This window comes from Microbacterium sp. P26 (genome assembly GCF_023712585.1).
Lineage (GTDB): Bacteria > Actinomycetota > Actinomycetes > Actinomycetales > Microbacteriaceae > Microbacterium > Microbacterium algihabitans_A.
Genome location: NZ_JAMAXZ010000001.1, coordinates 508,504 through 566,024, shown reverse-complemented (window position 1 = coordinate 566,024; position 57,521 = coordinate 508,504). Strand labels below are relative to the sequence as shown.

The 57,521-nt window shown below is 70.1% G+C and carries 48 protein-coding genes (2 of these 48 only partly in view); 21 read left to right on the top strand and 27 right to left on the bottom strand.

The window, feature by feature from the left end:
* The 8 genes from M3667_RS02695 to M3667_RS02660 form a co-directional block, all read right to left on the bottom strand.
* Positions 1-1,168, bottom strand: partial view of an LPXTG cell wall anchor domain-containing protein gene (locus M3667_RS02695; protein ID WP_251504563.1) — the 5' portion only. 3,116 nt of this gene lie to the left of the window's left edge; 1,168 of the gene's 4,284 nt are visible here — the first part of the coding sequence; its start codon is at positions 1,166-1,168; its stop codon lies beyond the left edge, outside the window.
* A gap of 315 nt (positions 1,169-1,483) precedes the next feature.
* The gene (locus tag M3667_RS02690) at positions 1,484-2,266 is read right to left on the bottom strand and encodes an alpha/beta hydrolase (RefSeq protein ID WP_251504560.1); all 783 of its coding nucleotides are present in this window, start codon (positions 2,264-2,266) and stop codon (positions 1,484-1,486) included.
* Between the two features lie 21 nt (positions 2,267-2,287).
* Positions 2,288-3,439 (bottom strand): mannitol-1-phosphate 5-dehydrogenase, encoded by a 1,152-nt coding sequence (locus M3667_RS02685; RefSeq protein ID WP_251504557.1) that lies wholly within the window; start codon positions 3,437-3,439, stop codon positions 2,288-2,290.
* Positions 3,436-3,873: a PTS sugar transporter subunit IIA gene (locus M3667_RS02680; RefSeq protein ID WP_251504554.1), complete on the bottom strand. Its 438-nt coding sequence runs from the start codon at positions 3,871-3,873 to the stop codon at positions 3,436-3,438. The genes M3667_RS02685 and M3667_RS02680 overlap by 4 nt, the downstream gene beginning before the upstream one ends.
* 105 nt (positions 3,874-3,978) lie before the next feature.
* Complete coding sequence (locus tag M3667_RS02675; protein ID WP_251504551.1) at positions 3,979-5,643, bottom strand: PTS mannitol transporter subunit IICB; 1,665 nt, start codon at positions 5,641-5,643, stop codon at positions 3,979-3,981.
* 95 nt (positions 5,644-5,738) lie between these two features.
* Entirely contained in the window at positions 5,739-7,424 is a 1,686-nt protein-coding gene (ptsP, locus tag M3667_RS02670; protein ID WP_144782407.1) for a phosphoenolpyruvate--protein phosphotransferase, read from the bottom strand.
* 15 nt (positions 7,425-7,439) lie between these two features.
* The gene (locus tag M3667_RS02665) at positions 7,440-7,715 is read right to left on the bottom strand and encodes an HPr family phosphocarrier protein (protein WP_144828979.1); all 276 of its coding nucleotides are present in this window, start codon (positions 7,713-7,715) and stop codon (positions 7,440-7,442) included.
* Positions 7,716-7,735: 20 nt separating this feature from the next.
* Positions 7,736-8,062, bottom strand: a complete 327-nt coding sequence (locus tag M3667_RS02660) for a PTS sugar transporter subunit IIB (RefSeq protein ID WP_251504548.1) — start codon at positions 8,060-8,062, stop codon at positions 7,736-7,738.
* 231 nt (positions 8,063-8,293) lie between these two features.
* On the opposite strand from M3667_RS02660, the gene M3667_RS02655 reads away from it, so the two are divergent.
* Entirely contained in the window at positions 8,294-10,180 is a 1,887-nt protein-coding gene (locus M3667_RS02655; RefSeq protein WP_251505062.1) for a transcription antiterminator, read from the top strand.
* Between the two features lie 809 nt (positions 10,181-10,989).
* Here M3667_RS02655 and M3667_RS02650 read toward each other — a convergent pair.
* The 3 genes from M3667_RS02650 to M3667_RS02640 form a co-directional block, all read right to left on the bottom strand.
* Entirely contained in the window at positions 10,990-11,955 is a 966-nt protein-coding gene (locus M3667_RS02650; protein ID WP_251504545.1) for a type IV toxin-antitoxin system AbiEi family antitoxin domain-containing protein, read from the bottom strand.
* Positions 11,956-12,443: 488 nt separating this feature from the next.
* Positions 12,444-14,147, bottom strand: a complete 1,704-nt coding sequence (locus tag M3667_RS02645) for a phospho-sugar mutase (protein ID WP_251504542.1) — start codon at positions 14,145-14,147, stop codon at positions 12,444-12,446.
* Positions 14,144-14,977, bottom strand: coding sequence for a purine-nucleoside phosphorylase (locus tag M3667_RS02640; RefSeq protein ID WP_251504538.1), 834 nt, complete (start codon positions 14,975-14,977; stop codon positions 14,144-14,146). The genes M3667_RS02645 and M3667_RS02640 overlap by 4 nt, the downstream gene beginning before the upstream one ends.
* Before the next feature lie 108 nt (positions 14,978-15,085).
* On the opposite strand from M3667_RS02640, the gene M3667_RS02635 reads away from it, so the two are divergent.
* Complete coding sequence (locus tag M3667_RS02635) at positions 15,086-16,546, top strand: NAD(P)H-quinone dehydrogenase (protein WP_186316529.1); 1,461 nt, start codon at positions 15,086-15,088, stop codon at positions 16,544-16,546.
* A gap of 227 nt (positions 16,547-16,773) precedes the next feature.
* Here the strand turns inward: M3667_RS02635 and M3667_RS02630 are convergent, their stop codons facing one another.
* Positions 16,774-18,540 carry a biotin carboxylase N-terminal domain-containing protein gene (locus M3667_RS02630; protein WP_251504534.1) on the bottom strand — a complete coding sequence of 589 codons (1,767 nt, stop codon included), beginning with the start codon at positions 18,538-18,540 and terminating at the stop codon, positions 16,774-16,776.
* 77 nt (positions 18,541-18,617) lie between these two features.
* Entirely contained in the window at positions 18,618-19,265 is a 648-nt protein-coding gene (locus M3667_RS02625) for a nucleoside triphosphate pyrophosphatase (RefSeq protein ID WP_251504532.1), read from the bottom strand.
* Between the two features lie 195 nt (positions 19,266-19,460).
* Between M3667_RS02625 and M3667_RS02620 the strand changes: the two genes are divergently transcribed.
* From M3667_RS02620 to M3667_RS02605, 4 genes are read left to right on the top strand one after another with little or no spacing between them, the layout of a single operon-like run.
* On the top strand, positions 19,461-20,717 hold the full coding sequence (locus M3667_RS02620; RefSeq protein WP_251504529.1) for a class I SAM-dependent RNA methyltransferase: 1,257 nt from the start codon (positions 19,461-19,463) through the stop codon (positions 20,715-20,717).
* A gap of 58 nt (positions 20,718-20,775) precedes the next feature.
* On the top strand, positions 20,776-21,444 hold the full coding sequence (locus M3667_RS02615) for a response regulator (RefSeq protein ID WP_251504526.1): 669 nt from the start codon (positions 20,776-20,778) through the stop codon (positions 21,442-21,444).
* Positions 21,437-22,693, top strand: coding sequence for an ATP-binding protein (locus tag M3667_RS02610; RefSeq protein WP_251504523.1), 1,257 nt, complete (start codon positions 21,437-21,439; stop codon positions 22,691-22,693). The genes M3667_RS02615 and M3667_RS02610 overlap by 8 nt, the downstream gene beginning before the upstream one ends.
* On the top strand, positions 22,690-23,724 hold the full coding sequence (locus M3667_RS02605) for a hypothetical protein (RefSeq protein WP_251504519.1): 1,035 nt from the start codon (positions 22,690-22,692) through the stop codon (positions 23,722-23,724). The genes M3667_RS02610 and M3667_RS02605 overlap by 4 nt, the downstream gene beginning before the upstream one ends.
* A gap of 342 nt (positions 23,725-24,066) precedes the next feature.
* Here the strand turns inward: M3667_RS02605 and M3667_RS02600 are convergent, their stop codons facing one another.
* Entirely contained in the window at positions 24,067-24,303 is a 237-nt protein-coding gene (locus tag M3667_RS02600) for an acyl-CoA carboxylase subunit epsilon (RefSeq protein ID WP_251504516.1), read from the bottom strand.
* Positions 24,300-25,898, bottom strand: a complete 1,599-nt coding sequence (locus tag M3667_RS02595; protein ID WP_251504513.1) for an acyl-CoA carboxylase subunit beta — start codon at positions 25,896-25,898, stop codon at positions 24,300-24,302. The genes M3667_RS02600 and M3667_RS02595 overlap by 4 nt, the downstream gene beginning before the upstream one ends.
* A 148-nt stretch (positions 25,899-26,046) precedes the next feature.
* On the opposite strand from M3667_RS02595, the gene M3667_RS02590 reads away from it, so the two are divergent.
* The 6 genes from M3667_RS02590 to M3667_RS02565 all read left to right on the top strand — a co-directional run bounded on the left by M3667_RS02590 (position 26,047) and on the right by M3667_RS02565 (position 31,835).
* Positions 26,047-26,829, top strand: coding sequence for a biotin--[acetyl-CoA-carboxylase] ligase (locus tag M3667_RS02590; protein WP_251504511.1), 783 nt, complete (start codon positions 26,047-26,049; stop codon positions 26,827-26,829).
* A gap of 50 nt (positions 26,830-26,879) precedes the next feature.
* Complete coding sequence (locus M3667_RS02585; RefSeq protein WP_251504509.1) at positions 26,880-27,434, top strand: PH domain-containing protein; 555 nt, start codon at positions 26,880-26,882, stop codon at positions 27,432-27,434.
* Between the two features lie 145 nt (positions 27,435-27,579).
* Complete coding sequence (locus M3667_RS02580) at positions 27,580-28,713, top strand: 5-(carboxyamino)imidazole ribonucleotide synthase (RefSeq protein ID WP_251504506.1); 1,134 nt, start codon at positions 27,580-27,582, stop codon at positions 28,711-28,713.
* A 94-nt stretch (positions 28,714-28,807) separates the two neighbouring features.
* A complete protein-coding gene (gene purE / locus M3667_RS02575) occupies positions 28,808-29,275 on the top strand; it encodes a 5-(carboxyamino)imidazole ribonucleotide mutase (protein WP_251505059.1) in 468 nt (155 codons plus the stop codon).
* Positions 29,272-30,735 carry an LCP family protein gene (locus tag M3667_RS02570; protein ID WP_251504503.1) on the top strand — a complete coding sequence of 488 codons (1,464 nt, stop codon included), beginning with the start codon at positions 29,272-29,274 and terminating at the stop codon, positions 30,733-30,735. Before purE ends, M3667_RS02570 begins: the two co-directional genes overlap by 4 nt.
* A complete protein-coding gene (locus M3667_RS02565; RefSeq protein WP_251504501.1) occupies positions 30,732-31,835 on the top strand; it encodes a glycosyltransferase in 1,104 nt (367 codons plus the stop codon). The genes M3667_RS02570 and M3667_RS02565 overlap by 4 nt, the downstream gene beginning before the upstream one ends.
* A 77-nt stretch (positions 31,836-31,912) precedes the next feature.
* Here M3667_RS02565 and M3667_RS02560 read toward each other — a convergent pair whose 3' ends face one another.
* Both M3667_RS02560 and M3667_RS02555 read right to left on the bottom strand, forming a co-directional pair.
* Positions 31,913-32,635: an ABC transporter ATP-binding protein gene (locus M3667_RS02560; protein ID WP_154096041.1), complete on the bottom strand. Its 723-nt coding sequence runs from the start codon at positions 32,633-32,635 to the stop codon at positions 31,913-31,915.
* A 7-nt stretch (positions 32,636-32,642) separates the two neighbouring features.
* Positions 32,643-33,509, bottom strand: a complete 867-nt coding sequence (locus M3667_RS02555) for an ABC transporter permease (RefSeq protein WP_144828917.1) — start codon at positions 33,507-33,509, stop codon at positions 32,643-32,645.
* A 161-nt stretch (positions 33,510-33,670) separates the two neighbouring features.
* Between M3667_RS02555 and M3667_RS16945 the strand changes: the two genes are divergently transcribed.
* Together M3667_RS16945 and M3667_RS02545 are read left to right on the top strand one after the other, a co-directional pair.
* Complete coding sequence (locus tag M3667_RS16945; RefSeq protein ID WP_251504498.1) at positions 33,671-35,359, top strand: glycosyltransferase; 1,689 nt, start codon at positions 33,671-33,673, stop codon at positions 35,357-35,359.
* A complete protein-coding gene (locus M3667_RS02545; RefSeq protein ID WP_251504495.1) occupies positions 35,353-36,276 on the top strand; it encodes a glycosyltransferase family 2 protein in 924 nt (307 codons plus the stop codon). Before M3667_RS16945 ends, M3667_RS02545 begins: the two co-directional genes overlap by 7 nt.
* An 18-nt stretch (positions 36,277-36,294) precedes the next feature.
* Here the strand turns inward: M3667_RS02545 and M3667_RS02540 are convergent, their stop codons facing one another.
* From M3667_RS02540 to rfbA, 3 genes are read right to left on the bottom strand one after another with little or no spacing between them, the layout of a single operon-like run.
* Positions 36,295-37,704, bottom strand: a complete 1,410-nt coding sequence (locus M3667_RS02540) for a bifunctional dTDP-4-dehydrorhamnose 3,5-epimerase family protein/NAD(P)-dependent oxidoreductase (RefSeq protein WP_251505056.1) — start codon at positions 37,702-37,704, stop codon at positions 36,295-36,297.
* Positions 37,705-37,709: 5 nt separating this feature from the next.
* The gene (rfbB, locus tag M3667_RS02535; protein ID WP_251504492.1) at positions 37,710-38,708 is read right to left on the bottom strand and encodes a dTDP-glucose 4,6-dehydratase; all 999 of its coding nucleotides are present in this window, start codon (positions 38,706-38,708) and stop codon (positions 37,710-37,712) included.
* Positions 38,708-39,577 (bottom strand): glucose-1-phosphate thymidylyltransferase RfbA, encoded by an 870-nt coding sequence (rfbA, locus tag M3667_RS02530; RefSeq protein WP_251504489.1) that lies wholly within the window; start codon positions 39,575-39,577, stop codon positions 38,708-38,710. Before rfbA ends, rfbB begins: the two co-directional genes overlap by 1 nt.
* 130 nt (positions 39,578-39,707) lie before the next feature.
* Between rfbA and M3667_RS02525 the strand changes: the two genes are divergently transcribed.
* Positions 39,708-42,263 carry a hypothetical protein gene (locus M3667_RS02525; RefSeq protein ID WP_251504486.1) on the top strand — a complete coding sequence of 852 codons (2,556 nt, stop codon included), beginning with the start codon at positions 39,708-39,710 and terminating at the stop codon, positions 42,261-42,263.
* Positions 42,264-42,343: 80 nt separating this feature from the next.
* Here the strand turns inward: M3667_RS02525 and M3667_RS02520 are convergent, their stop codons facing one another.
* A complete protein-coding gene (locus tag M3667_RS02520) occupies positions 42,344-44,221 on the bottom strand; it encodes a hypothetical protein (protein WP_251504483.1) in 1,878 nt (625 codons plus the stop codon).
* Positions 44,222-44,278: 57 nt separating this feature from the next.
* Here M3667_RS02520 and M3667_RS02515 point away from each other — a divergent pair, with 57 nt between their 5' ends.
* Positions 44,279-46,465 (top strand): hypothetical protein, encoded by a 2,187-nt coding sequence (locus tag M3667_RS02515; RefSeq protein WP_251504480.1) that lies wholly within the window; start codon positions 44,279-44,281, stop codon positions 46,463-46,465.
* Here the strand turns inward: M3667_RS02515 and M3667_RS02510 are convergent.
* Genes M3667_RS02510 through M3667_RS02500 form a run of 3 tightly spaced genes read right to left on the bottom strand, consistent with a single transcriptional unit; the run spans position 46,452 to position 49,199 of the window.
* Entirely contained in the window at positions 46,452-47,405 is a 954-nt protein-coding gene (locus M3667_RS02510) for an NAD(P)-dependent oxidoreductase (RefSeq protein WP_251504477.1), read from the bottom strand. The two genes, M3667_RS02515 and M3667_RS02510, sit on opposite strands and share 14 nt — an antisense overlap.
* Positions 47,365-48,369, bottom strand: a complete 1,005-nt coding sequence (locus tag M3667_RS02505) for a glycosyltransferase (RefSeq protein ID WP_251504474.1) — start codon at positions 48,367-48,369, stop codon at positions 47,365-47,367. The genes M3667_RS02510 and M3667_RS02505 overlap by 41 nt, the downstream gene beginning before the upstream one ends.
* The gene (locus tag M3667_RS02500) at positions 48,366-49,199 is read right to left on the bottom strand and encodes a glycosyltransferase family A protein (RefSeq protein WP_251504473.1); all 834 of its coding nucleotides are present in this window, start codon (positions 49,197-49,199) and stop codon (positions 48,366-48,368) included. The genes M3667_RS02505 and M3667_RS02500 overlap by 4 nt, the downstream gene beginning before the upstream one ends.
* Before the next feature lie 167 nt (positions 49,200-49,366).
* On the opposite strand from M3667_RS02500, the gene M3667_RS02495 reads away from it, so the two are divergent.
* Together M3667_RS02495 and glf are read left to right on the top strand one after the other, a co-directional pair.
* Positions 49,367-49,894, top strand: coding sequence for a GtrA family protein (locus tag M3667_RS02495; RefSeq protein WP_251504471.1), 528 nt, complete (start codon positions 49,367-49,369; stop codon positions 49,892-49,894).
* 5 nt (positions 49,895-49,899) lie between these two features.
* Entirely contained in the window at positions 49,900-51,036 is a 1,137-nt protein-coding gene (gene glf, locus M3667_RS02490) for a UDP-galactopyranose mutase (protein WP_251504469.1), read from the top strand.
* Positions 51,037-51,093: 57 nt separating this feature from the next.
* Here glf and M3667_RS02485 read toward each other — a convergent pair whose 3' ends face one another.
* On the bottom strand, positions 51,094-53,175 hold the full coding sequence (locus tag M3667_RS02485; RefSeq protein WP_251504467.1) for an acyltransferase family protein: 2,082 nt from the start codon (positions 53,173-53,175) through the stop codon (positions 51,094-51,096).
* Positions 53,176-53,444: 269 nt separating this feature from the next.
* Between M3667_RS02485 and M3667_RS02480 the strand changes: the two genes are divergently transcribed.
* The 3 genes from M3667_RS02480 (at position 53,445) to M3667_RS02470 (ending at position 55,897) form a co-directional block, all read left to right on the top strand.
* Positions 53,445-54,296: a hypothetical protein gene (locus M3667_RS02480; protein ID WP_251504465.1), complete on the top strand. Its 852-nt coding sequence runs from the start codon at positions 53,445-53,447 to the stop codon at positions 54,294-54,296.
* A 69-nt stretch (positions 54,297-54,365) separates the two neighbouring features.
* Positions 54,366-55,157: an ABC transporter permease gene (locus M3667_RS02475; RefSeq protein ID WP_251504463.1), complete on the top strand. Its 792-nt coding sequence runs from the start codon at positions 54,366-54,368 to the stop codon at positions 55,155-55,157.
* Positions 55,157-55,897 carry an ABC transporter ATP-binding protein gene (locus M3667_RS02470; protein ID WP_251504461.1) on the top strand — a complete coding sequence of 247 codons (741 nt, stop codon included), beginning with the start codon at positions 55,157-55,159 and terminating at the stop codon, positions 55,895-55,897. Before M3667_RS02475 ends, M3667_RS02470 begins: the two co-directional genes overlap by 1 nt.
* Here M3667_RS02470 and M3667_RS02465 read toward each other — a convergent pair.
* A complete protein-coding gene (locus tag M3667_RS02465) occupies positions 55,882-56,895 on the bottom strand; it encodes a glycosyltransferase family 2 protein (protein WP_251504459.1) in 1,014 nt (337 codons plus the stop codon). The genes M3667_RS02470 and M3667_RS02465 overlap by 16 nt on opposite strands.
* Positions 56,892-57,521: the 3' portion of an O-antigen ligase family protein gene (locus tag M3667_RS02460; RefSeq protein WP_251504457.1), read on the bottom strand. Its footprint extends 687 nt past the window's final position; only the last 630 of its 1,317 coding nucleotides appear in the window; its start codon lies beyond the right edge, outside the window; the stop codon is at positions 56,892-56,894. Before M3667_RS02460 ends, M3667_RS02465 begins: the two co-directional genes overlap by 4 nt.

Here is a 57,521-nt window from a genome sequence, read left to right as displayed (position 1 = left end):
TGGTGTTCGTAAGGCGCACCTGGGCCGAGGCGATCTGCGCCGGAGTGAGCAGCGCGGAAGCGGTTCCGGTGTAGGTGGCCGCTCGGGCCGACGTCGAGACGGCAGGGTCGAGGATGCCGCCGACGCCGCCCGTGGCCGCCTGTGCGGGGGAGGTGTAGAACACGTTGCCCGTCGCCGCGCACGGGTTCACGGCGGTCGGGAACGCGGTCAGCAGGGTTGTCGTGCCCGTGACGAGCGAGAGTGCCAGGGCCGGTGGGTTCGCGGCGCAGGGTGCGGCGGCGGCGTCGAAGCGCAGCGTGTAGTAGCGCGAGCCGGCGGCCGTGACGCCGAGGCCCGCTGTGCTCTGCGCGACAGTGGTCCCGCCCGCCGCCACAGCGGCGTAGGGGAGGGCCACGAGCGCGTGATTGTTCTGGGTCGCGGTCGTCGAGCCGTTGGTCGGAGCGTTGGCGGTCGCGGAGCCCGCGGTGCCAGCGGCGAGCTGGCCGAGGACGTCGGCGAGGCGGCGCACCTCGCGGGCGGAGGTCGTGGTGAGCCCGAGGCCCTGGCTGGGGCAGAACTGTGTATTCGGGTAGACGGCGTTGCGGTTGAGCAGAACCCCGGTGCACGTGATGCCGTTCGCCCAGCCGGCCGAGGCGGTGTAACGGCCGCCCGCGTACGCGCTGATCGACGATGGCGCCGTCAGTGACAGGCCCTGTTCGAATGGCTCGGTCCACACCTCGGCGGGCTGTTCGGGGATGCCGGCGGCGAGGATGCCGATGCGTGCGCCGGGGGGTGCTCGGGCCGGGGTCTCGGCCGCGCCGACGTCTTCTGCGACGTCAGCCTCAGGCTCTTCCGTCTCGGTCGGTGCCGGAACCGGTACCGCGGGTGCGACGGGCTCGGCCGGTGCGTCGGGCGCATCCGTGGGCGCGGAGGGGGAAGACGGCACCTCGTCGACCGCAGAGCTTTCGGGAGAAGGTGTCGGAGAGGCCGGGGCCGACGTGGCCGTCGGCGTCGGGGTGGGGGTCGGCGTGGCCGACGGCGTGCTGTCGACCGGAACCGGGGTCGCTGTCGCGGCGGCACCCGCCGGGGTCGTGACGGCGCCCACCAACACCGCGACCACAGCGACGACGGCCGCCGTGGCGACGGCTCGCGTCCGGATCGGACGCGCGGGGGGACGCGACGAGAACATGGGCCTCTCGCGCGACGCTCTGCGTCGCGAGGGGTCGACGAACGTCGGCTATGGGGCCGAGCGGTTCGGGGGGAACGGGCGATGGCTCCGGTCTCGTCCGTTCAGTCGTGACTCGCGAGGACCGATGACATCGATGCTACGAATTCGCTGAGGAAGGCGGCAACGCGGCCGACTACCGGGTCGACTACTGGTTGTGACTACCTATTTCGACCCGAACGAAGCGCGCTGCGAGTGTGCTGCGCACAGCGGCTTGAGCCGCGCGCTGCGCGGAGGTAAGGTGCAGCAGCAGCGCACCGCTCCTCGGCCGTCGCCGCCTCACGGCCGCGGCAGGAACCCCGCCAGCTCGTCGGCGATGACGCGGTCGACCTCGGCCGGATCCGCCGTGGGGGTGCCGTCGCCCGGCTGCGGGCCGTACGCGCCGAACGACGCGTGCGAGGCACCGGGAATCTCCACGAACGTCGCATTCGCGGGGAGTTCGCCCTTGGCATCCGCGATCTTCTGGGGAGTCGAGAGGCCGTCCTCCGAACCCGACAGGCTCAGAACGGGAAGACCGGATGCCGAGAGGTCGTTCGCACAGTACGAGGCGAACAGCACGAGGGCATCGGCGTCGGATGCCAACTGGCAGGCCCTGACGCCGCCGAGGGAGTGGCCGCCGACCGCCCAGCTCGACACGCCGGGCGCGAGTTCGGTGAAGGTCGACAACGGCCGCGGATCGAAGAAGGCGAGGTTCAGCCACGGACGGGTGATGACGACGGTGATGCCGTCGTCGACGACCGTGTCGACGAAGGTCGCGATGTAGCCCTCGGCCTCGACCTTCGCCCCCGGAATGAACACGAGCCCCTGCCCGGTCGCGCCCGAGGTGGGGGAGAGCACGATCCCCGTGCCGTCGGAGCTGATCGTGAGGCCGGGATTCGCCTCGGCGGCCGCGAGGGGCTCGGCTTCGGCGCCCATGACGCCCACTTGGGTGTAGATCAGGATGCCGCCGATCAGCAGCACCACGATCACGGCAAGACCACCGAGGATCCAGCGCAGAAGACGACGACGCCGGCGGGGCGCTCGGGGCGCTCCGCCGGCGTCGGACGGGGTCGTGTCGGTCACCTGTCGAGGGTAACGCGGGGCTCAGGCGGGCAGTGCCGCCTTGCGGGCCGCGACGATCTCGACGATGCGCGCGTACAGCGGGTGCGCGGCGTCGAGGCCGGTGACCTCCGCCGTGAACGCCTCGGCGTCGAGCTCGCGCAGCATGCGCTGCAGGTCGACGGCCTGGGTGTCCTCGGTGTCCGAGAACTCGAGCGCGGCGGCCATGGCGGCGACCAGGGCGTCGACGGGCAGGCCACGCTCCACGGCCTCGGCGGCGGGCCCGACGAAACGCTCGTGACGCGAGAGCTTGCGCAGCGGCTGACGTCCCACGCGCCACACGGTGTCGGGAAGGGCGGCGTTGCGGAAGCGGCGCAGGATCGTCGAGCGGTACTCGCTCTGCACGCCGGCATCCAGCTCGTGCTTCTCGACCAGCAGTGCGCTGGTCTCCTCGAGTGCGGCCTCGACCTTCGACGCGATCTCGGGGTTCGCCAGGGCGTCGGAGATACGCTCGATGCCCGCTTGCGCGCCGAAGTACGCGGTGGTGGCGTGCCCGGTGTTCACCGTGAAGAGCTTGCGCTCGATGTACGGCTCGAGGTCGTCGACGAAGTGCGCCCCGGGGATGTGCGGGGGAGTGTCGCCGAACGGCGCGCTCTCGATCGCCCATTCGTAGAACGGCTCGACGGTGACGTCGACACCGCCCTGGGCCTGCGCCGGAACGATGCGGTCGACCGCGGTGTTGGCGAACACGGCACGGGCCGCCAGGGCGTCCCACGACTCGCCGGCGAGCTCGACCACGTGCTCGCGCAGCTGGTCGGTCGCCCCGATCGCGTTCTCGCACGCCATGATCTGCAGCGGCGGGAGCGAGGGATCGCGCAGCGCCAGGCCCGCAACGATGTGCGGGGCGACGAACTTGAGGATCGTCGGGCCGACGGCGGTGGTCACCACGTCGGCGGTGGCGATCTCGTCGACGAGGGCCTCGGCGTCGACCGAGCTGTTGATCGCACGGAAGTTCGTCACCTGCTTGTCGACGCCTCCGTCGCCCACCTCGTGGACCGTGTACGACGACGCCGAGTTGATCGCCTCGACGAGGGCCGCCGAGACGTCGGAGAAGACGAGGTCGTAGCCGCCTTCGTGCAGCAGCAGACCGACGAAGCCCCGGCCGATGTTGCCGGCGCCGAAGTGGACGGCCTTCATGCGTTGACGGAGCCCGAGAGGGCCTGGAAGAGCTCCTCGGGGGAGGAGGCGGCCTTCAGACGCGCGACGTCGTCCTCCTCCGAGAACAGGATCGCGATCTGCGACAGGATCTCGAGGTGCTCGTCGCCCTTGCCGGCGATGCCGATCACGAAGCTGACGGGCTCCCCGCCCCAGTCGACGCCGCCGTCGTAGCGCACGACGGAGAGGCCCGACTCGAGGATGGCCTGCTTGGTCTCGTTGGTGCCGTGCGGGATCGCGAGCTCGTTGCCCATGTACGTCGACACGGTCTCTTCGCGCTGCTGCATGGCGGCGAAGTAGTCGGCGGTGACGGCGCCGGTGGCCTGCAGCAGGTCGGCGGCCTCCTTCATCGCCTCCTCGCGGGTGGCACTGCCGGGGTGGATGCGGACGGATTCGCTGCGGAGGACGTTCGACATGGTTCTCGCCTTTCTCGTCGTGCTGTCCAGCCTCGCAAACCGCGGGCCGGACGGGAAGACGCCAGGGGTCGGGCTGACGCACCGACCCCTGGCGTGCTAGGGGAATTACTTGGTCTCGTGCTGAGCGCGCACCATCTCCACGACCTCGTCGTACTTGGGCGAGTTCATGAAGTTATCGACCGACACGTGCACCGAGTCGGGCGACTGCGCCTTGGCGCGGTCGGTGAGCTGATTCTGCGTGATGACCAGGTCGGCCGAGCCGTCGAGGTTCGCGATCGCCTGGTTGGTGACCGTGACGCCGTCGATGCCGGCCTTCTTGATCTTGTTGCGCAGGACGCTGGCGCCCATGGCCGAGGAGCCCATGCCGGCGTCGCAGGCGAACACGATGTTGTTCAGCTGCTTGGTCGCCACGGCTCCGGCGACCCCGCCCAGGGCGGCGTCGACATCGCGGTCGGCCGCCTCGGTCGTGCCCGAACCGGTGGTGCCGGCGGCGCGGGTGCGGAGGGCGCCGAGGGCCGACGACTCCTTGCCCTTGTTGGCCGCGGTCTGGTCGATCGCGGCGGCGAAGCTGTCGCCCTCGGCCTCCTGGTCGCGCTTGCGCGAGGCGCGGAGGATGATGCCGGCCACCAGGAAGGTCACGACGGCGGCGACGACCACCGACAGGTAGACCACCAGGAGGTTGGCGGGACCGGCGCCGATGGCGGCGACGGTGACGGCGATGATGCTGCCGGGCGCGGCCGGGAAGGCCAGGCCGCCCTGGAAGATCATGTTCGTCGCGACACCCGAGGCGCCACCGGCGATCAGCGCGAGGATCGTCATGGGCTTCGCGAGGGCGTACGGGAAGTAGATCTCGTGGATGCCGCCGAGGAACTGGATGATGATCGCGCCGGGAGCCGACGCCTTGGCCGCACCGACACCGAAGAAGGTGAAGGCGAGCAGCAGACCCAGGCCGGGGCCGGGGTTCGCCTCGATGAGGAACAGGATCGACTTGCCCGACTCCGCCGCCTGCTCGATGCCGAGCGGGGTGAAGACGCCGTGGTTGATGGCGTTGTTGAGGAACAGCACCTTGGCCGGCTCGACGATGATCGACAGCACCGGCAGCAGGTTGAACTGCACGAGGAACGCGACGATGCTGCCGAGGACCGCGCTGATGCCGAGGAAGACCGGACCGAAGGCGAAGAAGCCGATGATCGCGAGGATCATGCCCAAGATGCCGGCGGAGAAGTTGTTCACGAGCATCTCGAAGCCGGGGCGGATCTTGCCGTCCCACAGCTTGTCCATCTGCTTGGTGACCCAGGCCGCGAGCGGGCCCATGATCATCGCGCCGAGGAACATCGGGATGTTGGTGCCGACGATGACACCCATCACGGCGATGGTCGCCACGACGCCACCGCGGGCGCCGTAGACGATGCGTCCACCGGTGTTGGCGATCAGCAGCGGCAGCAGGTAGGTGATCATGACGCTGACCAGGCCGACGTAGCCCTGGTAGGTGCTGCCGTCTTCGTTGGCCGTGAGCGCGGTCATGGCGCCGGGCCAGTTGATCGTCGCGGCGTTGCCGCCTCCGCCGAGGATCTCGGCGACCGGGGCCCAGTGCCAGCCGAACGGGCTGCGTGCACCGAAGAATCCATCGGGGATGAAGAGCATGGTGATGAAGCCCCATGCGATGAACGCCGCGATGTTCGGCATGATCATGCCGGAGAGGAACGTGCCGAATCGCTGGACTGCGATCCGTGCCCCTCCCGGCTTCTTGGTGGGTGACGTCGTCGTCATTGCTGTGTCTCCTTGACTGGCTGTGCGGCCGGGGCCGCGTGGGGGGTACGGCTTTCGCCGCGGTGTCGACGGGGCGGCCGGAACCGCCCCGGGGTTCACGGGGTGTGGACGAGAGAGGAGGCGGCCTGGGCTGCCTCGCGGGCGGAGGCCGCGTCGTCCGCGGCCAGGGCGGCCTCGGCGATGCGGCGGGCATCGTCGAGAGTGTGGGTGAGCAGGGTCGCGCGTACGTCGGCGAGGGCCGTGGGGGCCATCGACAGCGTGGTCGCGCCGAGCCCGACGAGCACGACGGCGAGCATCGGGTCGGCCGCGGCCTCTCCGCAGATGCCGACGGGCTTGCCGTGCGTGCGGCCCGCGGCCCCGACCTCGCGGATGAGGCGGAGGACGGCCGGATGCCACGGGTCCTGGAACGACGCGACCGAGCCGAGCAGGCGGTCGGCGGCGAGCGTGTACTGCGTCAGGTCGTTCGTGCCGATCGAGGCGAAGTCGGCGATCTCGAGGATGCGGTCGGCCAGGAGGGCCGAGGAGGGGACCTCGACCATGACGCCGGTCGTCTTGAGGCCGTAGTCCTTCGCCAGGGCGGTGAAGTACCGGGTCTCCTCGACGGTCGAGACCATGGGCGCCATGACCCACAGGTCGGCGGGGCCGGCCTCGGACGCCCGGGTCGCGGCATCCGCTTCGGCGAGGGCCGTCAGCTGCTCGCGCAGGATGTCCTCGCTGGCGCGGAGGGCGCGCAGGCCACGCAGACCGAGCGCGGGGTTCTCCTCGTGCGCGTCGTTGAGGAACGGCAGGGGCTTGTCGGCGCCGGCGTCGAGCACGCGCACGACGACCTTCTTGCCGGGGAAGGCGCTGAGCAGCTCGATGTACGCCGCGCGCTGCTCCTCGACCGTGGGGGCCGAGCTGGAGCTGAGGAAGAGGAACTCGGTGCGGAACAGGCCCACGCCCTCGGCGCCGAGCTCGACGGCCTCGCCCGCTCCGCCGGGCTTGCCGAGGTTGGCCAGCAGCGGAACCTTCGTGCCGTCGGCGAGGGCGCCGTCGGTGATGGGGGCGGATGCCGAGGCGGCCCGGGCCGCGGCACGGTTCTCGGCCCGCGCCAGGTCGTCGGCGCTCGGGTCGACGGTCACGACGCCGGCGGCGGCATCGACGATCACCGTCTGGCCGTCGACGAGGTCCTTCGCGCCGGCGGCGCCGACGACCGCGACGATCGACTTCTCGCGGGCCAGGATCGCGGTGTGCGAGGTGGGGCCGCCCTCGGTGGTGACCAGGGCCAGCACCTTGTCGAGGTCGAGCAGGGCGGTGTCGGCGGGGGCGAGGTCTTTGGCGACGAGCACGAAGGGGTGACCGGGATCGGGGATGCCGGGGGCGGCGACGCCGCGGAGGCGCGCGATCACGCGCTGGGCGACGTCGTCGAGGTCGGCCGCGCGCTCGCCGAGGTAGCCGCCGAGGGCCACGAGCTGCTCGCGGAACGAGGCGAAGGCGTCGTGCACCGCGAACTCGCCGGTCTTGCCGGCGGCCAGGCGCGCGTCGACCTCGGCTTCGAGGGTGGGGTCTTCGGCGATCATCGCCTGCGCTTCGAGCACGTCGCGGGCGGCGCCACCGGCCTGGGCGCCGCGGGCCTCCAGCTCGCGGGCGACGGCGCCGATGGCCTCGCGCACGCGGGCGGTCTCGTCGTCGACCGAGAGCTCGCTCTTGGCGTCCTTCGGGGCGGGCAGGGGCTCGGCCATGCGCGCGATGGGTCCCTGGGCGACGCCCAGTCCGATTCCGACTCCACGGAGTTCCGTCATGGTGCTGTGTTTCCTTTACTCGGCGTCGTGGTCGGTGGTCAGGAGTTCGGCGAGGCGCTCCAGCGTCGCCTCGGCGTTGTCGCCGTCGGCGACGAGGGTCACGTAGTCGCCCTGCTCGAGCCCCAGGGCGATGATTCCCAGGATGCTCGCGGCGTTGACCGGCTTTCCGGCGTCCTTGGCGAGGGTCACGGGGATGCCGGAGTCTTTCGCGGCCTGCGCGAAGAGCTTCGCGGGGCGGGCGTGCAGGCCGTGCGACGAGCCGATGCGGACGGTGCGGGTCAGGTGGGGCATGAGTGTCCTCTCCGTCGAGTTCAGATCGTGTCCGCGGGCTGGGCGGAACGCAGAGCGTTCTCGACCAGGGCGAGGGTTCGGATGCCGCTCTGGTCGGCGAAGACGTCGTCGGGCAGCAGCACGACGGTCACGCCGCGCGGGGCGGCCTCGAGGCGGATGCGCTCGAGTTCGGGCGCGAGGTGCGGGCCCACCAGCACGAGATCGGCGGCGTCGAGGTCGATCGGGAGGGACCGCGACGTTCCCGCCGAGGCGGAGTAGTCCAGGCCCTTCTCATGCGCAGCACGACGAACGCGTTGCGCGACGAACGTGCTCGACGCACCCGCTCCACACACCACGAGGATCCTCATCGACCGGCCTTTCTTCCTCTCGATTGTCCGCACCTGTCTCACAGCGGACAACCAGGTTCGTTTCCCACCCCCCGGAACACGGATGCCGCGGCCGGGCGCTGCGCGCGCCGTCTCGCCCCGCGCCGGGGGCGGAAGGGCGTGAAAGGATGGTCGGAACGCTGCCAACCGGGGCGGCGCGGAGGACGGATCGTGACGACCAAGGCTCGCCAAGACCGCCTGCTGGCCCTGCTCATGCGGGACGCGGAGTGGTCGACCGCGGCGTCGCTCGCCGACGCGCTGGGCGTGACCCCGCGCAGCGTCCGCTCGTACGTCACGGCGATCAACGCCCGCGTCCCGGGCGGAGCCGCGATCGAGTCGGGGCCCCTCGGCTACCGCGCCGGGGCCGACGCCGCCGCGGCCCTCCGGGCGTTGACGGGGGCGGATGCCGGCACCCCGCGCGACCGCCTGCACACCCTCGTGCGCCGGTTGCTCGACTCCGCCGACGGCATCGACGTGTTCGAGACCGCCGATGCCCTGCACGTGAGCACGGCCACCCTCGAGGCCGACCTCGCTCGCGTGCGCGGCCTGCTCGGCGGCACTGAGCTGACCCTGGAGCGCTCGGCATCCACCGCCCGTCTTCGCGGCACGGAGGTCGCCCAACGTCGACTGCTGTCCAAGCTCGCGCACGACGAGATGGACGCCGGACTCTTCGACCTCGATGCCCTGCGGCGCACGCTCGGCGAGCAGTCGGTCGGCGCCCGGGCGTTCGGGCCGTTCAAGGCCGAACTCGTCGCGGAGCTCGGCGCCCTCGGCTACTACGTCAACGAGATCGGCATCGGCGACGTGGTCATGCACATCGCGATCGCCGCCGACCGCACCACGCGCGATCGGGCCCTCGGTTCTCCGGGCGGGGATTCGTCGGATGCCGCGGCCGCCGTCGTCGCGCTGCTCGACCGGCTGACGGTCAAGCACATCGGCGTGCAGCTCGGCTCGGGCGACCTGCGCCACCTCGCGACCCTCGTGCTGACCCGCATCGTCGCGCCTGGATCGCCGGCCGGCGACGACGTGCGCTCCCGCCTCGACCCAGCCGTCGAGGTGGCCGTCCGGCGGGTCGTCGAGAACGCGGCATCCGAGTTCCTCGTCGACATCGCCCACGACGACTTCATCCTGCGCCTCGCGCTGCACGTGCAGAACCTGCTGCACCGCGCGAAGGAGCAGGCGTGGTCGCGCAATCCGCTCACGCGGTCGCTGAAGTCGACGTACCCGATGATCTTCGAGGTCGCGGTCTACATCGCTAAGGGGCTGCAGGACGGCCTCGGCATCCCCATTCTCGACGACGAGATCGCCTACATCGCCATGCACGTCGGGGGCCGGCTCGAACGCAGCCGTCGCGCCGACCAGCTGCTGACCGCGACGATCGTGTGCCCCGGATACTACGAGCTGCACGAACTGCTGCGCTCGAGCATCGACCGCTCGCTCGGCCAGGCGATCGAGGTCGTCGGCGTCGAGACGCGCATCGACCCCGCGTGGGACTCCATCGACACCGACCTCGTGCTCACGACCATCGACCCGCCGCGGCCGGGCGACCGGTTCGTGCGGATCCAGCCGTTCCTCACCGACGCCGACGTCGAGCGCGTACAGGCCGCCGCCGGTCGCATCCGCCGCGGTCGTCGCCTCGCGCGACTGCGGGCCGAGCTCGAACGCTACTTCGCGCCGGGCGCCTTCGTGCGGGGGCTGGATGCCGCGAACGGCGAGGCCGGCGTGATCCAGCGCCTCGGCGGGATGCTCGTCGAACAGGGCGTGATCGATGACGCGTACGTGGACCGCGCGGTCGAGCGCGAGTCGATCTCGTCGACGGCGTTCACCGACGCGCTCGCCGTGCCCCACGCGATGGGCATGACCGCGACGCAGACCCGCATCGCGATCGGCATCGCCGACCCCTCGATCGAGTGGGGCGAAGGGCGCGTGCAGGTGGTCGCTCTCGTGGCCTTCAGCGAAACCGACCGCGAGGCGTTCCAGACGGTGTTCGAGCAGTTCGTCGAGGTGTTCAGCGAGCGCGACAGCGTGCAGCGCATCGTGCGCCGCGCTACCTCGTTCCCGGCCTTCCTGGATGAGCTGGTCGCGGTGATCGACGGCTGACGCAGGCTTCGCCGGGCTGACGCGGGTCTCGCCCGGCTGACGCGGGGTCTCGCCCGGCGCGGGCCGCCGTGGCGCCTTTGCTGGCCGTTCTGGGGCGTGGTTCGTGGCCCCGGGGCGTGGCGGGCGCCTTGGTTGCCGTTCTGGGGCGTGGTTCGTGGCCCCGGGGCGTGGCGGCCACCTGTCTCGGCCGTTGTGGGGCGTGGTTCGTGGCCCCGGGGCGTGGCGGGCGCCTTGGTTGCCGTTATGGGGCGCTGTTCGTGGCCCCGGGGCGTGGCGGCCACCTGTCTCGGCCGTTGTGGGGCGTGGTTCGTGGACCCGGGGCGTGGTTCGTGGCCCCGGGGCCAGATTTGTCGCCCCGAACGCCCGCCCCTGCTCCGTGGGGTTAGGCGAGCTGACGCGGGGCCTCGCCCGGTGCGGCCTATTCGGGCGCCGTTGTGGGGCGTTGTTCGTGGCCCCGGGGCGTGGTTCGTGGCCCCGGGGCCAGATTCGTCGCCCCGAGCGCCCGCCCCGGCTCCGTGGGGTTTGGCGAGCTGACGCGGGGCCTCGCCCGGTGCGGCCTGCCCGTACGCCGTTCTGGGGCGTAGTTCGTGGCCCCGGGGCGTGCGTCGTGGCCCCGGGGCCGGATTCGTCGCCCCGGACGCCCGCCCCGGTTCCGCGGGACGACGGCGTCACGCTGCACCGCGACGGGCAGCTTCGGGCGACGTCTCCGTCGAGTCGTGCGCTGAGGCGGCCGCGAACTCCAAGGCGCGGCTGCCCTCGGCGTCGATTCAGGACCCGCAGGCTGGAATGCGCCTGCCACCCGAAGCTGTTCAGGGACGCGGTCCGGGGCGCACCCCGAAGGCAGCGAGGCGGCGGCCCAGAGCGGCGGCATCGCTGATGTGTTCCCAGCCCCAGCGCACCATTGTGCGCCCGGTGGTACCTCGAATCCAGTCCTCGCGCTGCTTCTCGGCTTCGACGATCTCGCGAGACGAGCGTTCGGACGCGTCGGCGAGCTCGCGATACTTCACCTTGCCGTCGAATTCTCCCCATGCATTCGCTTCATCGAACCCGAAGTCGAGCCAGTAGGTCTTGCCGCGCGGTCCGTCAACGGCAACCTGCAGTGACGGGGAGGCGAAGCCCAGCTCATCGAGTCGAATTCGACTGATGCTCTCTCCGGGGCGCTGTGCCCGTCCGTCTGCGAACTCGAGAACGCGGCGCCCGCGTCTGCGCCCGCGCGGAGAGAAGTCGAGGGCCTCGATTGCGGACTCGCGAAAGGTCTCAGCCTTCACCAGGTCGTACGTGCCGGGCGCAGTCCATGCGATGGCGCGCAGACCGGCGTCAGCCGCCGCCACAGCCGACTCGCGCGATTCCCATCTCGCCACATCAGCGACAGTCCGAACGAGTGACGTACACGCGATCCCGTCGATCTCGGTGATGTCGTCGGCGCCGAGGTCTCCGCGGTGGCGGACGACGTCAGAAGCAGAGCCCGGTCGATTCTCGGGCGAGCAGATGTGGAGTCGCCCATCATCTGCGATCAACGGGAGTCCATGCAGGGCCGCAGCAGTGCGACCCGCGAAAATCGGGCGAGAGGTCGCAACAGCACCGTAGGAGCGTGCCCGAACGACCACCTGCTCCTCGGTCTTCAGATCCCGCAGCTCGGAAGCGCGCGCGAACACACCGCGCCGCACGGCGATGAGTGAGCCCGCCTGCAGAGCGCGGGCAATCTGGCGGGAGTCCCACCCCAGATCCTCCAGGTCGCGACGACGACGCAGAGGAACGACCAATCCGTTCGACATGACCTGATCGTCGCGGTCATGAGCGCTCCCTCGCGGACCGTGATGCCCCGACGAGGGATAGAGGGCGCAAACCCGAGGATGGGGAGGAGGTGTGCACCCCGTGTCGGCCTTCTCCCGGATCGTCCACGGCCGCATACCCCGAGCCTCACTGACCTGCCCATTCGTGGCCCCGGGGCCACGGATCACGCCCCGGGACCACGATCGGCGCCCTGAACCGGGTCGTGGCCCCGGGGCCACGGGGCGCCCGCCCGGGGGCACAATCGGCGCCCCGAACCGGTGCCAGCCGGGAGGTCGCCCGGGCGCGCTTCACAGCGCAGCAGCACCAGCGATTCCGCGGCCCCGCATGCTCATGGTGCTCGCGGCCACGTCCCCGCAGGCGCGGTGACCTGCTCATTCGTGGCCCCGGGGCCACGAATCGCACCCCGGGGCCACGGTTCACGCCCCGAACCGGGCGGACGGGCGGTGGTCGTCCGCGGCGCCAGCGCGCGTCAGCGCACCGACACCAGCAACTCCTCGGCCCCCGCGCGCAGCGCCTCGAGGCGCCGGCGGGCCTTCTTCGCCGACGAGCCGCGCACGTCGAGGTACAGCTTGAGCTTGGGCTCGGTGCCGCTGGGGCGCACGATGAGGCGCGAGCCGTCGTCGAGCCAGAGGCGCAGCACGTCGCCCGGGGGCAGTCCGTCGACGCCGAGCAGCAGGTCGTCGGTGCGCGACACGGCGATCTCGCCCACCGCGGCGGGAGGCTGGGCGCGCAGGGCGGCCATGATCCCGCCGATCTCGCTGACGTCGCTCACGCGCACCGAGATCTGGTCGCTCGCGAATGCGCCGAACGTGTCGCGGAACTCCTGCAGCAGGTCGGCCACGGTGCGCCCCTGGGCACGGGCCTCGGATGCCATGCCCAGAAGGGCCACGGCGGCCGAGATCCCGTCTTTGTCGCGCACGGTCGTCGGGTTGACGAGGTAGCCGAGGGCTTCCTCGAAGCCGAACACGATGCCGGGCGCGCGCGAGATCCACTTGAACCCGGTGAGGGTGGAATGGAACTCGAGACCGTAGTGCTCGGCGACGGCCTGGAGCCCAGGCGACGAGACCAAAGAGCAGGCGAGGGATGCCGGCGCCCCGGCGTCCCCGCGCGCGTCGCCGGACCCGTCGGAGGCGTGTCCCGCAAGCCGCGCCGCGCGCCACCCCAGCAGCAGCCCGATCTCGTTGCCGGTCAACCGGCGCCACCCGCCCTCGGCGTCGGCGTCGGGGATCGCGACGGCCAGGCGGTCGGCATCCGGATCATTGGCGATGACGAGCTCGGCGTCGACGGCCCGTGCCGTCTCGAACGACAGGTCCATGGCCCCGGGCTCTTCGGGGTTGGGGAACGCGACGGTCGGGAAGCGCCCGTCGGGGTGGATCTGCGCCTCGACGACGGTGGGCTGGGGGTAGCCCGCTTCTGCCAGCACGCGTGAGACGGTCTCCCACCCGACGCCGTGCATCGCCGTGTAGACCCAGTTGAGGCCCTCGGCCCCGCCCGGCGCAGGCGCAACGGCCGCGGTCGCGGAGACGTACGCCTCGACGACCGACTCGGGGGCGTTGGCGTAGCCGACCGAGCGGGGGAGCGTGGTGATGTTGCCCTCGTCGGCGATCCGCTGGATGTGTGCAGCGATCTCGGCGTCGGCGGGCGAGACGATCTGCGCGCCGTGGTCGTCGCCGCCCAGGTAGACCTTGTAGCCGTTGTCGTCGGGCGGGTTGTGGCTCGCGGTGACCATGACGCCGGCGTCGGCGCCGAGGTGGCGCACGGCGAAGGCGAGCACGGGCGTCGGCAGCAGGCGGGGGAGCAGGATCGCGTTCAGGCCCGCGCCGGCGAAGATCTCGACCGAGTCGCGCGCGAACACGTCCGAGTTGCGGCGTCCGTCGTACCCGACCACGACGGTCGGCGCGGAGCCGGACGAGCGCTCGAGCAGGTACGCCGCGAAACCCGCCGCCGCCTGGGAGACGAGCACGCGGTTCATGCGGTTGGAGCCGGCGCCGAGCGTTCCGCGCAGGCCCGCGGTGCCGAAGGCCAGCCGCGTCGAGAAGCGATCCTCGAGGTCGGCCGCCGCCTCCGCATCGCCGTCCTCGACGCGCGCGAGCAGTGAGGTGAGCTCGTCGCGGGTCACGGCATCCGGGTCCTGCGCCAACCAGGCGCGGGCCGCGTCGACGTACCCGCTCACAACGCGCCGATCACGCGGGCGAGCAGCGCCGAGATCACCGGCTCGGCCTCGCGGCCGGCCTCGAGCACCTCTTCATGGCTGAGGGGCGTCTTCTGGATGCCGGCGGCGAGGTTCGTAATGAGCGAGAAGCCCAGGATCTCCATGCCGGCCTGACGCGCCGCGATCGCCTCGAGGGCGGTGGACATGCCGACGATGTGGCCGCCGATGGTCTTGGCCATCTGCACCTCGGCGGGCGTCTCGTAGTGCGGCCCGCGGAACTGCGTGTACACGCCCTCGTCGAGCGAGGGGTCGATCGAGCGGGCGACGTCGCGCAGGCGCTTCGAGTACAGGTCGGTGAGGTCGATGAAGGTCGCGCCCTCGAGGGGTGAATCGGCAGTCAGATTGATGTGGTCGCTGATGAGCACGGGCTGGCCGGGCTTCCACGTCTCGCGGATACCGCCGGCGCCGTTGGTGAGGATCATCGTCGTGGCGCCCGTCGCGGCCGCGGTGCGCACGCTGTGCACGACCCGGCGCACGCCGTGGTTCTCGTAGTAGTGCGTGCGCGCGCCGATGACGAGCACGTTCTTGCCGCCGGGGGTGCGGACGCTGCGGAGCGTGCCGACGTGCCCCTCGAGGGCGGGCTTGGAGAAACCGACGACCTCGGTCGCGGGGAACGACGCCGTCTCCTCGCCGATGAGCTCGGCGGCGCGTCCCCAGCCGGACCCGAGGGTCACGGCGATGTCGTGGTGCTCGACACCCGAGAGGCGGGCGATGTCGGCTGCCGCGGCGGCGGCGATCTCGAACGGGTCGACCGCGGGGTCGTCGAGCGGGTGGGCTGTGCTGTTGGACATTCCCCCACTCTAGAAAAGGCGGGGGCCGCGAGCCAGACGGCACACACCTCGGATCATCGTGTCGGGCGCAGCTGTGAGGCGCATCGGCATCCGCCCAGCGCTGACAGAATGGATGCCATGGTGCAGAGCTTCGAGCGCAAGCAGTCCGTCGCGATCGTCGGCGGCGGCCCCGGCGGGTACGAGGCGGCCCTCTCCGCCGCGCAGCTCGGCGCCGACGTCACCCTCGTCGAGCGTGCGGGAGTCGGCGGCTCGGCCGTCATCACCGACGTCGTCCCCTCGAAGACCCTCATCGCCACCGCCGACGCGGCTGTCGCGATCCGCAACGCCAGCAGCCTCGGCGTGCAGCTGTTCGCCAAAGACGACCGCGGCAAGCCGCTGACCCCCGAGGTGGCGATCAATCTCGCCGCGGTCAACCAGCGCCTGCTCTCCCTGGCTCGTCAGCAGTCCGACGACATGCGTTCGTCGCTCCTCGAGGCGGGCGTCCGCATCATCTCGGGTCACGGACGCCTCGACGGCAACGGCGCCGTGGTCGTCTCGACCGAGGCCGGCGGAACCGACTTCGACCGCATCGAGGCCGAGACCCTCGTCGTGTCGGTCGGCGCCTCGCCCCGCGAACTGCCGTCGGCGCAGCCCGACGGAGAGCGCATCCTCACGTGGACGCAGCTGTACAACATGAAGTCGGTGCCCTCGCACCTCATCGTGGTGGGCTCCGGTGTGACCGGCGCCGAGTTCGCCTCGGCGTACATGAACCTCGGCGCAAAGGTCACGCTCGTCTCGAGCCGCGACCAGGTGCTCCCGGGTGAGGATCAGGATGCCGCGGCCGTGCTCGAGCGCGTGTTCCAGCGCGGCGGCATGACCCTGTTGGCGAAGGCGCGGGCCGACTCGGTCGTCAACACCGGCGAGGGCGTCACCGTCACTCTGTCGGACGGCCGCACCATCGAGGGCAGCCACTGCCTGATGGCGGTCGGATCGATCCCCAACACCGCCGGCATCGGACTCGAGCAGGCGGGGGTGCAGATGACGGCATCCGGTCACATCCGCGTCAACCGCGTCGCCCGCACCTCGGTGCCCAACATCTACGCGGCCGGGGACTGCACGAACTTCTACCCCCTGGCATCCGTCGCCTCGATGCAGGGGCGCCAGGCGATCTTCCACGCCCTCGGCGACATCGTGATCCCGCTCGAGACGCGCCGCATCACGGCCAACATCTTCACCGCGCCCGAGATCGCCACCGTCGGTTTCAGCGAGCAGGACGTCATCGAGGGCCGGATCGCCGGTAAGGTGCGCAAGCTCCCGCTCTCGGCCAACCCCCGCGCGAAGATGCAGGGCATCACCGACGGCTTCGTCAAGCTCATCGCCCGCGAGGGCAGCGGCACGGTGATGGGCGGCGTGATCGTCGGCCCCAAGGCGTCGGAGCTCATCTACCCGATCGCGATCGCCGTCGAGCGCCGCCTCACCGTCGACCAGGTCGCCCGCGTGTTCGCGGTGTACCCCTCGCTGACCTCGAGCATCACCGACGCCGCGCGCGCCATGCACATCGTCGACCGCGACGACCCCGGCGAAGACTGACGCGGGTCTCTGAGCTGGTCGGTCCTCGCCGCGGGTCGCGGTGGCTTCGACAGGCTCAGCCACCTGTACGGCGGAGGTCCCTGAGCGTGTCGACGGGTCCGGTCGTCGCCGCGGGTCGCGGTGGCTTCGACGGGCTCAGCCACCTGTGACGCGGTCAGGGCTCACGCGCACGAACGACGGCGCCGCGCCCCCGAAGGAGCGCGGCGCCGTGTGAACGAAAGGGCCCGTCAGCTGATCAGCAGCAGCTGGTGTCCCGCGGCGACCGTGGTGCCGGCCGACGCGTCGATGGCGGCGACCGTGCCGTCCTTGTGGGCCTGGATGGGCTGCTCCATCTTCATCGCCTCGAGCACGACGACCAGGTCGCCCTTGACGACCTGCTGGCCCTCTTCGACGGCGACCTTGACCACGGTGGCCTGCATCGGCGACTTGACCGCGTCGCCCGTGGCGCCGGCCGTGGGCGAGGCGGCGTGCGCGCGGCGGGACGGGGGAGCGACCGCGGGCCGACCGACCTGCGGTGCCGCCGCGGTGATGCGGTCGGGCAGGCTCACCTCGAGGCGCTTGCCGCCGACCTCGACGACGACCGTGTGGCGGCCGGGGGCCGCGGCGGGCGCTTCGAGCTCGCCGTCCCACGCGGGGATGTCGTTGACGAACTCCGTCTCGATCCAGCGCGTGAAGACGCCGAACTCGCCGTCCTCAGCGGTGAAGGCGGGGTCGCGGAGGACCTTGCGGTGGAAGGGGATGACGGTCGGCATGCCGGCGACCTCGAACTCGTCGAGGGCGCGGCGCGAACGCTCGAGCGCCTCGGCGCGGTCGCGGCCGGTGACGATGATCTTCGCCAGCAGCGAGTCGAAGGCGCCCGAGACGCTGTCGCCCGCGGTCACGCCGGAGTCGAGACGGATGCCGGGGCCGCCGAACGTCTTGAACACGTGGATCGGGCCCGGCTGGGGGAGGAACCCGCGACCCGGGTCTTCGCCGTTGATGCGGAACTCGATCGAGTGGCCGACGGGCGCGGGGTCGTCGTAGCCGAGCTCCTCGCCCTCGGCGACGCGGAACTGCTCGCGCACGAGGTCGATGCCGGTGACCTCTTCGGAGACGGGGTGCTCGACCTGCAGGCGGGTGTTGACCTCGAGGAACGAGATCGTGCCGTCGGCGCCGATGAGGAACTCGCAGGTTCCGGCGCCGACGTAGCCGACCTCCTTGAGGATGGCCTTCGACGCCGAGTACAGGATGGCGTTCTGCTCGTCGGTCAAGAACGGCGCGGGGGCCTCTTCGACGAGCTTCTGGTGGCGGCGCTGCAGCGAGCAGTCGCGTGTGGAGACGACCACGACGTTTCCGGCGGAATCGGCGAGGCACTGCGTCTCGACGTGGCGCGGCTTGTCGAGGTACTTCTCGACGAAGCACTCGCCGCGACCGAACGCGGCGACGGCCTCGCGCGTGGCCGACTCGAACATCTCGGCGACCTCGTCGAGCTCGCGCGCGACCTTGAGCCCGCGTCCGCCGCCGCCGTACGCGGCCTTGATGGCGATCGGCAGGCCGACCTCGTTCGCGAAGGCGATGACCTCGTCGGCGCCCGAGACGGGGCCGGGGGTTCCGGGGGCCAGCGGTGCGCCGACCTTCTCGGCCACGTGGCGGGCGGTGACCTTGTCGCCGAGCGCCTCGATGGCGTCGGGCGAGGGGCCGATCCAGATGAGGCCGGCACCGATCACGGCGCGGGCGAAGTCGGCGTTCTCGGCGAGGAAGCCGTAGCCGGGGTGCACGGCGTCGGCGCCGGAGCGGCGGGCGACCGAGAGGATCTTCTCGATCGAGAGGTAGGTGTCGGCGCTGGTCGCACCGTCGAGGGCGTAGGCCTCGTCGGCGAGGCGGGTGTGCAGGGCGTCGCGGTCCTGATCGGCGTAGACCGCGACGGAGGCCTTCCCCGAATCACGGGCGGCGCGGATGACTCGGACGGCGATCTCGCCGCGGTTGGCGACAAGGACCTTGGCGATCTTCGGCATCCTCCCAGCCTAGCGAGGGGGCACCCCGGCCTTTTGACCCTCCTCGATAAGAAACGCCGAAAAACGTGTGAGGGAGTCTACGAACGGTTCCACAGGTCGGTCCACGAGCCGCCCAGTTCGCGCACCAGACGTCGGACCGTCGAGAGCGACATGCCCACCACCGTCGACGGGTCTCCGTCGACGCGCTCGATGAACGCCCCACCGAGACTGTCGACGGTGAAGGCCCCCGCCACCAGCAGCGGTTCGCCGGTGGCGACGTACGCGGCGATCTCGTCGTCGTCGACGTCGGCGGCGAAGGTCACCGAGGCCTCGGCGACGGCGTGGGCCTCCTGCAGCTCCGCGCCGGGGGAGAGGCGGAAGACGCTGTGTCCGGAGTGCAGCACCCCGGTGCGGCCCCGCATCCCGCGCCAGCGCGCGGTCGCGGCATCCGGGGTGTACGGCTTTCCGAGGATCTCGTCGCCCAGGGCGAACATCGAATCTCCCCCGATGACGAAACCGTCGAAGTCGGGCTCCTCCGCGCGCAGGCGGTGCGCGACGTCGGCGGCCTTGCGGCGCGCGAGGAGCAGCACGTGCTCGGGGGCGGGCAGGCGCCGCGCCTCGGCCGCCTCGACCTCCGCGATGACCGCCTCCTCGTCGACCCGGGGCGACCGCGCCTCGGGCTCGATGCCCGCCTGGCGCAGCAGCATGAGACGAGCGGGGGAAGTGGATGCCAAGCACACGCGCATGCGCCAACGCTACCCACGCTCCGGGGGCGTCCGGACTCTCGGGTCTCGGATAGCGAGGTGGCTGAGCGTGTCGAAGTCACCGGGCCGCGCGTGGGTCGCGGGCCCTTCGACAGGCTCAGGGATCCCCGTCGACAGGCTCAGGGACCTCCGTCCCGCGCCCGGCGCTCTCCCGGCCGCATGTGACAGGCTCGGAGGATGCACGACGGCGACCTCATCGAACTCGACATCACCGGCATCGCCCACGGCGGTGTCTTCGTCGGACGGCACGAGGGGCGCGTCGTCTTCGTGGCGGACACGCTGCCGGGCGAGCGCATCCGCGCCCGCCTCACCGACACGCGCAAGAAGTCGTTCTGGCGCGCCGACGCCGTGGAGGTGCTCGACGCCGCTCCCGAGCGCCGGCCGCACGTGTGGAGCGCCGCGGGTATCGACGTCGATCCGTCCGACCGCGTCGGCGGGGCGGAGTTCGGCCACATCGAGCTCGCCCACCAGCGGGCCCTCAAGCAGCGCGTCATCCGCGAGGCCGTCGAGCGCGTCGGCAAGCTCGAGCTGCCGGTCGAGGTCCGCGCCGCGGGAGACGCCGAGCACCCGGAGTCGGCCGACGGCACGGGCTGGCGCACGCGCGTGAGCCTGCACGTCGACGAGGCGGGCCGCGTCGGTGCCTACGCCGCCCGCTCGCACCACGTGGTGGAGACCCCCGACCTCCCCTTGGCGACGGATGCCGTGGCCCGCGCGGCCGCCGAAGCCCGGCACGCGGCGGCTCCGGGGCGTATCGACCTCGTCCAGCCGTCCGACGGTCGTGTGCGGGTCCTGCCGCGTCCCGAAGGCACGCGGTCGCACCCGGCACCCGAGGTCGTCGAGGAGCGCGTGGGCGACCGGGTCTTCCGCGTCGACGCGGGCGGCTTCTGGCAGGTGCACCGTCTCGCGGCGCACACCCTCACCTCCCTCGTCGCGGCGGAACTGGCCGCACAGGTCGGCGATCTCGATCCGGATGCCACCCACCTCGACCTCTACGGCGGTGTGGGCCTGTTCGCGGCGACCCTGGCCGAGGCGGGCGGCCCCGCCACCCGTGTGATCAGCGTCGAGTCGGACGCCCGGGCCACCGAGCACGCCGGCGAGAACCTCGCGGAGTGGATCGGCGCCCGCGCCGAGACCGCGCGGGTCGACCGCTTCGTCACCGCGCTCGCCGCCGACGCCTCCGCGCGCGAGCGCGAGCGCCTGTCGCGCGGAGTGGTGCTGCTCGACCCCCCGCGCGCAGGGGCCGGATGCCCCGCCGTCGAGGGGATCGCGGCCCTGTCGCCGGCCGCCGTCGTCTACGTTGCCTGCGATCCGGTGGCCCTGGCCCGCGACCTCGCGATCTTCGGCGAGCACGGGTACCGGACCGACGGCATCCGGGGCGTCGACCTGTTCCCGAACTCGCACCACGTCGAGGCCGTGACGGTGCTGCGCCGCTGACGCGCCCGCCGCGGGAGCGCTTCTGCGCGGCGAGGGCCCGCGCCGATACGATGTGGGGATGACGCGCGTCGCCCTCATCGATGACCACGAGTCGGTCCGGCTCGGGCTGGAGGCCGCCCTCGCGCGCACCGAAGCGACCGAGGTGGTCTTCTCGGGTGCCAACGTCGCCGCGTATCTCGACTGGCGCCGCGCTTCCGTCACCACTCCGGCCGACGTGGTGGTGCTCGATCTGACGCTCGGCGACGGCACCACGGTGTCGGAGAACGTCGATCGCGTCGTGCGCGACGGCTCGAGCGTCATCATCCACAGCGTCGCCGACCGCGCCGCCGCGGTGCGCGAAGCGCTCGCCGCCGGTGCGGCCGGAATCGTCAGCAAGTCCTCTCCCACCCACGAGGTGCTCGGCGCCATCCGCACCGTCGCCCGCGGCGAGCTGCTCGACAACGTCGAGTGGGCCAGTGCCGTCGAGGGCGATCGTGCCTTCGCCGACGCTCAGCTCTCGGTCCGCGAGCGCGAGGTCCTGCGCCTGTACGCCGCGGGCCTGCCGCTCAAGGCGGTCGCCGACCGGCTGGGCGTGGCCTACTCGACGGCCAAAGAGAACATCACCCGCGTCCGTGTGAAATACGTCGAGGTGGGGCGCCCGGCCCCCACCAAGGTCGACCTCCTGCGTCGGGCCATGGAAGACGGCATCCTGCATGACGCGCCCGATGACGCTCCCACCCATGGCTGAAATCGATCGGTCCGTGCTCGACGACGCGTGGGGGCGCATCCCCCACACCCGAGAGGGGCAGGCGGAGCAGGGATCGTTCACGCAGACGCGTATCGAACGCGTCATCACCCTCATCGTCGGTCCGGGTTCGCTCGTGCTCGGCGCCCAGGCCTTCGCCGCGGCCTTCGGCCCGGGAGACGAGGCCGAGGGGTGGCACGTCCCCCTGGTGCTGGCGGTGTTCGTTCCCCTGCTCGCGATGATCGTCGCGTGCACGATCGGGCGCTTCGCACGCGTGTTCTCGGGCATCTTCGCCGTGGTGTTCGTTCTCGCCCTCGCCCTGTGGCCGATCGCGACCGCGGGTGGGCCTGCGCCCGCGCCCACCGAAAATCCCTGGATCTTCTACCTCATCAACGTCGCCACGGTGGCGACCGTGGTGGCCTTCCCGATATCGCTGCAGATCACCTGGACGGTCGCGGCTCCTCTGCTGTTCGGCGTCGTCCGGCTCGTGCAGGCGGGCGGGCGCAGCGAGTTCATCCTGCCGATCGCGCTCGATGTGACCTTCGCCCTCATCCTCGGCAGCGTGCTGCTGACCCTGGGCTGGATGTACCGCTCGATCGCCGCCAACGTGGATCAGGCGCGCGCCTCCGCGGTGTCGAGCTACGCGTCGGCGGCGGCCACTGCTGCCACCGAGCACGAGCGCGTGGCGGTGGCCGCCCTCATGCACGACAGCGTGCTGGGCGCGCTGCTGGCCGCGGAGCGCGCCGCGACCCCCCGCGAACGCACGCTCGCGGTGAGCATGGCCCGTGAGGCGCTGACCCGTCTCGCCAACGCCGAGAAGGATCCCCTCGAGGGCAGCGACGAGCCCGTCGCCGCGCTGCGGTTGGCCGATGACATCGAGGCGGCCGCCCGCGAGCTGGGCGTCGAGCTGACCGTCGCCCGCGCCGTCGAGGAAGGCACCCCGCGCGTGCCCGGCCGCGTCGCCCGCGCTCTGGTGCTGGCCGCGCTGCAGGCCGTCGCGAACGCCGTGCAGCACGCCGACGCGCAGGGGCTCACCGTGCTGTTGACCGGCTCCTCGACCCCGGGCGGAGTGGCGGTGCGCGTTCGCGACACCGGACCCGGATTCGACGTCGCGGCGATCCCGGCCGATCGTCTCGGCATCCGCGGCTCGATCGACGCCCGCCTCGCCGCGGTCGGGGGGCGCAGCGAGATCGACTCCCACGCCGGGGGCACCACCGTCACCCTCGAGTGGGAGAGCGGTGACCGCTGGTGACCGTCCGCTCCATCCTCTCCGTCATCGGGCTCGCCTTCACGGCCTACCTCGCCGCCCGCGGCCTCATCTGGACCTCGCCCGACACCGTGGTGCGCGGATGGCTGCTGGTGGGCGCTCTGTTCCTCTACCTGCCGGTGACCTGGTTGTGGATCTTCGCGATCGGTGCGCGCGACCCGCGCGCCGAGGTCTCGTCGAACGCTCCGGCGCGGCTCCCCGGGTGGGGCGTCGCCCTCGCCCTCATCGTGGCCGTCCTCGTGTCGAACGCGCCGTTCCTCGCCGTCACGGCCGAGGGACGCGCCCAGCCCTTCGTCACCTGGGTGATCGGCGGGATCGGCGCGCTCATGACCATCGTCATGGTTCGCCGCCGCCCCGTGGTCGCGTGGACGGGCATGGCGATCCTCGCGGTGTCGACCTCGCTGTGGCTCGGCCCTCTCGAGGCCCTGAGCCTCGGGCTCGTGGGGTCGATCGTCTGGGTGTCGGCGGCGCAACTGGTCATGATCGCCCTCGACCGGGCAGCGCGCGACGCCGAGCATCTCGCCGAGCTGCAGCAGGCGGCATCCGCGTGGCAGGCCTCGCAGAGCGGACGACAGCGCGAGCGCCGCATCCACGTGCAGCGGGCGCTGCAGGCGGCGGGGCCGATCCTCGCGCGCACGATCGAGAACGGCGGCAACCTCCGTTCCACCGACAAGGAGGCCGCGCGTCGCGCCGAGGCGAGCCTGCGCGACGAGCTGCGCGGCAATCGCCTGCTCGACGACTCCGTCCGCTCGGAGATCGACGCCGCGCGGCGCCGCGGAGCGATCGTCAACCTCTTCGACGAGGGCGGGCTCGAGGGGATCCCCTCGGTGGACCTCGATGCGATCCGCGCCGAGTTGGCCGGGGTACTACGCGAGGCGGTGTCCGACCGCGTGATCATCCGCACCTCGCCGCACCATGAGATCGCCGTCACGGTGGTCGGACGCTCCACCGCCGATCAGGCCGGCGGCGACGACGACCACGTCGACCTCTGGCACGAGATCCGCCGCCCGCGCTGACCCCGCACCGACGGCGAGGCCCGAGCGCCGACTTCGGCAGCAGGCGACGCCGGATGCCGGCGCGCCCGCGCCCGCGAGACGGGGTCTCCGGCAGTGCGCCCGACCCACGGGGCAGACCCGGGGGGAGGCCGTCGACGCAGCGGGGAAAGAGGATGGGGTGAGGGGCGGCGATAGGCCGACCCCTCACCCGGGCGAACGGTTACCCGAAAACCGTCCGCGCGGCCGAATCCGGCTCGAAGGAGCGGTCCGGCCGAACGCGTGATGCGTTCCAGCTCCTCCAGTATTCGCGACGGTCAACGCGGCGTCTGTAGGTATTTCGGGGGACACTTCCCGTCCGAGCGGTCAGCCCGTGAAACCGTGCCACCCCGCGGAGCGGTTCAGCGGCGCACGCAGACCTCGCGCCGAGAGCTCCCACCGCGAGCGGGGCGCGTCGTCGGGCGCCGTGGCATCCGCCACCTCGCGCAGGTACGCCTCGCTGACCACGACGATCGCCGCGGCCAGCTCCTCTTCGGTCGGGGTTCCGCGCACGACCTCCGCCACGGCGGGCGGCAGGTCGGCGGCGGATGCGGCGTCGGTCACAGCGGGATGTTTCCGTGCTTCTTGGCGGGCAGGCTCGCGCGCTTGTTGCGCAGCGCCCGTAGGGCCTTGGCGATCGAGACGCGCGTCTGCGCCGGCTCGATGATGCCGTCGAGCTCACCGCGCTCGGCCGCCAGGAACGGCGACGCCACGTTGTAGGTGTACTCGTTGGCCAGGCGCGTGCGCACGGCCGCGACGTCTTCGCCGGCCTCTTCGGCGCGCTTGATCTCGCCGCGGTAGAGGATGTTGACCGCGCCCTGACCGCCCATGACGGCGATCTCGGCGGTGGGCCACGCGAGGTTGATGTCAGCGCCCAGCTGCTTGGATCCCATGACGATGTAGGCACCGCCGTAGGCCTTGCGCAGGATCACCGTCACCAGCGGCACGGTGGCCTCGGCGTAGGCGTACAGCAGCTTCGCGCCGCGACGGATGACGCCGGTCCACTCCTGGTCGGTGCCGGGGAGGTAGCCGGGCACGTCGACGAGGGTGACGATCGGCACCGAGAACGCGTCGCAGAAGCGCACGAAGCGGCTGGCCTTCTCACCCGCGTCGATGTTGAGGGTGCCGGCCATCTGCGAGGGCTGGTTGGCGATGATGCCGACCGTGCGGCCCTCGATGCGGCCGAAGCCGATCACGATGTTGGGCGCGAACAGCGGCTGCACCTCGAGGAACTCCGCCGCGTCGACGATGCCGTCGATCACGGTGTGGATGTCGTAGGGCTGGTTCGGGGAGTCGGGGATGACGGTGTTCAGCGAGCGATCGGCATCCGTCGTCTCGAACTCGAACGGCGTCTCGTACACCGGGATCTCGGCGAGGTTGTTGTCGGGCAGGTAGCCGATGAGGCCGCGCGCATAGTCGATCGCGTCGTCCTCGTCGTCGGCGAGGTAGTGCGCGACGCCCGAGCGGGTGTTGTGGGTGTGGGCTCCGCCGAGCTCCTCCATGCCGACGTCTTCGCCGGTGACGGTCTTGATGACGTCGGGGCCGGTGACGAACATCTGGCTGGTCTTGTCGACCATGATGACGAAGTCGGTGAGGGCGGGGGAGTACACCGCTCCACCGGCGGCGGGTCCCATGATGATCGAGATCTGGGGGATGACTCCGGATGCCGCGGTGTTCAGGCGGAAGATCTCGCCGTACTTGCCGAGGGCGACGACGCCCTCCTGGATGCGGGCTCCGCCGGAGTCGAGGATGCCGATGATCGGGATGCCGCTGCGCAGCGCCAGCTCCATGACCTTGATGATCTTGTCGCCGGCGACCTCGCCGAGCGAGCCGCCGAAGGTCGAGAAGTCCTGCGCGTACACCGCTACCGTGCGGCCGTGGATCGTGCCGGTGCCGGTGACGACCGAGTCGCCGTACGGGCGCGACTTGTCCAAGCCGAACGCGGTGGTGCGGTGGCGCACGTATTCGTCGAGCTCGACGAAGGAGCCGGGATCGACCAGCATCTCGAGCCGCTCGCGGGCGGTGAGCTTGCCCTTCGCGTGCTGCTTGTCGCGGGCGGCGGCTTCGGCGTCGACGACCGCCTCCTGGAACCTGCTGCGCAGGTCGGCGATCTTGCCGGCGGTGGTGAAGAGATCGGGCTGGTCGGTCACGCTTTCCACCCTAGCGACAGCGTCGGCGCGCACGTTGGAGGGTGCGCACAAGCGAACCGGCGAGGCGCTGTGGCATCCGGCCATCGCGGCATGGAGGGGCCGATGCCGTCGGCGCAACCGGATGCCGCGCACCGGGCCGGTTGCCTAGGGTGTGGTCATGCCGATCCCCGCAGCCGGATACCCGCTCGCCGCCGCCCACAGCCCTCGTCTCCAGGTCGTCGAGACCACCGACTCCACGAACGCCGACGTCGTCGCCGCCGTCGCCGCCGACCCCGACGGGTGGCCGCACCTGTCGCTGCTCGTCACCGACGACCAGCGCGCCGGCCGCGGCCGCCTCGACCGGTCGTGGACGGCCCCCGCCGGAACGGCGCTCGCCGTGTCGGTGGTCGTCGACGCGACGATGGTCCCGCCCGCGCTGCGGGGCTGGATCCCCCTCGCCGCGGGAGCCGCGATGACGCGCGCGATCGGCCATCAGCTGACCGGCCACGGCGGCACCGCCGAGCTGAAGTGGCCGAACGACGTGCTCGTGGACGGGGGCAAGATCTGCGGCATCCTCGCCGAGGTCGTGCCCGGCGACCCCGACACGGTCGTGGTGGGCGCGGGAGTGAATACGCGCATGACCCGCGCCGATCTGCCCGTGACCACGGCGACCTCGTTCGCCGCGATCGGTGCCGAGTGCGACGACGACCAGCTCCTCGCCGATTACCTCGACGACCTGTCGAAGACGCTCGCCCGCCTGACCCACGACGACATCGACCGCGTCAACCGCGAGATCGAGAAGCTGTGCGTCACGGTGGGGCGCGAGGTCGCGGTGGCGATGCCCGACGGGACGACCCTGGCGGGCACCGCGGTGCGCATCGATCCCGACGGACGCCTGGTCGTGGCATCCGGAACGATCGAGACCATCGTCTCGGCCGGCGACGTCGTGCACGTGCGCTGAAGCCCGCGTGGCATCGGGATCGCACAGGCTCCACCACGCACAATGAGAGCGTGACCCAGCCGTCGAGCTCGATCGGACGCCCGCGTACGCCGGCGCCGGGGGCCGCCGCGCCTGAACTGCGCATCGCGCGCCTGCGCTCGCACGCGCGGCGCCTGTCGCTCTCGGCCCTCGTGCTGATCGGCGTCGCCGGGGCCACCGCCTACTTCTACGACAACCTGCCCGAACCCTACGAGAACTGGATGCTGCTGACCGCGGCGGGGACTCTCGTGCTGCTGCTCGTGGTGGTGCCCTACCTCGTCTGGCTCTCGCACACGTGGACCATCACCACGCGGCGGGTGATCGAGCGCTCGGGACTGTTCGGAACGAGTCAGCGGGAGATCTCGCACGTGCGCGGCTACGCGATCCAGATGCGCCGCGGGATCCTCCAGCGCCTGTGGGGAGCCGGCACCCTCAGCCTGTCGAACGGCGTCGAGCCGCCGCTCCGGATGAAGAACGTGCCGAACGCCGTGCTCGTGCACGAGACGCTCGTCGACCAGGTCGAGGTGAACCAGATCCTCGCGCACCGCGACTCGCAGACCTTCGGTTCGGGCTCGATCGAGACCTGAGGCTCGCCGGGGCGACGCGGTCTGCCGGTTGCGGTCCCTTCGACAGGCTCAGGGACCTCCGGCGGGCTCGGGGGCCTGAGGGGGCGCGCCCGGCTCGCATCGCCGCGCGCGGCCCGTCAGAATGGGAGCCGACGGAAGGAGCGGCATGGCGCTGCGAGTCGGAGTGGTCGGTGGCGGACAGCTGGCGCGGATGATGATCGCGCCCGCCGTCGAGCTGGGTGTCGAGATCCGCGTTCTCGCGGAGACCGAGGGCATGTCGGCGGCGCTCGCCGCGACGGCCGTCGGCGACTACCGCGACGCCGAGACGGTGCTCGCCTTCGCCCGCGACGTCGACGTCATCACCTTCGACCACGAGCACGTGCCGCAGGACGTGCTCGCCGCGCTCGTCGCCGCCGGTGTCGCCGTGCACCCGGGGCCGGCGCCTCTCGGCGTCGCGCAGGACAAGCTCGTCATGCGCGCGAGGATGGCCGAGCTCGGCCTGCCCCAACCCGATTGGGCCGCCGTGTCCTCAGCATCCGATCTGCAGGACTTCCTCGACGCCCACGGGGGTCGTGCGGTCGTGAAGACCCCGCGCGGCGGGTACGACGGCAAGGGCGTGCGCGTCGTGTCGGCCGCGACCGAGGCCGACGACTGGTTCGCAGCTCTCGCCGAAGACGCGGGCGGCGGCTCGCTCCTGGTCGAAGAACTGGTCGACTTCACGCGCGAGCTCGCGCAGCAGGTCGCGCGTCGCCCGTCCGGAGAGGTGCGCGCGTACCCCGTGGTCGAGACCGTGCAGCGCGGGGGCGTGTGCGCCGAGGTCGTCGCCCCGGCGCCCCGTGCCGACGCCCGCGTCCAGCGCGTCGCCGCAGAGATCGGCGTCGCGGTCGCCGAGGGGCTCGGCGTCACCGGCATGCTCGCCGTCGAGCTCTTCGAGACCACCGATGAGCGCATCCTCATCAACGAACTGGCCATGCGGCCGCACAACAGCGGTCACTGGACCCAGGACGGCGCCGTCACCAGCCAGTTCGAGCAGCACCTGCGTGCGGTGCTCGACCTCCCTCTGGGAGCGACGGATGCCGTGGCCCCGTGGACCGTCATGATCAACGTGCTGGGCGGCCCGGCCGAGGGCACCCTCGACGAGCGGTTCGCCGGCGCCATGGCCGCGCACCCCTCGGCCAAGATCCACACCTACGGCAAGGACCCGCGCCCGGGCCGCAAGGTCGGGCACGTCAACGTCGTCGGCGACGACCTCGACGACGTCGTCTACGAAGGACGAGCGGCGGCCGCGTTCTTCGACTGAGCGCGCCGCTCCGCGATCTTTCAGCGGGCGCGCCTAGCCTGGACCGGTGACCCGGCCGCTGCATTCCTCCGAGACGCCCGTGGTCGGCGTCGTCATGGGCTCCGACTCCGATTGGCGCGTCATGGACGCCGCCAGTCAGGTGCTGACCGAGTTCGGCATCCCCCACGAGGTCGAGGTCGTCTCGGCCCACCGCACCCCCGACAAACTCGTGCGCTACGGCCGGGAGGCTCGGGGCCGCGGTCTGCGCGCGATCATCGCCGGGGCCGGGGGAGCGGCGCACCTGCCCGGCATGTTGGCCTCGGTCACTTCGGTGCCCGTGATCGGCGTGCCCGTGCAGCTGGCCACCCTCGACGGGCTCGACTCGCTGCTGAGCATCGTGCAGATGCCCGCGGGGATCCCGGTGGCCACCGTCTCGATCAACGGCGCGAAGAACGCCGGTCTACTGGCGGCGCGGATCCTCGGCAGCGCCGACGCCGACATCGCGGACCGCATCGAGGCCTACGCCCGCGACCTCGAACAGCAGGTGGAGGAGAAGAACCGCCGCCTGAAGGATTCCCTGTGACCCTCGCGGCTCCGCGCCCCCGCGCGCAGGAGCGACTCGTCGACGCTCAGCCGCTGCGACACCCCGACGCCACCTCGACCGAGGTCATGACGCGCCGCGGGTGGTGGCTCGTCGTGCTGAACTTCCTGCTCCCCGGTTCGGCGCAGGTGCTGGCCGGCAACCGTCGACTGGGCCGGTTCGGACTCGGGGCGACGCTGCTCATGTGGACCGTGCTCGTGCTGACCGGGCTGTTCGCCCTGCTGTCGCCGAGCGTGCTGTTCGCCGTCGCGACCGGGTCGTTCATCCCCGACTTCCTGTCGTGGTTCCGTCCGCTCCCGCTCACGATCGTGCAGATCGCGCTCGTCGCCTACGCGATCCTGTGGATCGTGCTGACCATCGACACCCTGCGGCTCGTGCGGCTGGTGCGGGTCGGACCGCTCGCGCGCGTCGGCATGACGGTCGTCTCGGTCGGGCTGCTCGTGCTCTCGGGCTCGGGCGCCGCCTGGGCCGCGCAGGCCGCGGGCACCACGCGCGACGCGTTCTCGGAGCTCTTCGCGCAGTCGGCACCGGTGGTCCCGCCCTCCGACGGGTACTACAACATCCTGCTGCTGGGCGCCGATTCGGGCGAGGGGCGCGACTCCATGCGCTTCGACAGCATCTCGGTCGTCTCGATCAACGCCGACACCGGGGCGACGACGATCACCGGCATCCCCCGCGACATGCCGCACTTCCCGTTCGCCCCCGGACCCATGCAGGACGAGTATCCGAACGGTCACACCGGCTACGCGAACGCGACGTGCGGGTGGGGCAGCGGCATCAACCAGCTCAAGACCGAGGTCGAGATCTGCCAGGACGGCACCAAGCTCTACCCCGATGCGAAGGCGAACGGCTCCGAGCCCGGCATCGAGGCGACCAAGGATGCGGCCGAAGGCATCCTCGGCATCCAGATCCCCTACTACGTGCTCATCGACATGAAGGGCTTCGCCGACGTGGTCGACGCCCTCGGCGGCGTCGACATCAACGTGCAGGAGCGCCTGCCCAAGGGTGGACCCGCCTATGACGGCCAGCCCGTGGACGATTGGGCCTTCGGGTGGATCGAGCCCGGCCAGCAGCACATGGACGGCGACACCGCCCAGTGGTACGCCCGCTCGCGCTACACGACGAGCGACTTCGACCGGATGCGCCGCCAGCGCGAGCTGCAGGAGACGATCCTCGCGTCGTTCACCCCGCAGAACGTGCTCACGCACTTCCAGGAAGTCGCGAACGCCGGCACGAACGTCGTCGAGACCGACCTACCCCAGGGACTCATCGCCCCCACGCTCGTCAACCTCGCCCTCAAAGCGAAGGATCAGCCCGTCGGCACGCTCGAGCTCACCCCGGCGGGCGGCGTCGACGAGTTCGATCCCGATTACGACCAGGTGAAGCAGATGGTGCAGGCCAAGCTCCATCCCCCGACCGAAACGGAGAGCCCCGCGCCGTGACCGTCACCCTCCGCGTCGTCCTCGACCAACTCGTCGCCCCGACCTCGCGTGACCTGGCTGAGGCCTCCGCGTCGCTGACCGAGGCACTCGTCGCCACGGCCCCTTGCGGCTGCGACGTCGCCGCCATCGTGCCCTCACCCGGCCTCGGCGACGACCATGTCATCGAGGGGCTGAGCTCCGAGACCCGCCTGGCCGTGCGTCGACGCGAGCTCGCGGCGTCGTGGCAGCTGGGAGTGGCCCCCGGCATCGGCAAGGGGCTCATCCATTCGCCGACGCCCCTGGCTCCGCTCGTCCGCCACGACCGCGTCAACGAGACGCACCAGATCGTCGTGACCCTCTGGGAGCTGCGTGCGTGGGAGACGCCCGATGAGCTGCCGAAGTCCGAGGTGCTCGCCGCGCGCGCCCTGCTCTCACGGATCGGCAAGCATGCCGACGCCGTGATCGTCCCGACGCACGCGATGGCCGAGCGTCTCACCGAGATGGCCAAGCCGAAGCTCGCGAAGAAGGTGCGCGTGCTGGGGGGAGCCCCCGCCGCGGGCCTGCGCGTACCGACCGACGCCGTGGGACGCCTGCGCCACCTCGATCTGCCGTCGTCGTTCATCGCCGCGGCCGGGACTGCCGCGGCATCCGACGATCTCTCCTCCGTCTTCGCCGCGATCGCCGAGGCGGGCGACGACCTCGACGTCGTGATCCTCGACGTGCCCGAGGGCGAGGAGGCCTCGGTGAGCGACCTCGCTGTCGCCGCCGGCCTCACGGCAGCGCGCGTGCACACGCGGGGCTCGCTCGACGGCCTCGACCGCGCTGCGGTGCTCTCGCACGCGAGAGCCTTCGTCGCCGCGAGCTCCCGCACCGACTGGCCGTGGCGGGCCGTCGACGCCCTCGCGCTGGGGGTGCCCATCGTCGCGCTCGACACCCCCGTGCATCGGGAAGTCTTGGCGGATGCCGCGGCCTTCGCCACCTCCGACGAACTCGGCCCCGCCCTCGTGCGCGCCCTGGGCGACGACGCCGACCGGCTGCGCGTGCTCGCGGGCGACCGCGCGAAGGGCTTCGCCTGGCCGGCGTTGGCCGAGCGCGTGTGGGCCCTGCACGCCGAGCTCTGAGTCACGGCATCCGGATCAGCCCCCACCGGGGTGAAACGCGTGCCCTCCGCGTGACCTCGCCGCGCGATCGGGTGAGGTTACTGGCGCATGAGCTCGACGGCGCGCTTGCTGTCGCCGTCGAAGGCCACGTTCCCCTCGCGCAGCAGGATGCCGCGACCGCACAGGTTCGACACCATGTCGAGGTCGTGGCTGACCACCACGAGCGTCTTGCCCGCGTCGTGCAGCTGACGGATCCGGGCCAGGCACTTCTGCTGGAACGGCTCGTCACCGACCGACAGGATCTCGTCGATCAGCAGCACGTCGACCTCGGTGTGGATCGCCACCGAGAACGCCAGGCGCAGGAACATGCCCGAGGAGTAGTGCTTGACCTCGGTGTCGATGAACTTCTCGATCTCGCTGAACGCGACGATGTCGTCGAAGCGTTCCTCGGTCTCGCGCTTGGTCATGCCCAGGATCGCGGCGTTGAGGAAGATGTTCTCGCGACCCGACAGGTCGGGGTGGAAGCCGGCGCCGACCTCGATGAGACCCGCGACCCGTCCGCGGGTGCGCACCGCACCGCTGTCGGGGCTGAGCACGCCCGAGATGAGCTTGAGCATGGTCGACTTGCCCGAGCCGTTGAAGCCCAGCAGCGCCACCGCCTCGCCCTGCGCGATCGAGAACGAGACGCCGTCGAGCGCGTGGAAGTCGGTGGTGAGGGGCTTGCGGCGGACGGCCGCGAGGAAGGTCTCTTTGATGCTGTGCGTGTGGCGCAGCTTGAAATCCTTGTGCACCTCGTCGACCACGACGCTCGGCTCGGTCATGGTGTGATCAGAGGTCCTGGGCAAAGCGACCCTCCAGACGGCGGAACACGAGCTGGCCCACGAGAAGGAAGGTCAGCGAGACCACGACGGCGACGCCCGAGTACGCGAGCAGGCCGGGGAGGACCTGTCCGCCCTGCGGGTCGAGGGGGTACCAGACGCCGTAGTGGAACAGCTCGACGGCGACGGTGAGCGGGTTCAGTCGGTAGAGCACGAACAACCAGTGCGGAACCTGGTTGGCGACCATCTCCCACTGGTACATCACGGGCGAGGCCCACACGGCGCACATGACGATGATCTCGACGAAGCTCTGCGCGTCGCGGAAGGTGACGTTGATTGCTCCGAAGAGCAGCCCCAGTCCGGTCGCCAGCAGCGCGATGATCACGAGGGCGAGCAGCAGGGCCCCGATGTGCAGCAGAGTGGGCGCCCAGCCGAAGATCATCGCGATGATGAGCACCACGACGATCTGCGGCAGCGTGTTGACCGCGGCGATGAGCATGCTCGACACCGGGAACATCTCTCGCGGCAGGTAGATCTTCTTGATCAGGGCGGCGTTGTCGATGAGCGAGCGGGTGCCGTTCGAGAACGCCTCGTTGAAGAAGGTGATGATCGTGTTGCCGGCGAGCAGGTAGATCGGGAAGAACTCGACCCGGCCGTTCATGCCGAGGAAGACGCCGATGGCCAGGAAGAACACGACGAACTGCACGAGCGGCTTGACGTACGACCACAGCCAGCCCAGGACCGACCCGCGGTAGCGGATCTGGATCTCTTTGCGGACGATCAGCGACAGGAGGTACCGCCGTCGGAAGACGTCGAGGAGTCCGACGCTTCCGCCCGGTTGCGTGAGCACGGAGGGCTCGGGCGATCTGCGGGACATTGCCCTCCTTGAGGCAGTGGATGGGGGGAGGGGCGGCGGGAAGCCCCGGCGCGGAACGGGCCGCCCTCGATCCTAACCGGTCGCCCACAGGGAGCCCCCCACGTGGGTTGCTAGGATCACCGAGTCGCCCCCCGCCCGACGAAGAAAGAACTCTCCTCGCTGTGAAACTCGAAAGCGTCCTGGGCCAACCGGCTCTCTTCCAGCTGACGGCGGAGGCGGACGTGCCCACCGAGCTGTCGGAACGAGAGCGTCGACTGCTGGTCGGAGCGCTGAACTTCCACGCTCTCACCGCCCCGGGTCGCGAGATCGACGCGCACGTCTACGACGGCACGTGGGAGCTCGAGCCGCGCACGACCGACGACGCCACCTTCGACGGTCTGTCGCGCATCTTCCGCAAGCGCCTCTACAGTCTGCGCTTCCGCAGCACCGTCGAGCCCGAAGACCGCCGGCACATCCGCGCCGAGGCCGTCGCCGACGCGATGATCGATCTGCCGCAGCGCCACCTCTACGTCTCGAGCGACGCCGCCCTCGACTTCGACCCGCCCCGCCACCTCGCCCGCGATCCGCTGCGTCGCGTGCTGCGCGCTGTGCGCGCCCGCACCCCTCTGCTCTACGATGAGGCGCGCGACCTCGAGCTGCTGCGCCACCGCCGCAGCTACGCCAAGCCGGCCGCCCGTCGCCAGTACGACAAGGAGTTCACCGGCAAGGGCCATCACGCCACGAGCGAGATCGTGCCGGTCGGGCCCGCCGAAGAGGGGGCCATCCCCGCCGTCCTGATCGGCATCCACTGGTTCGAACTCGGCGGCGCCGAGCGCTGGGCGTTCGAGACCATCCGACTGGTGCGCGAAGCGGGCTTCCTCCCCATCGTGATCAGCGGTCGCGACTCCCACCAGCCGTGGATCACGCGCGCCGAGCTCGACGGCGCCGTCATCATCCCCTTCTCCGAGCACATCGCCCGCTCGCAGACGCCCGGCGTCGAGCAGCTGCTGCGCGGTCTGCTGCGCTCGTTCGACATCCGCGGCGTCGTGGTGCACCACAACCAGTGGCTGTACGACCGCCTGCACTGGATCCGGCGCTCGCGCCCCGACATCCCCATCATCGACTCGACGCACGTGATCGAGTACCGCGGCGGCGGCTTCCCCGTCTCGAGCGTGATGGTCGACGGCGTCATCACCGCGCACCACGTCATCTCCCCGTCGCTGAAGCGGTGGATGACGCAGGTGCAGGGCGTGCCCGCCTCGAAGGTGGTCATGGCGCCCCTCGGCGGCCTCACCGTCGCCCCCGGCGACGCGCAGTTCCGCCCGCGCCGCGACGGCACCCCCTTCACCGTGGCCTTCGTGGGACGCACGGCGCGGCAGAAGGCCCCCGAGGTCTTCGTCGAGATGGTCAACCGCCTCGGCGACGCCGCCGCGCAGATGCGCTTCATCCTGCACGGAGACGGCGACATGTCGGCCTGGATCGACGACATCATCCGCAACGAGGGCCTGGTCGACCGCATCGAGCGGCGCTCCTCCCGCGTGCCCGTCGACGACACCCTCGCCGAGAGCGACCTGCTCGTGGTCACCTCCCACAACGAGGGACTGACCCTCACCACGCTCGAGGCGATCTCGCACGGCGTGCCGGTGGTGTCCACCGACGTGGGTGCGCAGTCCGACCTGGTCCCCGCGCGCGCCCTCGTGCCGCGCAACGTCCACCGCGCCGTGGCGGGTCTCGCCGACAAGGTGCGCTGGCTCGCCGCCGACGAAGACGCGCGCCGCCAGCTGTGGACGGACGAACGAGAAGCAGAGAAGCGGCTCCTGGCCGCCCAGACGGCGAGCAGCTGGTTCGCACAGGAGGTGGGCTCATGGTGACGGTCGCCGCAGTCGTGGTCACGTTCAACCGACTCGAGAAGCTGAAGACTGTGCTCGCCTCGCTCGAGGCGCAGACGCACGCACCCGCGAAGGTGTTCGTCATCGACAACGCCTCGACCGACGGCACCGCGGCGTACCTGCTCGAGCGCGAGTGGACGCTGCCCTACGAGGTCGTGACGATGTCGACGAACTCCGGCGGAGCCGGCGGCTTCGCCGAGGGCATGGTGCACGGGTACGCCTCGGGCGCCGACCACGTGTGGATCATGGACGACGACTGCTACCCGCGCCCAGAGGCGCTGGAGGCGCTCGTGCGCGGGTTCGAGCAGTCGGTGGCGGAGCTCGGCGGCGATGTTCCGTTCGCGTGCTCGGTCGTCGAGTACATCGACGGCAACATCTGCGAGATGAACAACCCCGTCCCCACGTGGGACTGGGCGCGTCTGCTGGTCAAGGGGCAGTCGAACGTCATGGTCACGGCCTGCTCGTTCGTCAGCGTGCTCATCCCGCGCTGGGCGATCGCGGAGTACGGCCTGCCGTACCGCGACTACTTCATCTGGTTCGACGACCGCGAGTACACCCTGCGCCTGACGCGGCGGTGCCCGGGCGTGCAGGTCATGGACAGCGTCGTCGTGCACGACATGGGGGAGAACCGCGGTGTGAACTTCAGCATGGTGGATGCCAAGAGCGTGTGGAAGTTCGCGTACGGCGTGCGCAACGAGGCGTCGTACCAGCTGCACCACCGCGGCCTGCTGTACTTCCTCGAGTTCGGTGCGCGCCTGTTCGTCAGCCTGCACCGCGGACGTGTCTCCCTGCCCCTGCGGGCCAAGCTGCTCGGACGCCTGTTCGCGGGCATCGGGTTCAACCCGAAGATCGAGTACCCCGAACGTCGCCCGCAGCGCGAGGAGCTCGAGGAGGTCTGACGACCGCCCCGGGGGGACTCACGGCGCGAGGTACGCCCGCAGCCCGCTGAGTCCGTCGACCGGCTCGAATCCGGCGGCCCCGATCTTGCCCAGGTCGAGGCCGCTGTTCGCGGGTCGCGGGGAGATCGGGCGGTCGCTGTCGGCGAAGTACTCCGCCGTCGTGGTGTCGATCACGTTGGACGGATCGGCGCCGACGATGCGGTAGACCTCGCGGGCGATGTCGGCCCAGCTCACGACCTCGCCGCTGCTCGAGAGGTTGTACGTCCCGTATGCGGCGTTCGAGTCGCGAAGGTGCCGGATGCCGGCGGCGATGTCGTCGGCGAACGTCAGTCTGCCCCGCTGGTCTGCCACCACTCGGGGGGAGACGCCTCGGCGGGCGAGATCGGCCATGATGCTGACGAAGTTGCGGCCGCCACCGACGACCCAGCTCGATCGCACGATGTAGTGACGGGGGGCCGTCGCGGCGGCGAGGTCGCCGGCGGCCTTGCTCTGACCGTAGACGCCGAGGGGGCTGAACGGATGGGACTCGTCGTAGAGCCCGTCGGCGGCCCCGTCGAAGACGTAGTCGCTCGAGATGTGCACCAGCGTGAGGTCGTTCTCGGCAGCGACCGCGGCCAGACGCGCGACGCCGGCTGCGTTGGCCTGCCAGGCGTCCGCGCGACCGGTGGGCGTCTCGGCTTCGTCGACGGCGGTGTACGCCGCTGCGTTGATGATCGCGGAGTAGTCGCGCCAATGGCGTGCGGTGGCGAGATCGGCTCCGGACAGGTCGAGGTCTGCACGCGTGGCGAACTCGACGGACGGGTCGTCACCGTACACGGCGCGCAGCGCCTGGCCCACCTGTCCGTTCGCTCCGAGCACGAGAGTGCGCCGCGCGGGCATGGCGACGACATCGGCCAGCCGCGGGTGTGCGAGGTCTTTCGCGCTCATCTCGGCGTCGGCGAGGGGGATGGGCCAGTCGATGGCGGCGGTTTCGTCGGCGAGGTTGAGGAAGGTGTAGGTCGCGTCGGGTGACCAGTGGTCGGTGACGAGGTAGGTGTAGGCCGTGTCGGGCTCGAGGGTCTGGTACGAGTTTCCGACGCCGCGCGGTACGAACACGGCTGTGCCGGGGTCGATGGTGGTGGCGAAGGTCGTTCCGAAGGTGGGTCCTTCTCTCAGGTCGACCCAGGCGGCGAAGACGCGTCCGGTGGCGACGGAGACGTATTTGTCCCAGGGTTCGGCGTGGATGCCGCGGGTGGTGCCGACGGCGTCGTTGAAGGAGATGTTGTTCTGCACCGGGCGGAAGTCGCGCAGACCGAGGGCGGTCATCTTCTCGCGTTGCCAGTTCTCTTTGAACCAGCCGCGGGAATCGCCGTGGACGGGAAGGTCGACGACCAGCAGCCCGGGTATTGCGGTGGCGCGGACGTTCAGCTCGTTGCCGAATGCGGTCACCGGCGTCACTGCCCCTTGCTGGCGTAGAAGGCTTCGACGCCGTCTTTGGCGGGGGCCCACCAGGCTTCGTTGTCGCGGTACCAGTCGATGGTCGCGGCAAGACCCGACGCGAAGTCGCCGTAGGTGGGGGTCCATCCCAGTTCGGTGCGCAGTTTGGTGGAGTCGATCGCGTAGCGCAGGTCGTGACCGGGACGGTCGGTGACCAGGTCGTACGCATCGGCGGGGTGCCCGGTGATCTGCAGGATCATCTCCACGACGCTCTTGTTGTCTTTCTCCCCGTCCGCACCGATGAGGTAGGTCTCACCGATCCGACCTTTGTCGAGGATGGTGAGCACGGCGGAGGAGTGGTCGTCCGCGTGGATCCAGTCGCGCACGTTCTCGCCCGTGCCGTACAGCTTCGGGCGGATGCCGCGCAGCACGTTGGTGATCTGGCGGGGGATGAACTTCTCCACGTGCTGGTAGGGGCCGTAGTTGTTGGAGCAGTTGCTGATCGTCGCGCGGACCCCGAAGGAACGCACCCACGCCCGCACCAGCAGATCCGACCCCGCCTTGGTGGATGAGTACGGGGAGGAGGGGTTGTACGGGGTCTGCTCGGTGAAACGGGCCGGGTCATCGAGTTCGAGGTCGCCGTAGACCTCGTCGGTGGAGATGTGATGGAACCGCGTCTCGTGACGGCGCGCGGCTTCCAGCAGGGTGTAGGTGCCGATGATGTTGGTGTCCAGGAACGGACGCGGGTCGTGCAGGGAGTTGTCGTTGTGCGACTCGGCGGCGTAGTGCACCACCGCGTCCGCCTCCGCGACGAGGGGATCCACGACAGAGGCGTCGGCGATGTCGCCCACCACCAGGCGCACCCGCTCGGCGGGGAGTCCGGCGAGGGAGGCTTCGTTGCCGGCGTAGGTGAGCTTGTCCAGCACCGTCACGGTGTGATCGGTGTGCTCCACGACGTGGTGGACGAAGTTGGATCCGATGAACCCGGCGCCGCCGGTGACGAGAAGGTGCGCCATCAGCGGCCTCTTTCCAAAATCTCCAGCAGGTACGACCCGTACCCGGACTTCACCAGCTTGTGCGCACGCTCGGCGACCTCGTCATCGGTGAGGAACCCCTGCCGCCACGCGACCTCCTCCGGCACCCCGATCCGAAGCCCCGTGCGCCGCTCCATCGTGCGGACATAATCCGCGGCATCGGTCATCTGATCGAACGTGCCCGTGTCCAGCCACGCCGTCCCGCGGGGGAGGACCTCGACCTGGAGCTTGCCGCGGCGCAGGTACTCGGCGTTGATGTCCGTGATCTCGTACTCGCCCCGGGGAGAAGGAGCGAGGTTGCGGGCGATGTCGATCACGTCGTTGTCGTAGAAATACAACCCCGGGACGGCGTAGTTCGACTTCGGGGCCGCGGGCTTCTCCTCCAGGGAGACCGCCTTACCGTCATCGTCGAACTCGACCACCCCGTACGCGGACGGCTCCGCCACCCAGTACGCGAACACCGCCCCACCGTCGACGTCGGCATAGCGCTTGAGCTGCGTGCCCAGGCCGGGACCGTACAGAAGGTTGTCGCCCAGGACGAGGGCGACCTTGTCATCGCCGATGAAGTCCGCACCGATCGTGAACGCCTGCGCCAACCCATCGGGGGAGGGTTGCTGCGCGAACTGCAGGTTCACCCCGAACTGCGATCCGTCGCCGAGCAGCCGCTCGAAGAACGGCGCATCATGCGGAGTCGTGATCACCAGAATGTCGCGGATGCCGGCGAGCATCAACGTCGACAACGGGTAGTAGACCATCGGCTTGTCGTACACCGGGATCAACTGCTTCGACACGCCCAAAGTGATCGGATGCAGACGCGTGCCGGAACCCCCGGCGAGAATGATGCCCTTCACGCGTCAATCGTGCCATAGGTCGTTGCGCGGCTCCGACGGCGTCGCGAAGTCGTCGGCGATTTTCACCTTCTCCACTTGCGTCACATAAGTCTCGCTGGTATTCGCGTGTCTCATCAGCCACAATGGGGCGGTGACTGGACGATTCGCTGGCCTGGCCGCGCGCACGCTGACGGCCTCCCTGGCGACGACCACCCTGATCGTCTCGCTGGTGGCGGGAGCCCCAGCCGCTTTCGCCTCCGTCGCCCCGACCCCCGGGCCCTCGTCGTCCTCGCCTTCCGCGTCGCCGACTCCCACGCCCGTCCCGTCGGCGTCCGCCACTCCGAGCGCGACTCCCTCAGCCACCCCGACACCGCAAGCCCCTCTGCAGACTCCCCAGCCGACCGCCTCCGCCGCGCCGACCCCCGAGGCCGTCGCTCCCGCTCCCGAGCCCCTCGAGGCGCAGTCGAGAGTCATGGCCGTGGCCGATCTCAGCCAGTTCCGCCCGGGCAACATCATCATCGACGAGGTGTTCTTCGATTCGGCGTCGATGAGCGAAACGCAGATCGATACATTCCTGCGCGGCAAGGTCGCGCGTTGCCAGTCGGGTTACACCTGCCTTAAGGACTTTCGACAGGACACCTTCAGCCGTGGCGCCGACAGCTACTGCGCTGCGTATCAGGGGGGCTCCGCAGAGACCGCTGCGCGCATCATCGCGAAGGTGGCTGACGCGTGCGGCATCAACCCGCAGGTCCTCATGGTGATGCTCGAGAAGGAGCAATCCCTGGTGACCTCCACCTGGCCGTCCACGAACCAGTACCTGATCGCGATGGGGCAGGGGTGCCCTGATACGGCGGCGTGCGACACCCGCTACTACGGCTTCTACAACCAGGTCTACGGCGCTGCTCGGCAGATGAAGATCTACTCGGCCAATAAGTACTTCACGTACTACGCGCCCGGAAAGACGTGGAACGTCCGCTACCACCCGAACGTCTCGTGCGGGTCGGCTCCGGTGTACATCGAGAACCAGGCCACGGCCAACCTCTACTACTACACGCCCTACCAGCCGAACGCTGCTGCGCTGCGCGCCGGGTACGGCACCGGCGACTCGTGCAGCGCATACGGGAACCGCAACTTCTACAGCTTCTTCACCGACTGGTTCGGTAGCACGCAGATCGCACGGACCACGCTCGTGAAGCTCTCGACCGACGACACCGTCTGGTTGATCAACGGCGGCCGGCGCTGGTCGATCGGGAACGACGAGGACTATCGCGAGCTGTCCCGCGTCTACGGAGCGGCATCCGTCGTCCCTTCGTCTTACATCACGGCGGCGCAGTACTCCGGCGCGGCAGGCGCCATCCTGCGAGACTCGACCGCCGGCGACATCTACCTGATCCAAGACGGTCAGCGCCACCTCATCACGAGCTGCGAGGCGGTGGCGGATCTGGGTGGATCGTGCTCGGCTCCGGTCGACGTCTCGTCGGCCCTGGTCAAGCGCGCGGCGGCCGGACCTGCCGTGGGCGCCTACTTCCGCGTGCGCGGGACCGACGGATGGGGGCGGTTCGAGGCCGGGGGACGCGCTGTCACGCCGCTGTACAACCTCGCGGCCGTCCGCGCGTCGGCGGGCGACGTGAGCACGACTCCGTACGCCCCTTACCTGAACACCGATCTCTACGCGGCGGCCCCCAAGCGCCCGATGCTGTTCGCCCCGGCGCAGCTCGTTCGAGCCTCCAACGACTCGCGTGTCTACATGACGCTCGATTTCTCGAAGATGGTGCGCGTTCCGAGCTTCGCGAGCGTGGCGGACTACAACCGCGGACCCGCGGACGTCGCCGTGGTCGCAGCCGCCGACCTCAAGGGCTACACGGCATCCGGAACCGTCTCACCGCTGCTGTCGTGCGGCGCGAACACGTACCTCCCGGCGGCGGGCTGGCTGAACCGAATCGCGAACCCCGCCCGCACCGGTATCACGGCGATGAAAGCGACCGCAGCCACCTGTGCGCAGTTCTCCGTCCGAGACGGGTCGATCGTGGGTGACGTCGCCGTCAAGGTCGCCGACAGCGCCGACGTGTTCGTTCTGGAGCAGGGTAAGCGCCGCTCCGCCGTGACGTGGGCTGCGCTCGTGGCACACAACGGCGGGTCCACGCCCTCGATCACGACCCTGGCCGCCGGCATCCGTCAGGCCGTGCCTGCAGGCGCGCCGATCGTGACGGGAATGGTCGTGAAGTCGCCTTCATCGCCCGAGCTGCTGTTCGGCGGCGATGCGCGGGTGTCGTGGATCCCGAGCGCCGGTCTCGCGAGCGATCTCGGAATCGCCCTCGACTACCAGGTCCTCTCCGCCAGTCAGGCGGCCTCACTCAAGAAGGGCGCGGCACTGAGCTCGTGGATCCGTTGCGACGGCAAGCGGTACATCGCCGCCGAGGGCCGGTTGTGGCCGATCGCGACGACCGCCGCCCGCGGGTTCACCATGACCGATCTCGAGCCGGGCGCGTGCGGCGCGCTGGACGTATCCACCGGACGTTCACTCCCGGTCGTCGCGGTGAAGACCAGCGCTTCTCCCGACGTCCTGGTCGCACGCAGCGGAAGCCTGCACCGCGTCACCTCGTGGGATGCCCTCGTCTCCCTCAACGGCGGCACCGCACCGCGCATTCTGACCCTGTCGCGCGAGGCGCTCAAGGCCATTCCCGTCGGCGCCCCGATCTCGCGGTGACGATGCCGGCGGGGTTCCGCGACGTCGGTCGCGGACCCGCCGGAGGGTGCTCGCGGTAGGGGCTGACGGCCGCCCCGACGTCAGCCGCGGACCCGCCAGAGGGTGATCGTGCCGTCCTGCGAGACGCCGGCGTCGATCGACTCGCCCGGCGCGATGCGGTAGTCCCTCGCGTCGACGCGTTCGAGCCGGTCGGCGTACCGGGTCGACCACTCCGAGTCGCAGCTCGAATCGGTGAGCACCCACACCGTGTTGCTCTCGCGCATGGCGTCGAAGTCGAGCGCCTCCGTATCGCGGGCCTCGATGATGGCGTCGATCGCGTCGCGATGATCGGGCCACGCCATCCCGAGGTGGTAGTTGGCGATCGGTGCTCCGGAGTTCGCCTTGACGGTGCGGTTGTCGATGCAGCGTTCGGTGGTGACGAGACCGGTCGCGGAGGTCTGGGATCCCTCGCGGGCGAGGTCGGATGCCGCGTTCTCGCGCTCTGTGTAAGGGTTCCAGGCCGCTTGCATCTGCTGGTCATCCAGAGAATTGCGCCAATCCGGAAGAGCGGCGCCCCAGAGCGCCGCGGTGACCGCGACGGTGGCGCCGAGGGCGATCGTGGCGGGGACGTTGCGGGCATCGGCTCGCTGTGCGCGGCGTGCCCGCCGGCCCGCGTTCTCGGCGACCGTCGAGCGGACCGGACGCAGCACGTGGGCGAGACGCGCGATGCCGATCACGACGGCGACACCCCCGAGCAGGATGCCCTCGATCCAGAAGCGGTACGGCTCGGCGTTCGCTCCCCAGACGTCGTTCACCGCGAGGAACGGCAAGACGATGAGTGCCGTCGACGAGATGACGGCGGCGAAGCGGTCGCGTGCCATCGCGCTCACGATCAGAACGCCGACGAGACCCACGATCACGACGGAGGCTCCGCCGAGTGCCTGCCAGCTCACGATTCCCAACTGATTGTTCGACGCGACCCGATAGGTGAGGAACGGATCTCCGCTCAGGGCTCCGATCATCGTGTACAGAACCTGCGGCAGGGCGGCACCGACGGCGACCACGCCCGCCAGAGCGACCAGCCCGCGCGAGCGGATGATCGCCAGGACGAGGCCCGGCAGGGCGGGGAGCATGCCGAACATCAGAGTGGGCAGCTGACCGACGCGGTCGGCGAGGAGCGGCCCCACGGCGAAGACCACGACGATCAGCGCGAGGGTCGCGACGATGAGGAGCACACGGCGACGAGCCGCGAGGATGGCCGCGATCGCCGCGGAGAACGCACCGACGTACGCGAAGGCGAGGAAGGAATAGGTCTGGAAGCTCGACAGCATGCCGATGGCCGCCGAAGCGAGCACGGTGACGATCACGCGCGCGCGGGTCGGGCCGCCGGGGCGCCAGACCCACACCAGGCCGCTCAGAGCCATCAGGCCGACGCACAGGCCCGCCGTCTCGGCGTTGTTGGAGAACAGGACGCCATACGGGCCCCACATGACGGCGTGTGCTTCGAGCAGGGTGTACCAGGCCCCCTCCCGTCCGGCGATCATGTAGGCGAACGTTCCGGTGAAGAACGGCAGACCGGCGGCGAAAGCGACCCACCACCGGCGCGAGAGTCCGGCGGCGACCAGGGCGATGCACAAGACGGCGAGGAACTGCAGGGTGAACGAGGTGAGGTTCCATGACACGACGGTGGGAAGACCCGTGATGCGGGCGAGGAAACCGACACTGCTGTAGTAGAACCGCGGGTAGTAGCTGATCCCGGTCATGGTCACGGGTTCGGTGTTGTCGAAGTGTCCGTGCGCGACGTCGGCCGCGATGGAGAGGTAGCCCAGCTGGTCGTGCCAGAACTCTGTGCGCAGGTGCGTGAGGGGATTGATGCCCGCTCGAAGTTGGCCGAACTGCTGCAGGGCGACGGTGGCCAGCGCGGTCACCACCGCGGCGACGACAGGTTTCCAACGGGCGAGTCGGCGAGTGCGCGGCATTCGGCCGAGTCTAGAAGGCTTTGCTGAGCGACCAGGGTCAGCAGGTACCCTCGAACGGTGCAGCGCCCTCCGTCATCCGTCACCGAAGTTCCCGCCGCGACATCGGAGACCGCGCGCTCCGGGGGGCGCCCCGGTTTCTGGCTGATCGCGAGCGTGCTCGCCGTCCTGGCGATGATCGCCGCCCGTCTCGTGAAGGAACCGCGATTCCTCTTCTGGGATGACACCCAACTCGGGGCGTTCGGGCAGTGGTACGGACTGGGGTCGCATCTTCTCCGTGGCGAGCTGCCGATCCTGTCGCCCGGATCGTGGCAGGGCGGCAACTATCTCGCCGAGGGGCAGTGGGGTGTCTGGAATCCGCTCACCTGGCTCGTCGCCCTGATCATGCACGTGCAGGACGGGGCGACCCTGGCGGTCACCGCCGTCAAGGTGGCTTTCCTCGTCGGCCTGTGCGTCGGGGCGTTCCTGCTGGCCCGGGCCTATGGCGCCCGGCCGCAGTGGGCGGCCCTGGCGGGTTTCACGGCCACGGCGGGCGGGCAGACCATCTTCATGGATGCGCCGTCGTGGGTCACGGGCCTGCAGACGGTGGCCCTGTTCGCGTTCCTCTGGTGGGCGTTGAAGAGGCACCTCGACGACGGCATGAGCCCGATCCCGTACTTCGTGTTCGCCTACCTGCTGGTGACGATCGGCTACGTGTTCGCGGTGCTCGAGATCGCCGCGGTGCTTCTGGCATTCCTCGCGTTCGCCCTGATCGCCAGAGATGGCCGACGCGCGCTGCGTATCGTCCTTCTCGGAGCGGTTCCGGCGCTGCTCGCGGTCTTCGTCTACCTCCCTGGCATTCTGACGGCACCCGTCACACAGCGCTCGGGATCGGACATCCTGAACGACCAGTTCCTCAACATGGACATCGGCGACCTCGCGACGTCGTCGATCACCACCGCGGTCAGCTCCGTGCGGGGCTATTGGGGCGACCTGCTCCCCGTCCCCCTCGCGTACGTCACGTGGCTGCTCCCGCTCCTCGTCCTGGCCAGCAGCGGGTGGCGGCGGTCTCTGTCGTCGCTGCGCGTTCCGCTCGTGGTCCTCATCGTCACGATCGCCTTGGTCGTCGGCCCCAGCGTCATCGGACCGCTGCGCTACCCGGCGCGCATGATGCCGTATGCGGTGCTGGCGATCGCCGTGTGCATCGCGGTGATCTTCTCGCGTGGCTGGCCGCGCGTCGTGTCGGCGCGACGGGTGGCCGTCGCGGCGGGGGCGATGGTTCTCGCGGGCTGGCTGTCGTGGGCGGCTCAGCCCGCATCGTGGCGGATCGTCGCGGTGGCCACTCTCTTGCAGGTCGTGATGCTCGGAGCGCTGTTGTGGCCCCGGCTGGGGGCGCGAGGAGCGAAGGTGGCCGGCGCCTGGTTGCTGATCGCTTCGCTCGTCGTGCTCATCCCGCAGATCAACAGATATCCGACCAGCCCGCTCGGAAATTTCAACGTGCCGTCGTCGGTGAGCGCGATGAAGGACGTGACCGCGGAGATGTCCGACGGCATCTTCGTCGTCGGCGACGTCTACTCGTTGCAGCGCGATCCCCGCGCCTATCGGGAGTCGCTCATCGCGAACCTCTGGTACACGACGGGCAAGGATGTCGCGTCGGTATACACCGTGCTGCCCTTCACGAAGTACGCGCAGGAGCTCTGCGTCGACCTGCGGGGCTGGACGTGCTCCGACGCGTTCGAGACGCTGTTCGCCGCAGACGACGGCGGCGCGACCATCGCGGACGATATGGCTCTGAACACCGTCATCGTGATCAAGGGCCCCGATCTCACCTCCGTCGCGGCTCCCGAGGGATGGCGCGTCGAAGAGGGGGACTTCACCTGGACGCTGCATCGCATCGACCCCGTCGAGCGGGCGGGCGGTGTGGTGCGAACCGGAGCGGGCGTGTCGGTGTCGGACGTCGTCTCGGATGCCACGAGTGTGAGCTTCCGTGTGGACGCCGCCCCGACGGACGGCGGCGATGTGGTGCTCAGCCGTCTCGCGTGGCCGGGGTACTCGGCATCCGGAGCGTCTTTGGCCGACCCCGAGCGAGGATTCCTCCTGACGGCCGAGGTGGACGCGACTCAGGTGGGTCAGACGGTCACCGTACAGTTCTCACCCCCCGGCTGGGGCGTGGAGCTGGGTGCGGCCGGGGTGGCCGGCGTGCTCGCCATCGGCTACGCCGTCTGGACGGCGATCGCGCGGCGCCGAGAGGAGCTCAGCGCCCGCTGATCATGTGGGCGCGCAATTGCGCCTGGTAGACGACCCCGAGTCCCTCGGGGAGGGTCGTCGAGGCGAGGGCGTCCAGGTCGGTCCACACCGTGGAGCGGACGCGCAGGTCGAGCGACTGACCCCGCGCGTCGCCCTGGCCGAGCACGAGGGCGACGGGCCGGCGGCGCAGACGAGCGATCTCGCCGAGCAGCGCCCCGATCGACAGTGCCCGCATCGAGCCGACGATCTTCGTCACGACCGTGCCCGCGGGTTGGGAGCGCACACGATCCATCGCCGCAGCGATCACGCGGCCGCAGTCGTCGACGAAGATGTAGTCGCGCAGCGTGTCCAGCGACACGTACACGGAGATGGGTCGGCCGGTGACGTATCCGCCCACGATCGCCGAGATCAGGCCCTGTCCCTTCGCCATGTCCTGACCGGGCCCGTAGAGGTTGGTCACTCGCGCGATGAAAGCCCGACGACCGCTTCGCGCGATCGCGGCGGTCAGGGCGGCTTCCATGCGCAGCTTGGCCTCGCCGTACGCCGAGAGGGGCGCTGTCGGCGTCGTCTCGGTGAACGGCGGGTGCTCGTTTCCCGCGTACGCGCCGCCGACGCTCGACCCGAGGAAGAACGAGCCTCGTCCGTCGCGGGGGAGGCGCTCGTCGGCGAGCGCGAGGAACTGCTCGAACACCTCGGCCTCGCGCATCATGACCTCACGCGGGGTGGAGGTCACGCCGCGCCCGGCGCTCCAGTAGATCTCCCAGTCGCCGTCGCCGGCGAGAGCCAGGAATTCGTCGAGGCCGGCGCTCAGGCTCGACAGTGTCGCCTCGGTGGAGGACCAGTCGACGGCGACGGAGAACGCGGCATCGGGTCGGCTGCGCTCGATGGCCGAGCCGAGCAGGCCCCGGCCGATGATCCACCTAGTCGGTGCCGGCACGCTGCTGACCGAGAGGGCCGACATCCGGATCGCGCACGATCAGATACGACGGTTTGCCCATGGCCATGTTCACCGCGACGCCGAGGTATTCGGCGATCGTGCCGAGGGCGACCAGGATCAGACCGGTGCCGAGCGCGGTGAGGACCATCTGCGAGGTCCACCCTTCGGGGATGTCGCCGACGGTGAAGCGCATGATCATGAGGTAGATCGCGAACAGGACACCGGCGACCGCGAAGAGCACTCCGGCTCCGGTGACCAGGCGAAGTCCGCGGGTCCCGGAGGTGAGGATCATGCGCCAGAAGTGAGCCATGAGACGGCGGTAGGAGTAGCCCGAACGTCGGTCGCCCTCCTCGCGCAGACGCACGGGAGAGGTGACGATGTGGGCGGCGACCCAGGACAGGGCGACGTCGAGGTAGACCCCGGTGCCGGAGTAGGCGGCGACGCTGCGGCCGATTTCGCCGAGGATCAGACGGTAGCTGTTGAAGTGGGACGCCTTGCCGCCGGCGAAGACCGTCTCGAGCAGTCGCTTCGACACGCGCGAGGAGGTGTTGCGGAAGTACCCGTGCGGCGGCTTGTTCGTGGGCTCGGCGTAGACGACATCGGCGCGCTCCCGCATGGCGGTGTCGAGCATGGAGCCCATGGCGGCGGGGTCGTGCTGGCCGTCTTCGTCGAGGGTGACGACCCAGTCGCCGCCCGAGGAGGCGATGCCCGCAAGCGTCGCGGCGTGCTGGCCGTAGTTGCGGCTCAGCCAGACGGGTTTGACGTAGTCGTACGTCTCGTCGAGCTGGCGGATCACAGCTGCTGATCGGTCGGGACCGTGATCGTAGGCCAACACCACCTCGACCACGGCGGCCGAATGGCCGTCGGGGGTGACGAAACCGGAGGTCAACGGGTCGAGTTCGGCGAGCACCGAGGAGAGCGTCTTCTCTCCCTGGTACACCGGGATGACGACGGACAGTCGGTGCACGAACGGCGTGGCGCCGGTCATCGCATCCTCCGTTCAAGGATCTTGTAGCTCAATCGTCGGGCACGGGCCATCGCCCACGCGCGGCTGTCACCGACGACGAGGTCGAGGGGACTGAGAACCTCGGGGTGCTGTGCGCGCATCCAGTGGTGGAAACCACGCGCCTGAGCGGATTGCGCCTTGGTGAGGGCGACGCTCCACTGCGATGCGCTCATGCGGAACGTGGCGCCGACCTCGGTGTCGGGCACGAAGTCGCCGGTGAGAAGGACGCGCGAGTAGGTCGCCTGGTCGATGAGGTAGGGGTAGTCACCGAACCAGCCGCCGACCTCGCGCAGAGCCTGCGTGCGCATCATCACCGACGCGGGTTCGCCGAAGAGGTTCGACCCCGCGCGGACGGCGGCGCGCACGGCGCGCGCGCCCGGCATGCGGCGCTGGATGCCACGCAGGCCCCAGCCGGCCATCAGGGTGCGCCCCTCGGCGTCGACGATGTCGCGTCGGCATGCCGTCATGGCGACGGTCGGATCGGCCAGCAGCGCCGCCTGCCGGGCGAGGGTGCCGGGGCGGAGGATGTCGTCGCCGCAGACGAGTTTGATCAGAGTGCCCTGCGCGAGATCGGTGACGCGGTTCCAGTTGCGCGGGGCGCCGCCGCCGGCAGGGGTGTCGTGAAGCTGTACGCGGGGGTCGTCGGTGAACTCGTCCATCACCGCTCGAGTCCCGTCGGACGACGAGTGGTCGGCCACGATCAGCTCGAAGTCGACACCTTCTTGCGAGAGCACTGAGCTCATCGTCTCGGCGATGGTGTTCGCGTTGTTGTAGGCCGGAATCACCACGGACACGAGGGGCGCGGCGCTCATACCCATCCTCTCGGGATACAGATCGTCGGTCGAGGCAGCGGTCACGGCGGGGGAAGAATCCCTCTTCCGTTGCACACGCTGGCGGTACCGGCTGCGGCTTACGAGCATAGCCCAGGAGGTCTGAGCAGCCGGTGAGGGCGCTCAGCCCTGGCCTGTAGAATCCGAGGGTGCGGACGTTTTTCGCCGCCGTGGCGGCACGACCCGAGGTGCGGTATCTCTTCTTCGGCGGCGTGAACACGGCGTTCTCGTACGGCCTCTACACCGTGTTCCTTCTGATGCTGCACGCCTGGGCCGTTCCCGGCGACTTCATCTGGGCGACGACGCTGAGCTGGCTCATCTCCAACGCCACCTCGTTCGTCCTGCAGCGCAAGTTCGTCTTCCGCAGCGATCGTCGGGTGCTGCGAGAATTCGTGAAGTTCTCGTCGGTGACCTTCGGCTCGTTCCTCGCCAACATCGCGCTCGGCGCTTTCGCGGTAGGGGTGCTGGGCCTCTCGAGCGCCACGGAGAAGCTCGTCAGCCAACTCGTCATCACCGTGGTGCTGGTCGTGGCGACGTACACGCTGCACAAGTTCTTCTCGTTTCGGTCGTCGCCGGCCCAGACGGAGGCCCTCGGGACCTCCGCCGTGGACACGGGGCCGGTCGAAACGATCGGTACCGGTACGGACGAGTTCGATATTCGCAAGCAAGGGAAGTGAACAACGTGGATCTCCTCATCGTCGGCTCCGGCTTCTACGGCCTGACCATCGCCGAGCGCGCCGCCGCCGCGGGCCGCAAGGTGACCGTCATCGACCGTCGCCACCACATCGGCGGCAACGCCTACTCGGCGGACGAGCCCGAGACGGGCATCGAGGTGCACCAGTACGGCGCCCACCTGTTCCACACGTCGAACCCGACGGTGTGGGAGTACGTCAACCGCTTCACCGACTTCACCAACTACGTGCACCGCGTGTACACGACGCACAAGGGCGTGGTCTTCCCGCTGCCGATCAACCTCGGCACGATCAACCAGTTCTTCCAGGCCGCGTACACGCCCGACCAGGCGCGCGCCCTCGTGCATGAACTCGCGGGTGAATTTGACGCGAAAGACGCCGCGAACCTCGAGGAGAAGGGCATCGCCCTCATCGGCCGCCCCCTCTACGAGGCGTTCATCCGCGACTACACCGCGAAGCAGTGGCAGACCGACCCGAAGGACCTGCCCGCCGAGGTCATCTCGCGCCTGCCCGTGCGCTACACGTACGACAACCGCTACTTCAACGACACGTGGGAGGGCCTGCCCGTCGACGGCTACACCGCGTGGATCGAGCGCATGGCCGATCACCCCAACATCGAGGTCAAGCTCTCGACCGACTACTTCGACGAGTCGCAGCCGCTAAACAAGAAGGCGACCGTGGGTCAGGTGCCGATCGTCTACACCGGACCCGTCGACCGTTACTTCGACTACGCCGAGGGCGAGCTGTCGTGGCGCACGCTCGACTTCGAGCAGGAGGTGCTGCCGATCGGCGACTTCCAGGGCACGAGCGTGATGAATTACGCGGATGCCGATGTGCCCTACACGCGCATCCACGAGTTCAAGCACTTCCACCCGGAGCGCGCCGACCGGTACCCGACCGACAAGACGGTCGTGGTGCGGGAGTACTCGCGCTTCGCCACGCGCGAGGACGAGCCCTACTACCCGGTCAACACCGCCGACGACCGCAGCGGCCTGCTGGCCTACCGCGAGCTGGCCAAGGGCGAGAGCGACGTGTACTTCGGCGGTCGCCTGGGTACGTACCAGTACCTCGACATGCACATGGCGATCGGTTCGGCCCTGTCGATGTGGAACAACCAGCTGGCGTGAGCCGAGCTCTGCGAAGGCCGCACCGTTTCCGAACGGTGCGGCCTTCGTCGTGGGTGATCAGAGAGCGAGGCGCTCGCGGAGCTGCGGCACGAGGCTCAGGGCGAACGAGCGGGTGAGGTGGTTGTCGTCCGAGTAGACGACGACACCGCCGATCCGCGACATGCACTCCGTGTCGGAGCAGAACAGGTCGTCGAGTCCGACGACGTCTGCCCCGGCCGCGAGTCCGCCCGCGCGGAGAGGGTCGGCGAATTCCGCGGCGGCCCGCGACAGTGCGCAGCCCGAGGGGTCGTCGACACGAGACAGGCAATCGGCGGCGCTCTCTCCACCCCGCGGCGGAACGGCGTAGCGCTCGGGCGGGTCCGCGAGGACGATCACGCGCTTGCCCGCGTCCTCGAAGCCTCGGATCGTCCCCGCGACCATGTCCGCGGTGAGCGGGTGCCGGTCGGGGTCGTCGGAGACGTACAAGCGCGAGCGGTTCGTCATCACCACGACGTCGATCGACGGATCCTGCTCGATCTGCTCGATCATGTCCTGCGAAACCGACCGGCACGTCTCGGCGTACTCCGCGTCGAAGCCCCACGCGCTGCCGGTCGTCTGGGTCGTGATCGCGGCGCAGCCCGAGAGGAGGAAGGTGCTGAAGCGACCGTCCTTCTCCGCGACGAGATCGCGGATCGGCTCCGCCATGCGTGTCGCGTGCGAATCGCCCAGAAGTGCGACGTGGGGCCCGGGGGCGTCGGCGTCGCCGAAGTCGCATTTCTGGAACGCCTTGCTGTTCGTGCTGAGCTCGCACTGAAGCAATTCGCCGAGCGGCAGGTCGGCCGAGAACGACGACACGGCCGCCGTGAGCGGAACCTCGTCGACGGGGGCGCACTCGACGTCGCCCATCGCCGCCGCGCCGTAGCAGGGCCCGGCCCGGCCTGCATCCGCCGGCGCGGCGATGGCGTACGTCGCGAGCGGCGTGACAGCGAGGGCGATCACCGCGGTCGCCGCAGCCACGGCCGCGAACGACCACCGGGGCCGCGCGCGAGCGATCACCGAGCGGGTGCGGAAGGGATCTTCGACGAGCGTCTTGGAGAGCCACCCGAGCGCGATGGAGCCGAAGAGGATGGCGAAGGACACGAGGATGCCGTTGGGGGCGTTTCGTGCGAAAGGGAGGAGGACGACGATCGGCCAGTGCCAGAGGTACGTGCCGTACGACACGTCGCCGACGAACTGCACGGGACGGAGCCCGTAGATCGCGCCGGGGCCCCACGGAGCGCCCGGCATGCCCGCGGCGATGACCAGGATCGTGCCCACGACCGGAAGAGCGGCGGTGAAGGAGGGGAACGGGGTCTGGCCGTCGAACAGCATCATCGATGCCACGATCATGCCCAAGCCGGCCCACGACGCACCGGCGGTGAGCGCCCGCCCGCGGATCTGAAGCCCGCGGGCCGTGACCACGGCCAGCAGAGCGCCCGCGCCGAACTCCCACGCCCGGGTGAACGTGGAGAAGTAGGCCACGGTGGGGGCGAGTGATGTGAGCACGATCGAGTAGATCAAGCTCGCGGCCGTCACGATCGAGAGCGTCGCCAGCACGACCGTGAGCCCCGTGCGTCGACGGCGGGCGGCGAACCACCACGCCGCGCCCAAGAGGATGGGCCAGACGAGATAGAACTGCTCCTCGACTCCGAGGCTCCAGAAGTGCTGGACGGGCGACTTGACGTTCGAGAGGGCCATGTAGTCGACGGACTGAGCGGCGAGGGCCCAGTTCTCCACATAGAAGGTGGAGGCCAAGATCTCACTGCCGAACTGCGCCCATCGCGTGTCGGGCACCCACAGCCGGGTCGCGACGGCGACTACGACCAGGACCAGCAGCGCGGCGGGGAGGAGCCGACGAGCCCGGCGGGCCCAGAACTGCGGGAGCGACACTCGCCCGTGCGTGTAGAGCTCGCGCAGCAGGTGGTCGGTGATCAGGAACCCGGAGAGCACGAAGAACACGTCGACGCCGACGAAACCGCCCGGGAAGGTGGCGGGCCAGAGGTGGAACACCAGCACGCCGAGAACGGCGAGCGCGCGCAGCGCCTGGATCTCTCGACGGACGGTCTGCGCGCGAGCGCGCACCCGCGAGCGGAGCGCGGGGGGATCGGCGACGACGGACACGGATTTCCTCGGAAGTTGGGCGCGTCGACGGGTTCACGTCGACGTGGCTCCCGGACACGCGGGGAGGACGGATGCGGCCGCGGCGGCGGTGCGGCCCGCAGAGGATCCTATCCCGTGCGGTTTTCACCCGCCCGGCTCGGCGTGTGACGCGGATGCCGGCGTGCGAGCGCGCGCTAGCTTTCAGGCATCGTGCGGCGTTCTCGGCAAGGGGCGTCGCCCGCGCCACGGCGATCGACGTGGCATCCGCTCGCATCGAAGGAAGCCATGCCATGACCTCCCGCATCCCCGTGATCGCCCTCACCGCAGCGCTCGTCGGCGCTCTGGCGTTCGCCCCCGCCGCACAGGCCGCGTCGTCCGCCCCCGACTACGTGCGCACCGCCTACGACGGCACGATCTACGAGGTGACCGACGACGACGTCTACCCCCTCACCTTCGCGGAATGGTCCGAGCTCGGCTTCCCCGCCTACACGCCGGCGAAGACGGTCTACGAGAAGGTTTTGACCTTTCCGACCGTGACAGCCGTCACCGCGTTCGATCGCGCGGGCGTCGACCTGCACGCCGACGTGACGTGGGAGGAGTATCAGGCGGCCGGCTACCCCGTGCCGCGAACGCTGTCGTGGGGTCCTGACATTTCCGTGCACAAGTGGGGCACCTCCACGCAGCTGCTCGCGCAGGACGCCGCGGGAGATGTCATCTCGCTGACGTACGCGCAGTGGCGCGATGCCGGGTTCCCGGCCTTCGAGGCCCGCGAGGGTCGCGGCTTCGTACAGCTGTCGTGGGACAGGACGGGCGGGATCGCCTACCTCTGCAACACCGCGACCGGCCAGGGCGGGCGCCTCACCTACGAGCAGTGGGCAAAACTCGGCTCGCCAACGCCGTACGTCGTGACGCGGACGGCGAACGATGCGGTTTGGCGTGTCACTCCAGGTCAGTCACTGCTGGTTTACGTCGGCGCGATGAGTCTCCAGTACGAGCCCCTCGGCATCCAGCCGGCCCTTGGTAGCCGTAACTTGACCTTCGGCGAATGGACAGCGATGGGCTCGCCTGCGCCATACGACACCCTCCCCGAGGCATCACAGAACCTGGAGTGTCCCGACGACGCCCCCACCGCCTGGGAGTGACCCACTGCGCGCTCCTGCGCGACGCGGCGTCCGGGCGTCGCGCAGGAGCCCACCGGTAAACTCGACCGGATGACCCCCGCCGCCGTCGGCGCCCCCGGATCGGTGCGGCGCTCCCTCCACTCGCTGTGGTTGCTGTCGGCGCGCGATCTGCGGGTGCGCTACTCCACCAGCGCGCTGGGGTACCTCTGGTCGGTGCTCGATCCGCTCGTGATGAGCGCGATCTACTGGTTCGTCTTCACCCAGGTGTTCCACCGCACGGTGGGCGAGGAGCCCTACATCGTGTTCCTCATCACGGCGCTGCTGCCGTGGGTGTGGTTCAACTCCGCGGTGAGCGACTTGACGAAGGCGTTCAAGAAGGACGCCCGGCTCGTGCGCTCGACCTCGATCCCACGTTGGATCTGGGTCGACAGGATCGTCGTGAGCAAGGGCGTCGAGTTCCTCTTCTCGCTCCCGGTGCTCGTGCTGTTCGCGGTGTTCGGCGGCGCGCAGGTGTCGTGGGCCCTGCTGGCCTTCCCCCTCGCGGTCGTGCTGCAGACCGCGCTGCTGGTGGGCCTCGGCCTGATCATCGCGCCGCTGTGCGTGATGTTCGGCGATCTCGAGCGCACCACCCGACTCGTGCTGCGGGCCCTGTTCTACGCCTCGCCGATCATCTACGGCGTGCACAACCTGCCGGGGGTCTTCGCCGATCTCGCCGCGTTCAACCCGCTATCGGGCATCTTCACCCTGTACCGCGTCGGGTTCTTCCCCGATCAGTGGGACACGCTGACCGTCGTCGTGGGCGCGGCCGTGAGTCTCGGCATCCTGGCTCTCGGCGTCGTCGTCTTCCCGAAGCTCGAGCGTCCCGTGCTGAAGGAGCTGTGATGCCCGGTCCCGCGATAGAGGTGGACGGCCTCGGCGTGCGCTTCCGGCGCAACCGCCGCGGGGGCCGCTCGATCAAAGACCTGTTCGGCGGGGCCGAGCGACGCTCGCGCCCCGACGAGTTCTGGGCCCTGCGCGACGTGTCGTTCCGCGTCGAGCCGGGGGAGTCGATCGGCGTGGTCGGGCGCAACGGCCAGGGCAAGTCGACGCTGCTGAAGCTCGTCGCCGGGGTGCTGCTGCCCGACGAGGGGCACGTGACGGTCGAGGGGGGAGTGGCCCCGCTCATCGAGATCACCGGCGGTTTCGTCGGCGACCTCACGGTGCGCGAGAACGTGCGCCTGACGGCGGGACTGCACGGGATGCCGCGTGCCGAGGTGTCGCGCCGCTTCGACGACATGATCGACTTCGCCGAGATCGGCGACTTCGTCGACACCCCCTACAAGCACCTGTCGAACGGCATGAAGGTGCGCCTGGCGTTCTCGGTGGTGTCGCAGTTGGACGAGCCGATCCTGCTCGTCGACGAGGTGCTTGCCGTCGGCGACCGCGCGTTCCGCGAGAAGTGCTACCGACGCATCGACGAGCTGCTGGCCGCGGGGCGCACGCTGTTCTTCGTCAGCCACAACGAACGCGACCTGCGCCGCTTCTGCACGCGGGGGCTGTACCTCGACAAGGGCGCCCTCGTGCTCGACGCCCCGATCGCCGAGGTGCTCGAGCGTTACAACGTCGACTACGCGACGGGCTGAGGCGCGAGCGGCGGCATGGGCTTCCACGACGCGTCGCGCGAAATGCGGCGTCCGTCGCGGAGTCCGCGGAACAGGTGGCTCGTGCCCTTGGCCTTGCGCTCGACCACGACCAGGCGGATGAGCTCCTTGACGAAAGTCAGCGCCGTGCCCGCGGCGAAGGGCAGCGGTCGGTACACGCCGAGCTCGCGGTAGTACTTCTGCAGGTACGCGCGGTTGCGCATGATGTAGTACCGGTACGCGTCGCTCGAGGCGTTCATGTGGCGGATGCCCATGTCCCACTGCTTGATCTCGCGCGTGCGTCGCAGCACGAACTCGTTCACGATGACCGACGGCGTCTGCCGCGAGGCGAGCCACCCGTAGAGCTGGTCGTCCCAGTAGATGAAGAACCGGGGGTCGGGCAGGCCGATCTTCGCCACGATGTCGCGGTGGATGAACATTCCCTCGAAGCATCCGGAGTTCATCGGCTTGTACCCCGACGAGTCGAAGCCGGCGGGCGCGAAGGGGATGGGGATCGCCATCGACTCGGCCACGCGGTACTGCCAGTAGAACTCGCTGCCGTCGTAGTCGTAGCGGCGACCCTGAATGCTGCGGAAGCGCGGAGCCCAGTGCCCCATGCGCGCGAGGCCGTCGGAGACCACCTCGACGTCGTCGTCCATCAGCCAGATCCACTCGGAACCGAGCTCGTAGGCGACGCGCATGCCCTCGCTGAAGCCGCCGGACCCACCCGTGTTCGTCTCGAGGCGGCGATACACCAGCGTCGTGGGGAGGCGATCGCGGTACGACTCGACGACCGCGGTGGTGTCGTCGGTGGACGCGTTGTCGATGACGACGAGGTGCCCGGGCGCGGGATCCATCCGCTCGATGCTGTCGAGCAGGCGGGTCAGCAGGTGCGTGCGGTTGTAGGTGACGACGACGATGGTCGCCGACGACGGGTCGAATGCGGAATCCGCAGGGATCGGGGTGGCGTCGGCGTGCGCGGTCATAGCACGCACGATCATAACCGGCCCTCCTCGGAGCCTCCCGTCGGTGAGGACGCCATCCGCTGTTCGAGGCGTTCGCGCCACGAACGCGACTGGCCCGCGCGCACCGCGCACAGCCCCAGCAGCAGCCAGCCGGCGCCGGTGAGGGTGAAGCTCTCGAACATCGACACCGTCAACAGGGCGACCAGCGTCAGCGGCGCCCACGCGTGCACGACCGAGCGGCGATCGCTGGCGACGAGCCATCCCCTGGCGAGCCCGAGCCCGCCGAGGGCGACGAACAGCAGCAGTCCCACCGCGCCGAGCTGCAGCAGCACGTCGAGGTAGGCGTTGAGCGCGGAGGCGTGCGTCCCGCCGAGACCGAGGGGCACCAGGGCGAACGGCACGACGTCGTTCACCCAGTCGCCGAACCAGCCGAAGCCCTGCACGGGGCGCATCTCGCTCAGATGCACCAGCCGCGCCCACAGGTCGGTGCGCAGCGTCAGATCGGCGCCGGCGCCGAGGGTGTCGACGAGAGGGGCGCGGAAGGCCCACGCGCCCGCCATCCCCACCACGACGACGGAGCCGAGCGCGGCCTGCGCTCGCCCCCTCCATGCGACGGGCACGCGACGCATCGTCCACAGAGCGAGGGCGGCGACCCCCGTCGT

Excerpts from the sequence above, each read along its gene's own strand:
- M3667_RS02685 (WP_251504557.1), bottom strand. The coding sequence starts at position 3,439 with ATGAAGGCCGTCCACTTCGGCGCCGGCAACATCGGCCGGGGCTTCGTC.
- M3667_RS02680 (WP_251504554.1), bottom strand. The coding sequence starts at position 3,873 with ATGTCGAACGTCCTCCGCAGCGAATCCGTCCGCATCCACCCCGGCAGT.
- M3667_RS02675 (WP_251504551.1), bottom strand. The coding sequence starts at position 5,643 with ATGACGACGACGTCACCCACCAAGAAGCCGGGAGGGGCACGGATCGCA.
- ptsP (WP_144782407.1), bottom strand. The coding sequence starts at position 7,424 with ATGACGGAACTCCGTGGAGTCGGAATCGGACTGGGCGTCGCCCAGGGA.
- M3667_RS02665 (WP_144828979.1), bottom strand. The coding sequence starts at position 7,715 with ATGCCCCACCTGACCCGCACCGTCCGCATCGGCTCGTCGCACGGCCTG.
- M3667_RS02660 (WP_251504548.1), bottom strand. The coding sequence starts at position 8,062 with ATGAGGATCCTCGTGGTGTGTGGAGCGGGTGCGTCGAGCACGTTCGTC.
- M3667_RS02655 (WP_251505062.1), top strand. The coding sequence starts at position 8,294 with ATGCGGGACGCGGAGTGGTCGACCGCGGCGTCGCTCGCCGACGCGCTG.
- M3667_RS02650 (WP_251504545.1), bottom strand. The coding sequence starts at position 11,955 with ATGTCGAACGGATTGGTCGTTCCTCTGCGTCGTCGTCGCGACCTGGAG.
- M3667_RS02640 (WP_251504538.1), bottom strand. The coding sequence starts at position 14,977 with ATGTCCAACAGCACAGCCCACCCGCTCGACGACCCCGCGGTCGACCCG.
- M3667_RS02635 (WP_186316529.1), top strand. The coding sequence starts at position 15,086 with ATGGATGCCATGGTGCAGAGCTTCGAGCGCAAGCAGTCCGTCGCGATC.
- M3667_RS02630 (WP_251504534.1), bottom strand. The coding sequence starts at position 18,540 with ATGCCGAAGATCGCCAAGGTCCTTGTCGCCAACCGCGGCGAGATCGCC.
- M3667_RS02625 (WP_251504532.1), bottom strand. The coding sequence starts at position 19,265 with ATGCGCGTGTGCTTGGCATCCACTTCCCCCGCTCGTCTCATGCTGCTG.
- M3667_RS02620 (WP_251504529.1), top strand. The coding sequence starts at position 19,461 with ATGCACGACGGCGACCTCATCGAACTCGACATCACCGGCATCGCCCAC.
- M3667_RS02615 (WP_251504526.1), top strand. The coding sequence starts at position 20,776 with ATGACGCGCGTCGCCCTCATCGATGACCACGAGTCGGTCCGGCTCGGG.
- M3667_RS02610 (WP_251504523.1), top strand. The coding sequence starts at position 21,437 with ATGGCTGAAATCGATCGGTCCGTGCTCGACGACGCGTGGGGGCGCATC.
- M3667_RS02590 (WP_251504511.1), top strand. The coding sequence starts at position 26,047 with ATGCCGATCCCCGCAGCCGGATACCCGCTCGCCGCCGCCCACAGCCCT.
- M3667_RS02580 (WP_251504506.1), top strand. The coding sequence starts at position 27,580 with ATGGCGCTGCGAGTCGGAGTGGTCGGTGGCGGACAGCTGGCGCGGATG.
- purE (WP_251505059.1), top strand. The coding sequence starts at position 28,808 with ATGGGCTCCGACTCCGATTGGCGCGTCATGGACGCCGCCAGTCAGGTG.
- M3667_RS02560 (WP_154096041.1), bottom strand. The coding sequence starts at position 32,635 with ATGACCGAGCCGAGCGTCGTGGTCGACGAGGTGCACAAGGATTTCAAG.
- M3667_RS02555 (WP_144828917.1), bottom strand. The coding sequence starts at position 33,509 with ATGTCCCGCAGATCGCCCGAGCCCTCCGTGCTCACGCAACCGGGCGGA.
- M3667_RS02545 (WP_251504495.1), top strand. The coding sequence starts at position 35,353 with ATGGTGACGGTCGCCGCAGTCGTGGTCACGTTCAACCGACTCGAGAAG.
- rfbB (WP_251504492.1), bottom strand. The coding sequence starts at position 38,708 with ATGGCGCACCTTCTCGTCACCGGCGGCGCCGGGTTCATCGGATCCAAC.
- M3667_RS02520 (WP_251504483.1), bottom strand. The coding sequence starts at position 44,221 with ATGCCGCGCACTCGCCGACTCGCCCGTTGGAAACCTGTCGTCGCCGCG.
- M3667_RS02510 (WP_251504477.1), bottom strand. The coding sequence starts at position 47,405 with ATGTCGGCCCTCTCGGTCAGCAGCGTGCCGGCACCGACTAGGTGGATC.
- M3667_RS02505 (WP_251504474.1), bottom strand. The coding sequence starts at position 48,369 with ATGACCGGCGCCACGCCGTTCGTGCACCGACTGTCCGTCGTCATCCCG.
- M3667_RS02500 (WP_251504473.1), bottom strand. The coding sequence starts at position 49,199 with ATGAGCGCCGCGCCCCTCGTGTCCGTGGTGATTCCGGCCTACAACAAC.
- M3667_RS02480 (WP_251504465.1), top strand. The coding sequence starts at position 53,445 with ATGACCTCCCGCATCCCCGTGATCGCCCTCACCGCAGCGCTCGTCGGC.
- M3667_RS02475 (WP_251504463.1), top strand. The coding sequence starts at position 54,366 with ATGACCCCCGCCGCCGTCGGCGCCCCCGGATCGGTGCGGCGCTCCCTC.
- M3667_RS02470 (WP_251504461.1), top strand. The coding sequence starts at position 55,157 with ATGCCCGGTCCCGCGATAGAGGTGGACGGCCTCGGCGTGCGCTTCCGG.
- M3667_RS02465 (WP_251504459.1), bottom strand. The coding sequence starts at position 56,895 with ATGATCGTGCGTGCTATGACCGCGCACGCCGACGCCACCCCGATCCCT.